Here is a 55,030-nt window from a genome sequence, read left to right on the forward strand (position 1 = left end):
GTCCGCGTCGAGGGGCTGGAGAAACACTTCCCCATCCACGAGGGGGTGCTCCAGCGACAGGTCGGTGCGGTCCGGGCGGTCGACGGGGTCAGCTTCTCCATCGAGGAGGGCGAGACGTTCGGGCTCGTCGGCGAGTCCGGGTCGGGGAAGACGACGACCGGCCGGTCGATGCTCAGGCTGACGGAGCCGACCGCCGGAACGGTCGAAATCGACGGCCAGAGCGTCACCGACCTCTCGGCGAGCGAACTGAAGCGTTTCCGTCGGCACATGCAGATCGTCCACCAGGACCCGACATCGAGTCTCAACCCGCGCCACCGGGTCAAGTCCATCGTCGAAGCGCCGCTGAAAATCCACGACTACGGCGACGCCACCGAGCGACTGGAGCGCATCGAGGAACTCCTGGAGATGGTCGACCTGCCCAAGGAGTTCATGTACCGCTACCCGGGGCAGCTCTCGGGCGGGCAGAAACAGCGGGTCGGCATCGCACGGGCCGTCGCGCTCAACCCGAAGTTCGTCGTCCTCGACGAACCGACGAGCGCGCTGGACGTGAGCGTGCAGGCCCGCATCATCGACATCCTGGAGGACATCCAGGAGGAGTTCGGCATCACCTACCTGTTCATCACGCACGATCTCTCGCTCCTGCGGAACGTCGCCGACCGTATCGGCGTGATGTACCTGGGGCGACTCGTCGAGGTGGGCGACGTCGACGCCGTCTTCGAGCGCCCGCAACACCCGTACAGTCGTGCGCTGCTCTCGGCCATCTCGACCATCAGCGAGGCCGACGAGCGCCTGAAGCCCGAGCGGATGACCATCGACGGCGAGGTGCCAGACCCGCGGGAGAAGCCGAGCGGGTGCGCGTTCCGGTCGCGCTGTCCGTACGAGTTCGACGCCTGTGGGGCCGAAGAGCCCCCGATGTACGAGACGGGCGAGGACCAGGTCGCGCGCTGTTTTCTCCACGACGAGGACGCCGAGGAGGACCCGGAGTGGTGACCGTGTCCGAGGACTCGACCACCAACAGCAGGGTCGACGCGCTCCGGGCGGCGCGCGAGCGCCGCCCCTGGACGGTCGACCTCGTCGCCGACTGTGCGAGCACACCGTCGGCGTTCAAGGCCGACCTCCCGGCCTGTGCCGTCTGTTCGGCCCCGTGCGAGACAGAGGAGGTCTGTGCGACGGCGATAGCGAAGTCCGTCGACCTGCTCGACGAGGTCGGTCGGGCGCAGGCGTACCACCTCGTCGAGAACGGGATGGGTCGCCTCCGCCTCGGCGGCGAGGCGACGGTCAGGACGGCCGACCGCGAGCGACCGAACACCTTCGTCGCCCTGCGCGACGTGACCGAGGCGACCCCGGAGTCGAGTGACGAATGACCACGACAGCGAACACGACCAGCATGAGCCAGTTACAGACGACGACGATTACGAGAGAGTGGGTAGAACACGTCGCGGTCGGGGGAGCGGTCCTCGGCGGCGGCGGTGGCGGGTCCCTCGAGGAGGGCATCGAGTTCGGAACGCTCGCCATCGAGTACGGGACGCCGACCATCGTCCCGCTGAGCGCGCTCGACGCGTCGGACACCGTCCTGACGGTGAGCGGCGTCGGCGCACCCGCGGCGACCGAGAGCGCGGTGAACCCGGTCGACTACGTCCGCGCCGTCGACCTGGTGGTCGAGCGACTCGCCGACCGGGGGACGGGCGTCGACGCCCTGATGACCAACGAGATGGGCGGCTTCGCGGCGGTGAACGGGCTCCTGCAGTCGGCGGTGACCGGCCTGCCCATCGTGGACGCCGCGTGCAACGGCCGTGCACACCCGACCGGCCCGATGGGGTCGATGGGCCTCTCGGCCGAGGAGACCGCCGTCCAGGCGGGAGTCGGCGGCGACCGCGGTGCGGGCCGTCACCACGAGGTGACCGTCGAGGCGTCGCTCCAGTCCGCCGCGTCGCTCGTCCGGCAGACGGCCGACGCCGCGGGCGGTCTCGTCGCCGTCGCCCGGAACCCCGTCACCGCGGAGTACGCCGGGACCCACGCCGCGGTCGAGGTGTACGACCAGGCCGAGGCCGTCGGCCGGGCGGTTCGCCAGTCCGAAGACGGCGTGGTCCTCGACCGGGTCGCCGAGGCACTCGACGGCGACGTCGTGGTCTCGGGGACCGTCGAGTCGTACGCGCTGGAGACGACCGGCGGGTTCGACGTGGGGACGGCCGTCGTCGACGGGCACGACCTGACGTTCTGGAACGAGTACATGACGCTCGACCGCGACGGCGAGCGGCTCGCGACGTTCCCTGACCTCATCACGACGCTCGACGCCGCGAACGGTGAGCCCATCTCGACGGCCGACCTCGACGAGGGGCGGTCGGTCGCGGTAGTCGTCGCTCCCGCCGCGTCGCTCTCGCTCGGCGCGGGCATGACCGACCCGGCGCTGTTCGAACCGATAGAAGACGCGGTCGGCGTACCGATTCTCGACTACGCGTTCCCGGAGGATTACTGACAATGTACGACACAGTTCAACAGGCGTACGACACGCTCGACCACCCCGAGGCGGACGGCGAAGCAGTTCGCGCCGCGCTCGACGACACCGACGTCGCCGTCGAGGTGACGACCATCACGTCCGACGAGGGCGCGACGGACTTCGTGAAGATAACCATCCCCGGACGGGACCCGACGGCCCCGACGCTCGGGGTCATCGGCCGCCTCGGTGGCATCGGGGCACGCCCCGAAGAGGTCGGGATGGTCTCCGACGGCGACGGGGCAATCGTCGCTCTGTCGAGCGCTCTGCAGCTCGCGAAGATGCACGACCGGGGTGACGTGCTGCCGGGCGACGTGCACATCGCGACGCACGTCTGTCCCGACGCCCCCACCTCGCCCCACGACCCGGTGCCGTTCATGGGCAGTCCGGTCGACATGGAGACGATGAACCGGCACGAGGTGGACGACCGGATGGACGCCGTGCTGTCGGTCGACGCGACGAAAGGGAACCGGGTCCACTGCGAACGCGGGTTCGCCATCACCCCGACGGTGAAGGAGGGCTGGGTGCTGAAACCCAGTTCGTCGCTCCTCGACGCCCAGGAGCGCGTGACCGGGCGCCCGCCGAGCACGCTCACCCTGACGACACAGGACATCACGCCCTACGGGAACGGCGTCCACCACATCAACAGCATCCTCCAGCCGTCGACGGCGACGGACGCGCCCGTCGTCGGCGTGGCGACGACGAGCGTCAACCCGGTGTCGGGGAGCGGGACGGGAGCGAACTACTACCCCGAACTCGCCGAGGCCACCGGGTTCGTCGTCGAGACGGCGAAGGACTTCACGCGCGGTCGCGCCTCGTTCTACGACGACGAGGAGTTCTCCCACCTCCAGTCGCTCTACGGGTCGATGACGCACCTGCAGGCGAAGGGGAACGGCCGATGACGACCATCGGTCTGCTCACCATCGGCCACGCCCCCCGGACCGACGTGACACCGGACATCCTCGCGCAGTTACCCGACGAGGTGGACGTCGTCGAGGCCGGTGCACTCGACCCGTTCGACTCCGCTGCGGAGGTTCGCGGCGCGCTCGGTCCCCACGAGGGCCAGCCCGTCTTCGTCACCCGACTGCGCGACGGGTCGTCCGTGACGGTCCCGCAGGAGCCGGTGTTCGACCTGCTCCAGGAACGAGTCTACGAACTCGCCGAGGACGCCACGATGATCGGGGTGCTGTGTACCGGCGACTTCCCGCCGTTCGACGCCGACGTTCCGGTGCTCGAACCGAGCGAACTCCTCCACGCGTGGGCGACGAGCATCGTAGACGGCGGGACGATCGGGGTGCTGACGCCGAAGCCCGAACAGATAACGCAGGCGACCGAGAAGTGGGCGGACTTCGAGGTGGTGACCGCCGCGGGGTCGCCGTACACGGGGGCCGACGAGGTCGCCGCTGCAGCCACCGAAATCGGTACCGGGACGGACCTTGTCGTGATGGACTGTATCGGGTACACGCCCGCGATGAAGGCGGCGGTCCGCGAGCGGACGGGGACCGGCGTCCTCCTGAGTCGGTCGGTGCTGGCGAAGACCACCGCGGAGGTGCTCTGAGATGGCCGACCTCCGCGAGGTAGCGCGGTCGGTGCTGGTCGAGAACCTGGCCGCCGAGGCCGACGAGACGCTGCTCGTCGTGACCGACACCGAACGGCGGGCCATCGGCAGGGCGCTGTTCGAGGCGGGCGACGACGTCGGGATGGAGACGGGCCTGCTGGAGACGCGACCACTCGCACGGAGCGGGATGGAGCCACCGGCGTTCGTCGCGGCCGCGATGCGGGAGGCGGACGTCGTCGTCTGCCCGACGACGGCCTCGCTCACCCATACCCGCGCCCGGGAGGCCGCCACCGAGGCGGGCGCGCGAGTCGCGACGATGCCGGGTATCACCGAGTCGATGTTCGGCGGCGGGGCGATGACGGCCGACTACGGCGAGGTCGAGCGCATCACGGCCGCCGTCACCGAGCGACTGAGTGCTGCGTCGAGCGCCCGTATCGAGTCGTCGGGAGAGACGCTCACGCTCTCGCTGGCGGGTCGGGACGGTATCGCGAGCGACGGCTTGCTCCGCTCTCCCGGTGAGTCGGGCAACCTCCCGTCCGGTGAGGGGTACCTCGCCCCCGTCGAAGACACCGCCGAGGGGACCATCGTGTTCGACGGCGGTCTCGTCGGTGTCGGCGCGCTCGACGACCCGCTGGTCGTCCACGTCGAGGCGGGGACCGTCTCATCAGTCGAGGGAGCGTACGCCGACAGCTTCCTGGAGACGACCGCTGGCGATGTCTGCGCACGCCGCGTCGCGGAACTCGGCCTCGGGACGAACCCGGCTGCCGAGATCATCGGGACCGTTCTCGAAGACGAGAAGGTGTACGGGTCGTGCCACGTCGCCTTCGGCGACAACCACGGGTTCGGCGGGACCATCGAGTGTGACTCCCACGTCGACGGAATCGTGCTCGAACCGGACGTCTACCTCGACGACGAACTGGTGCTCAGCGGGGGCGACGTGGTCGTATGACCGACCGGGTCCACGACCGGCCCGCCACCCGACGCGAGCGGCCACCGGTGTCGAACCTCTCTCCCTGGCTGGCGCGGCGCTGTACCGTCCGGGCGTTCGACCCCGACGCCGAGATACCCGACGACGACGTCCGCGAGATCGTCGACGCCGGTCGGAAGGCCCCGACGAGCGGGACAACGCAGATGTACAGCTTCCTCTGGATACGTGACCCGGCGGTCCGCGAGCGCGTCCACGAGCTCTGTAACCGAGGCACCGCACAGGTGGAGGAGGCGAGTCACTTCCTGCTGGTCTGCATCGACCTCCGTCGGATACGGCGGCTGCTCGACCACCGCGACCGCGAGTTCCGCCTCGCGCCCACGATGGGGTTGCTGGAGGGGGCGGTCGACGCGTCGCTGGCGGCGATGGGGGCCATCGTCGCGGCCGAGAGCATGGGCTACGGCACCTGTCCCGTCGGGAACGTGCTGAACGCACTGCCGGCGGTCGCGCGCGCTGTCGACCTCCCAGCGGGCGTTCTCCCCATCTACGGCCTCTGTATCGGTGTCCCGCGCCACGGGTCGGCCCGGGAGAACGCCCCGCGGCTCCCGCTCGGCGCGGTGCTCCACGAGGGCGAGTATCGCGACCCTTCCACGGAGCTACTCGACGCCTGCTACGAGTCGATGAACGAGATGTACGGTGACAGCGTCTACGGCGACGCGACCCGCGAGTGGCAGGAGACGCTCGAGCGCTACTGGGGGCCCGACGGGTTCATGAACCGCCGGGAGGAGACGCTGCTGACCGCGCTCCGCCAGCAGGGGTTCTTCGCCGACCGCGGCGTCGACGAGGCACTCGGGGGTGCGTCTCGGTGACCGACGATTCCTCCGGGGTCGCTACGAGCGACACGGCGGATGCGGGAATCGACCACGTCGAGATGGGAGTGCTCCGCGTTCTCACCCTCGCGGACCCCGACGCGGTGGCGCTCCACGGTCGTCTCGTCGAGCGACACTTCCCCGAGGTCACGACTCACTCGCGATGTATCCCGGACCACCCCGAGGGCATTCCGACGGTCGAGGCCGAGGCGGCGGCGCTGCCGCTCGTCGACTCGCTCGACCGGGAGATGGCTGCCGACGTGGACGTGCTGGCGGTGAGCTGTGCACTCGACCCGGGCGTCGCCGAACTCGACGACGCCCTCGACGTTCCCGTCGTCGGGGCGGGGGCGAGTGTGGCGGCGGCGGCGCTCGCCCGCGGCGAGCACGTCGGCACGCTCGGTCTGGAGGCCGGGACGCCACCGAACGTCGAACGCCTCCTCGGGGACCGTCTTCGGGCGAGCGAGGTGGTCGAGGGTGCCGAGACGACGACCGCCCTCACCACGGAGCAGGGGCGCGCCGCGATTCGCCGTGCGGTCGCTCGCCTCGCGGACGCGGGCTGTGATGTCGTCGCGCCGAGCTGCACGGGCATCACGACGGCGGACGTGCTCGGCGACCTGCGCGAGTCGCTGGCGATTCCGGTGCTCGACCCGGTGCTCGCCATGGCGGCGATGGGCCGACTGGCGCTCGTCCCGACGGCGTCGCCCGGAGGCGAGCAGCGGTGACGGCCACCGGGAGCGTCGTGGCGGCCTGGTCCCTGACGGTGTGCCGAGTGGCCCAGAACGGCGAACACCTATCACGGACGGACCGTCGGCGTCTACCACTGCTAACTTACACAACGGGAGACAGCAATCGATAACCATGGCTACGAACACACCCAGCGTCGAGGAGTGGATCGAGGACCCACGCGTCGTGGAGCTCCTCGAAGAGCGGATGGACCACAAGGACTACCTCATCTTCCGGGAACTGAACGAGGACGGCCGTCTCTCGGACACCGAACTGGCCGAACGGGTCGACCTCTCGCGGACCGCCGCTCGACGCCGCCGGAAGAACCTGCAGGAGGAGGGAATCATGGAGATATTCGCGCTGCTCGTCTTCCAGCAGGCCGACTACACGTACGCCGAGGTCCAGATATCGTACGCGGCGAGCGCGACGCGTGCGGACATCGACGCGTTCATCGAGGAACTCGTCGACGACGCGCTCATCTACGAGGTCGCCGAGTGCGTGGGCGAACACGACCTCATGATCCGCGTCTGGCAGTCCTCGCTCGACGACATCAACGTCCACGTCAGGGAGCACCTGCAGGGCAACGACGTCGTCGACGACTACACGCTCGTCCCCATCACCAAGTCCCACAAGATGTTTCACCGAGACTTCCGGACGGACGGGGACGCCGGGTAGCAGCCTCGCCTTACGGCGGTCAGCAGCATCTTCTTAGCCGGTTCGACGGGGGTCGTCGTCACGACGACCCCGCGATGCGTCGGAGCGGACATCCCGTGTATCAGACCAGCACCGGCGGCGCGGCGAACGGGTCGACCACGACGTCGAGCAGCGTCGGGTGGTCGCTCCCCACCGCCTCCGCCAGCGCGCCCGCCAGCCGCGAGGGGTCCTCGATGCGCTCGGCGTCGCAGCCGAACCCGCGGGCGACCTGCGCGAAGTCCACCTGCGCGAAGTCCGTCGACTGGTCGACGGCGTAGTTGCCGAGCTGGCTCGCCTTCGAGGAGCCGAGCATGGCGTTGTCCGCGACGACGACGGTGACCGGTAGCTCTTCGCGCACCGCCGTCTCCAGGTCCGCGATGTGGTAGCCGAGGCCGCCGTCGCCCGTGAGGACGACGACCGGGGCCTCGGGGCGAGCGACCTGGATACCCAGCGCCTGGGGCAGCGCGTAGTTGATGCCGTCGCTCCCGCGGGCCTGCACGTAGCCGAGGCCGGCCCGGGGCACCTCGTGGAACGCGCCCGAGAAGAACCCGGAGTAGCTCGTCGCGCTGACGAGGACGCCGTCGGTGGGGAGCGCGGTGCCGATGTCGGCGACGACGCGACTCGGTCGGATGGGGGTGGCGTCGCTCTCCAGTTCGTCGCGGTGGCTCTCGCGCCACTCGGCGCGGTCGGCGGCCAGCGACGAGATTCGTGACTCGCGGTCGCCGAAGGCCTCCGGGTCGCTCTGCTCGGTGAGTGCCTCGATAGCGGTACGGAGGTCGGCGGCCATCGCCACGTCGGCGTCGTAGTTCCGCCCGAGCCACGACGGGTCGCGGTCGACGTGGACCACGGCCGCGTCCTCGTCGAGGAGCGACCAGCCGACGGTGGTGAGTTCGCCGAGGCGACAGCCGAGTGCGAGGACGAGGTCGGCGTCCTCGACGGCGTCGTTCGCCACCTGGCAGAACCCCCAGCGCCCGACGACGCCGAGCGCGTACGGCTCCGTCTCGGCGACCGCCCCCTTCCCGTTCATCGAGGTGACGACGGGCGTGTGGGTGTTCTCGGCGAACGCGACCAGTGCGTCGTGGGCGTGTGCCCGATGGATGCCCTCGCCCGCGACGACGACCGGCCGCTCGGCCGCTTCGAGCAGGTCGACCGCCTGAGCGACGGACTCGGGGGTCGGGGGCGGCCGGTGGGCCGGGAACGACGCCGACACCGCGCGGTGACGGACCTCGTCGGACCCCTCGTTCCCATCTGCGTCGCCCAGTTCCTCCCGGAGGACGTCCTCCGGGACGTTGACGTGGACGGGACCAGGGACGCCACCGACTGCCTCGCGGAGGGCGGTGGCCGTGTCCGCGACTGCGCGTTCGGGCGTCACGGCGTCGTAGCCCGACTTCACGTACGGGTCGAGGATGGCGCGGTTGTCGGCGTCCTGGATGACGCCGTTCCCGCGCGTCGCGACCGGGTTGTCACCGGTGAGGGCGAACACGGGCGAGGACGCGCCCGCCGCCTCGACGAGGCCGACGCCGAGGTTCGCCGCGCCGGGGCCGCCGACGCCGTCGACGACGCCCACCCGCCCGCTGGCGCGGGCGTAGCCGTCGGCCATGATGGCGGCACTCGCCTCGCTGCGGCCGAGGACGTGGCGCAGGTCGGAGTTCGCGAGGCTGGCGTAGTACGGGTCCAGCTGCTCGCACGGGAAGCCGAACACCGTGTCGAGGCCCGCCCGCTCGAACAGGGTGACGAGGTCGTCGGTCACTGGCATGGCGGGGCCTCCACGGGAGGGGCGGTTCGTGGTCGCATACCACAACCGACACACGCACCGACAAATAGCTAGCCTCCGGGCGGTCCTGCGCTGACAGCGCTCTCCCGGCTGCTCGCAGCCCGGCGACTGCTACTCGACCAGCGCGACGTACTCGTCGAGTTTCTCGCTGGCGTCCTCCAGCACGGACGAGCCGTGGTAGACGAGCCCCACGTCGAACTCGTACTCCCGCAGCTTCGCGAGGCTCTCTTCGGCCAGCACGAGGTCCTCGGAGTAGACGCCCGGCGGGAGGTGGAAGTAGCCGCCCGGCAGGCCGCGCTGGTCGGCCCCGCTGGCTGCGTCGGCCATGATGGCGACCTCCCGGTCCTCGTTCACGAACAGGTGCTGGTGGGAGACGTGACCAGGCGCGTGGACCGCCTCGAACCCGGCGAACGTGTCGCCCTCGCCGTAGAACTCCCCCTCGGTCTCCACGTCGGGGTCGCTCCCCTCCGGGAGGTAGAGGTCGCAGTCGTACTCCTCGCAGACGGCGTCACAGCCGCCGACGTGGTCGCCGTGGCCGTGCGTGACGACGACCCGTTCCGGGGCCACGCCGGTCGCCTCGATGCCCGCGAGCAGTTCCTCGGTCGTGTCCGGGAGGCCCGCGTCGAACAGCGTCGGCGTGTCCGCGTCGACGAGGAACGCCCGGATTCGGCCCGTCTCGCGTTCGATACAGGTGATGTCGTGGATGCCGGTCACGCGTTCGACGACGTCAGTGTCGGTCGGTGACATGGTCCGAACTGCGGGTGCCGTGAGGATACGCCTTCTGGCGGCGGCAGACGGTGGCGGGTCCGGACCGCTACTGCCCGGCGGCGAGACGGAACGACACGCCTTTTCACGCCTCCACCGGACGGGAGGGTATGGAACGAAAGCGCGAGTTGACGAGCGTCGACTGCGCGGCCCTCGCGCGCGAACTCGGCAAGTACGAGGGCGCGAAGGTCGACAAGGCCTACCTCTACGGCGACGACCTCCTGCGGCTCAAGATGCGGGACTTCGACCGCGGGCGGCTCGAACTCCTCGTCGAGGTGGGCGACCCCAAACGCGCCCACCTCGCGGCGCAGGAGCACGTCCCCGACGCACCCGGTCGCCCGCCGAACTTCGCGATGATGCTCCGGAACCGCATCACGAGCGCCGACTTCGCCGGCGTCGAGCAGTTCGAGTTCGACCGCATCCTCACCTTCCACTTCGAGCGGGACGACGGCGACACGCACATCGTCGCGGAGCTGTTCGGCGACGGGAACATCGCCGTCTGCGACGACAACTACGAGGTCGTCGGGAGTCTGGAGACCGTTCGCCTGAAGTCGCGGACCGTCGCGCCGGGGTCCATCTACGACTACCCCTCCTCGCGGTTCAACCCGCTGGAGGTCGACCGCGAGGGGTTCGACGCCCGGATGGAGCAGTCCGACACCGACGTCGTCCGCACCATCGCCACGCAGCTGAACTTCGGCGGTCTCTGGGCCGAGGAGCTCTGCACCCGCGCGGGCGTCGAGAAGACGAAGGATATCACGGACGCGACCGAGGACGACTACGCGGCGCTGTTCGAGGAACTCGACCGCCTCCGGACCGTCCTCCGATCGGGCAAGTTCGACCCGCGCGTCTACTACGAGCCGGTCGAGGACGACGGTGGCAACAGTGGGGCCGACGCGGACTCCGACGACGACACTGAGACCGACGACGACGTCCGGACGGACGTGACGCCCGTTCCGATGGAGGAGTACGAGGGGAAGCGCGCGGAGGTGTTCTCGAACTTCGACGACGCGCTGGACGACTACTTCCACAACCTCGAACGCGAACCGGGCGACGAGGCGACCGGCGGGGAGGCGTCCTCTCGCCCCGACTTCGAGGAGGAGGTGGCGAAGTACGAGCGCATCATCGCCCAGCAGGAGGGCGCCATCGAGAGCTTCGAGGAGGACGCCCAGGAGGAACGCGAGCGCGCCGAACTGCTGTACGCCCGCTACGACCTCGTCGACGACGTCATCTCGGCGGTCCAGAACGCCCGCGCCGAGGACACGTCGTGGGACGACATCGCCGCCCGGTTCGAAGAGGGCGCGGAGCAGGGCATCGAGGCGGCCGAGGCCGTCGTGGACGTGAACGGCGCGCAGGGGACCGTGACGCTCCGCATCGACGACACGCGGGTCACCGTCGACCCGTCGATGGGCGTCGAGAAGAACGCCGACCAGCTCTACCAGGAGGCAAAGCGCATCCAGGAGAAGAAGGAGGGTGCGCTGGAGGCCATCGAGGACACCCGCGAGCAGCTGGAGGACGCGAAGGAACGCCGCGAGCAGTGGGAAGCGCCCGACGAGGACGAGAGCGACGACGAGTCCATGGAGGACGTCGACTGGCTCTCGCGGTCCTCGATTCCGCGGCGACGCGACGAGCAGTGGTACGAGCGGTTCCGCTGGTTCCGGACGAGCGACGGCTACCTCGTCCTCGGCGGGCGCAGCGCCGACCAGAACGAGGAGCTCGTCAAGAAGTACACCGAGAAGAACGACCGGTTCCTCCACACGCAGGCCCACGGCGCGCCCGTCACCATCCTGAAGGCGACCGAACCGAACGAGGCGTCGAAGGCCGTCGACTTCCCCGAGTCGTCGCTGGAACAGGCCGCGCAGTTCGCCATCACCTACTCGTCGGTGTGGAAGGAGGGGCAGTTCGCGGGCGACGTCTACATGGCCGAGCCGAGCCAGGTGTCGAAGACGCCCGAGAGCGGCGAGTACGTCGAGAAGGGGTCGTTCGTCGTCCGCGGCGAGCGAACGTACTTCGAGGACACGCCGGTCGGCTGCGCGGTCGGTATCGCCGTCGAACCCCAGACGCAGGTGCTCGGCGGGCCGCCGGAGGCTATCGAACCGCGCACCGAGACGTCGATTCGGCTCGAACCGGGCCGCTACGCCCAGAACGACATGGCGCAGATGCTCTACCGGGAGTTCAAGTCGCGGTTCACCGACCAGACGTTCGTCCGGAAGGTGGCGAGCGCGGACCGCATCCAGGAGTTCCTGCCGAACGGCGGGAGTCGGATGGTCGACGACTGAGGTCCCGACCGTCGCTTCTCGCGGGTGCTGCCGTCGAAAAATGGAGTGGGTTCGGTGCCGACTCAGGCGAACTGGTCGATGACGGGGATGCCGACCGTCTCGAAGTCGGTCATCGAGGCGAGTCGGTCCGAGACGTCGTCGAGTGCGACCGTCTCGCTGACGACGGCGCTGGGGTTGAGCTTGCCCGTCTGGACCATCCGGAATATCTCGTCGTACTGCGTCGGGGGCATCCCGAGCGACCCGATGAACTCTATCTCCTGCATCACCATCGCGTCGGTCGGCAGCTGAACCATCCCCTGTTCGTCGCTCGTCGTCAGGCCGATCTGGACGTGCTGGCCGCGCGTGCCGAGGCTGAGCACCGAGTTCTGGCACGTCGTGGCGATGCCGAGGGCGTCGACGCTGACGTCCGCGGAGCCGGCGCTGAGGTCCTTGACGGACTCGGGCACGTCGTCGACCTCGCCCGCGTTGACGACCTCGTCCGCGCCGAGGTCACGCGCCTTGTCGAGTTTGTCGTCCATGAGGTCGACGGCGACGACGTTCGCGCCGAGGGCGTCGGCGATGTGGACCGCCGAGAGGCCGACGCCGCCACAGCCGTGGACGGCGACCCAGTCGCCCGCGCCGACGTCGGCGCGGTGAGCGAGGCCGTGGAACGCGGTCATGAACCGGCAGCCGAGTCCGGCCATGTCCGTCGAGGAGACGCCGTCGGGGAGTTTCACGAGATTGTGGTTCGCGGCGGGCACGTGGACCTCCTCCGCGAACGCACCCTGGACCTGCTCGACGAAGCCGAGTGGCATCACGTTCTCGCAGGTGTTCCCGTGGCCTGTTCGACACTGGATACAGGTTCCGTCGCCGATGTTGAACGGGACGGCGACGTGGTCGCCCTCGCTCACCTCCGTCACGTTCTCGCCGGTGGCGATGACGTGACCCGCCGGTTCGTGGCCGAGGATCTGGCCCTCCTGTGGCTGGATGCCGAGCCAGTCCCAGTCGCCCTGCCAGCCGTGCCAGTCCGACCGGCAGATACCGCAGGCTTCGAGTTCGACGATCGCCCCGTCGGGTGTCACCTGTGGTTCGTCTACCTCCTCTATCTCGAGCGGTTCGCCGTACTCTTTGAGAACTGCTGCGCGCATTGCGTACGGTGGTCGGTAGCAAATCGCATAAGGTTAATTCCGACGACGGTGATTGTAACACGAATCGGTAAGTGAGTGGCGCGATATCAGTGCCGAACGATGCGAGAGTCGGGATGGTTCTGTACGAACGATTGTGGTTCGCGCCTTCTACCAGCGAGCGTTCGGTTCGTGCCGTCTGCGGGGGTCGCGTGGACGGTCGGGTAGGGGGACCCGCTGGCGAGATAGCAGGACACTTCCCCGCCGCCCGCGCAGGTGCGCCATGCGCATCGCGGACCGCTACCACGTCGAGGGAGGGATGGAGCGCATCACGCTCGTCCCCGAGACGCTCGACGACCTCTGGCATCTCAACTACATCCTCGAACCCGGCGACATGGTCGGCGGCGACACCCACCGCCGCGTCCGACGCGACGACGAGCAGTTGCGCGACTCTGGCGGCGAGCGCGAACACATGTACGTCACGCTGCAGGTCGACGAGACGGAGTTCGCGCGGTTCGCCAACCGACTCCGAGTGTCCGGCGTCATCGAGGACTGCTCGCGCGAGGACCAGCTCGGCTTCCACCACACGCTCAACGTCGAGGACAACGAGGAACTGGAGGTCACGAAACACTGGAAGCCCGACCAGCTGGAGCGCCTGGAGGAGGCCGTCGAGGCGACCGAGACGGCCGACGTCGCCGTCGCCACCGTCGAGGAGGGGGCGGCGCACGTCCACACCGTCGCGCAGTACGGCGCGGAGGAACGGGTCGCGCTCACCGGTCCGACCGGGAAGGGCGAGTTCGCCCGCGGCCGCGACGAACTGTTCGCGGAGTTGACGCAGGTGCTCCAGCGGATGGAGGTCGACGCCATCATCCTCGCCGGACCGGGGTTCACGAAGCAGGACGCGCTCGACTACGTCGAGGAGAACGCGCCCGACGTGGCCGCGAAGGTGACCGTCGTCGACACGAGCGCCGTCGGCGACCGGGGGGTCCACGAGGTGCTCAAACGGGGTGCGGTCGAGGACGTGCAGGCCGAGACCCGCATCGCCCGCGAGGCCGAACTCATCGACGAGCTGATGAACGAGATCGGTCAGGGTGCGAAGGCCGCCTACGGCGTCGAGGAGGTCCAGAAGGCCGTCGAGTACGGTGCCGTCGAGACGCTGCTCGTCGTCGACGAACGCCTCCGACTGGAGCGAGCGGGCGAGGGCGAGTGGGACGCCGACGCGAACGACCTGCTCGAATCGGTCGACCAGAAGGGCGGTGACGTCGTCGTCTTCTCCCACGAGTTCGACCCCGGCGAGCAGCTGGCGAACCTCGGGGGAATCGCGGCCATCCTCCGCTACCGGCTGGAGTGAGGGGTGCCTGCGGTCGTCGGTCGTCCCCGGCCGGGGACGTGGACCGTCTCGACCGGTCGGGGGTCGGCGTCGGCCGCCTCTCGGAGCACCGTCACCGTCCCGTCGAAGGACTCGACGACCGCTCTGACGACGTCCTCGGCCCCGACCGCCCCGAGCGACGAGCGCCGTCGAGCGACGACGAAGACGTGGCTACAGCCGCGCGCCCGCGCCTCGGCGAGGATGCACGCCGGTTCTCTGCCGACGACGCCGACACACTCGTACTCGACCGGGACGCCGGCGAGCGCCTCGCGGGCGACGTGTTCGGCCGTCCGACGACGTTCCTCCTCCGCCTGGGCGAGCGTGAACCGCGGCAGGTCCGGCACCCGCTCGCGGGCGAACTGGCGGTCGGCGAACGCGCCGCCGGGCATCACGTTGAGGACGGTCAGGTGCCCACCGGTCGCGGCGACGAACTCGCCGGCCGCCCGGACCGCCGCTCGGTCTTCGGTCGCTCCCTCCACGCTCACCAGCGCGTTCACCGCACCAGCCCCGGTCGTCGGCAGGTCGCCGCCGAACACTGCGTCTCTCGCCATACCACTGCTCGGTCGGCCACCGGTAAGAACCGGAGCCAGTACCGGAGTGAAAGTGTAGAGGGTCGCCTCGAAGGGTCGAAAATCGACCTCGCTGGGGGCGCTCAGCTCACTTTCACTCGGCGTCGTCGGAGCCGGTGACGGTCGTGTCCGGGTCCTCCGACTCGTCGGCGACCGGCACCTGGAGACCGTCGCGAGCGAACCGGACGTCGCCGTCGTACCGTGACTCGACCGAGTCGAGCATCGACTCGTGTTCGCCGTCGGTGTGGGGGTAGAGGTGCGTGAGGTAGGTCGTCCCGACGTCCCGTCCGGCGAGAACCTCGCCCAACTGCGACGGCGTCGGGTGGTTCGCCACGTCCACCTCGTCGGGGAACGAGCAGTCGTGGACGAGCACGGCCGACCCGTCGGCGAGGTCCGCGACGGCCTCGGTGGCCTCGCTGTCGCCCGAGAACGTCAGGTCGCCCTCCGCTCCCGCGAAGCGATAGGCGAGGCAGTACAACGAGTGGACCGTCTCGACGGCCTCGACGTCGTAGCCGCCGACCGAGAACGACCCCGGACCGACCTCCTCGACGGTGAGGTCCACGCGACCCTGCATGTAGTCGTGGACGTCGAGCAGTCCGTCGAGGAGGTCCCGCGTGCCCTCGGGGCCGACGACCGTGAGGTCCGTCGTCCCGGCGAGCCACTTCGCCTTCAGCAGGGGGAGCAGGTCGGCGACGTGGTCGAGGTGGTGGTGCGTCAGGAGCACCGTCGAGACGCCCTCGTAGCCGACGTCGGTCCGGGCGAGTGCGTGGAGCACGCCGCTCCCGCAGTCGACGAGGAGCGGGTCGCGGTCCTCGCTCTCGACGAGCAGTCCGGTCTGGAAGCGGTCGCCGGTCGGCATCGCGCTGCCGGTGCCCAGGAAGGTGAGTCGCATCGTCATGACTCGGTTCGCGTGGGCCAGCGGCTAAGTGGTTGTCGTCGCGCCGACCCAGGGGTATATGTCCCCGAGGTGGAACGTCACGGTATGGCCCCTCCAACTCGTCGCCGACTGCTGTTCATCGGTGGCGGCCTGCTGACCGGTGCTGGCTGTCTCTCGCGTGGTTCGTCTCCCAGACTGGCGGGCACCGACGGAATGGACGTCTCCTTCGAGGTCGTCCCCTCGAAGAGCGTCCCGCCGGCGGACGTCAGAGACGACGACGCTCCCAACGCTCCGGCCGTCTCGTTCGAGGCCGACCGAATCGTGGTCACCGGGGTGGTCGGCGTCGGGTCCTCGAAGTGCAGGGAGGCGGCGCTGGAGTCGGTCACCTACGACGAGGACGTCGGCGACCTCCGGGTCGTCGTGGTCGCCGGCAAGAGCGCCGAACACCCCGACCGGAAGCCGTTCGGAAGGGGTGGCTGCCCCGACGACTACAGTTACGACTGGTACCGGCTCGTCGTCTCGCCGACGGACGAGGCGGTTCGACGGGTGACGGCCGTCGAACGGAACCTCGAAGGGACCGAGTCGTCACTCGTCGCACCGAATCCAGAGAGCGAGTGAGTCGGTCCGCGCGACCGCGTCGGCTGGAGGGTTACTCGAGTCGGGAACCGCAGTCGAGGCACTGACACTCGCCGTCGCGGGCGAGTACGTGCATCGGCTGGGTACCGCAGTGCGGACAGCTCCGCATTCCGCTGTGTTCTCGTTGCGTCGTTGCCATACAACGTACGACAATGGCCTAACGTAAAAGTCTACACCCGGCAATCACAGCCAAGCATCTTCGATTGTTTAGTCTCCACAAGGGGGGTATTAGGAGAAATAGGGCAGTACAAATCGTGATGTTTTGGACGTTCATCTAAATAGCGCTCGGGAGTGGTGGGTTGGCTCGATTGCTCGCCAGAATCGTTAAGACCCGTGAATATTCTCCGAATCCGTCCCGTTCTGTGACGTTCGGGGTCGGTTCGTCCCGTCGCTCTGACGCCCTCGTATCTCCCGTGCCCGGCCCATCGTTCAGTTTCACTCCGGTAACCGAACCCACTTGACGTGCCCGCCCCAGAACCTGATAGATGGGACGGGGCACCTCGCCGGGGGGTCGCGAACTGCTCGACCGGTTGGACGTGGGCGTGTCGTCCGACGCGGCAATCGACGACGCCGACGTACTGGACCTGCTGGAACCGGCCACCAGAGAGTGGTGGGTCCGCGAGTTCGGCGAGTACGTGCCCGGCAACGACGGCTTCTTCACGCCACCGCAGAAGGAGGCGATTCCGCTCATCCACGAGCGGGAGAACGCCCTCATCTGCTCGCCGACCGGGTCTGGGAAGACGCTCGCCTCGTTCACAGCCATCATCGACGAACTGTACCGCCGGGACCGGGAGGGACGGGCGGCGGAGGAGGCGCCCGCCGAGGACGACTCGTCCACCGTAGACGGGTCTCCCGACGACGAGGAGCGGGAGTCCGCCAATGCCGACGACGAGAACGACGGCGGGCTGGAGAACTCGGTGTACTGCCTCTACGTCTCGCCGCTGAAGTCGCTGGCGAACGACATCCACCGCAATCTGGAGGTACCTCTCGACGGCATCACCGACCTCGCCGACGAGGACGTGGAGATACGCCACGCCATCCGCCACGGCGACACCTCCTCCGCGGACCGCCAGAAGATGCTGGAGGAGACGCCCCACATCCTCAACACGACGCCGGAGACGCTCGCCATCCTGCTGAACAGCCCGAAGTTCTCGGAGAAACTGCGGACCGTCGAGTACGTCGTCGTCGACGAGATACACAGCCTCGCGGAGAACAAGCGCGGCACCCACCTCTCGGTGTCGCTCGAACGCCTCGAAGAACTGTGCGAGACCTCGCCGACCAGAATCGGCTGTTCGGCGACGGTCGAACCGCTGTCGACGATGGCCGAGTTCCTCGTCGGTTGCGAGGAGCCGACAACCGAGGACGAGGACCCGCGGTTCCGCGACTACGAACTCGTCGACACGCGGTTCGTCCGGGAGTTCGACGTCGAACTCACCTGCCCGACGGACGACCTCATCAACACGCCCCGCGACGTGGTGACCGACCGGTTCTACCGTGACCTGCACGCGCACGTCCAGGACCACACGAACACGCTCGTGTTCACCAACACGCGGTCGGGGGCCGAACGCGTCCTCCACAACCTCCGGGAGCGCTACGACGACTACGACGAGGAGAACTCGGGCTGTCACCACGGGTCGCTGTCGAAGGAGCGCCGCCACCGCGTCGAGGAGCAGTTGAAGGCGGGCGAACTGGACGTGGTGACCACCTCGACCAGCCTGGAACTCGGCATCGACATGCCGTACATCGACCTCGTGGTGCAGGTCGGCTCCCCGAAGTCGGTGGCGTCCCTGCTCCAGCGCGTCGGTCGGGCGGGTCACCAGCTCGGTCAGACCGTGACGGGCCGGGTGGTCGCGCTGGACCGCGACGAACTCGTCGAGTGCGCGGTGATGCTGAAGAAGGCCGAGGAGGGGTTCGTCGACCGCGTGTTCGTCCCGGAGAACGCCCAGGACGTCGCCGTCCAGCAACTCTACGGGATGGCCATCAACGAGATTCGCCCCGAGGAGGACCTCAAGGGAATCCTGCGGCGAGCGTACCCGTATCGGAACTACTCCGAGGCCGACTGGGAGTCGCTGATGCGGTACATGACCGCCGACTACCCGGGGATGGAGGAGAAGAACGTCTACGCGAAGATATGGCGCGACGAGAACGACCCGCCCGACGGCGAGCACCACTACCCCGAGTACCCGGTCGGGGAGCGTCTCGTCGGCAAGCGCGGCCGCCTTGCGCGGGTCATCTACATGACGAACATCGGCACCATCCCCGACTCGTTCACCTGCGACGTGAAGACCCGTGGGTCGGGCGAGTGGGTCGGCCAGCTCGACGAGGAGTACCTCGACACCCTCGAATCGGGCGACGTATTCGTCCTCGGCGGGTCGAACTACGAGTACCGCTACCGCCGCGGGAGCAAGGTGTACGTCGACCCGACCGCCGCCCGGCCGACCGTCCCGTCGTGGTTCTCCGAGCGCCTCCCGCTGAGCTACGACCTCGGCCGCGAGATCCTCACCTTCCAGCGCGACCTGCTCGACAAACTGGACGAGGGCGGACCGGGGGCCGTGCGGAACTGGCTCCGGGAGTTCCCGCTCGACGAGAACAGCGTCCGGGCGACCGCCCGGATGTACGACCAGCAGGTGCGCTACGCCGGGCCCGAGAGCGTCTCGACCGACGAGCGCCTCGCCATCGAGGTGGAACTCGACAAGGCGGAGTACCGCCGCCACTACTACGTCCACTCGAACTACGGTCGGCGGTTCAACGACGGCTTCTCCCGCCTGCTCGCCTACCGCTGTGCGCAGGACGCCAACGCCAACGTGCAGGTCGCCGTCGCCGACCACGGGTTCACGCTGTCGATGCCCCTGAACCGGAAGGTCGACATCGCGGGCATCGTCCGCGACATCGACCCGGACGAGGCACGGGCGGACCTCCGGGCCAGTCTCTCGGGCTCGGACCTGCTCAAGCGCTACTTCCGCATCAACGCGACGCGGGCGCTGATGATACTCAAGCGCTACAAGGGCTACGAGAAGACCGCGGCCCAGCAGCAGGTCTCCAGCGAGATGCTCATCGGGTTCGCCGAGGACCGCGAGGGGTTCGCGGTGATGGAGGAGACCTACCGCGAGATACTCGAAGACCGGTTGAACGTTGCCGGCATCGAGTCGGCGCTACGTGCCGTCCAGCGCGGCGACCTGTCGGTCGAGCGCCAGCGCGTCTCCTCGCCGTCGCCGCGCGCGTTCGGGCTGGCGACGCTGATGGCTTCCGACGTGGTGCTGGCCGAAGACGAGGGCGAGGTGCTGCGCGAGTTCCACGAGCGCGTCCTCCGGGAGATCGGCGACGAGGAGTCGATTCCCGCCCGGAGCGACTGACACTCGCTCGTACAGTACGGTTGATGTTTTCGAGAGCCACAAGAGATAATCCAGGCCCGAGAGACGGTGGCAACCTATGGTTTCGTTCCGTGCGTCGAGTCCGCGGGGCCGTATCGTCGTCTTCGCGCTGACGGTACTGGGGACGGCGCTCATCGCCGCCGCGCCGACTCCCGAGGGGCTCTCGATTCGGGGACAGTACGCCATCGCGACCACCTTCTTCGCGGCGTCGCTCTGGGTGACCGGCGCGTTCCCGCTGGCGGTGACCGCGCTGTCGATACCGTTCGTGCTGACGACGTTCGGCGTCTACGCCGAACTGGACGCGGCGCTCGTCGGGTTCGCCGACCACCTCATCTTCCTGTTCGTCGCGGGGTTCATGCTGGCGAACGCGCTCCAGAAGTACGACATCGACCGCCGCATCGCGCTGTACCTGATGGCGCGGATGGGGAGTTCTCCGCGCCGACTCGTCCTCGCGGTGATGCTGGCGACGGCGTTCCTCTCCATGTGGGTGTCGAACACGGCGACGGCCGCGATGATGACGCCAATCGCGCTGGGTGTCCTCGCCCAGGTCGTCGGCGAGCAGGGGGTCGCCGCCGCGTCCGGCGGGGCGGCCGGGTCGGGCAGCCCCGACGCCGCTCCGGACGGCGGGGCTGGGTCGACGGGGGAGTCCACGACGACCGACGGAGCGCCGACAGGCGACGGAGCGACCGCCGGTATCGCCACGGACGACGGATTCACCAACATCCAGGTGTCGATGCTGCTCGGGACGGCCTACGCCGCCAGCGTCGGCGGCGTCGGCACGCTCATCGGGACGCCGCCGAACGCGGTGCTCGCCTCGCAGCTGAACGAGATACTCGGGTACGAGATCGGGTTCGCGCAGTGGCTCGCCATCGGCATCCCGGTCGTCGTCGTGACGCTCCCGCTGGTGTGGGCGCTGCTCGTCTACGTCCTCTACCCGCCGCGCGTCGAGAACGTGAGCGACGCCCGCCAGCAGGCAGCCCGATATCTGGAGGAGGAGGGAGCGCTCGACCCCCGCGGCCGACGGGTCGCCTACATCTTCGCCGCGACGGCGGGCCTGTGGGTGCTGGGGGGTCTCGACACGTTCCTCGGTGGGTACCTCCCAGACGCCGTCAGAGTCACCGTCTTCGGCGGTGAGGGGCTCTCGCTGTTCGGCGTCGAGGGGCACCAGGGCGTGCTCTACTACGTGATGGTCGGGCTGGCGGCGGTTCCGGCGCTCGTCCTCGCGGACACGATGGAGTGGGACGAACTGGTGGACATCGACTGGGGCGTCATCCTGCTGTTCGGTGGCGGTATCGCGCTCGCCGGCGGACTCGCCGACACGGGCGCGACCGAGTGGATCGCCGACAGCGTGTTCGGGTCGCTGACGGGCGCGCCCATCGTCCTCGTCGTCGGTGCGGTCGTGTTGCTGGTCATCTTCCTGACGGAGGTGACCTCGAACACCGCCACCTCGACGGTCATCGTCCCCATCCTCATCGGGCTGGGGAGCGCGTTCGCGGCGACGCTCGGTCTCGCGGAGGTGGAGGCGGCCATCTTCCTCGCGACGAGCGGTGCCATCGCCGCCTCGTTCGCGTTCGCGCTCCCGGTCGCGACGCCACCGAACGCCATCGTCTTCGGCAGCGGCTACCTCGAACAGCGACAGATGATGCGCGCCGGGGTCGTCCTCAACGTCCTGATGACGCTCGTGCTGACGGGGCTCATCTGGCTGCTCTACCAGTTCGTCTGGCCGAGCGTGCTGTTCTGAGGCGCGGTCGCACTGTCGAGCGGTTCACTCCTCCTTTTACTCCTCGGCGCTCCACTCCCCGCCGACCCGGTCGTACCCCATCATGTTCGAGCCGTCGTGCTCGGTGAACACGACCTTCAGGTTCTCCCGAGGCACGTCGAACCGTTCGCGGAGATCGTCCATCGTCGCCAGCGCGAACGCCCGCTTCCGGTCGAACGACCGCCCCGCCCGAACCTCGGCGTCGAGGAAGACCAGCGGCCCCTCGACGGCCCGACCGAGGTGGAGGTCCGCGGGGTCGCGGTCGCGCAGCGTCACCGCGACGTGGCCCGCAGTGGTCGCCATCTCGCGGGTGTAGTGGCCGGTGACGCTCGTGGCGAACGAGTCGCGTTCGTCGGAGGTGGGCGAGAGCGTCCAGTCGAACTGCAGTAGCGGCATGCGACCGAGTTCGGTGGCCGCGTGCGTCAGTGCACCGACGGCTGGCCGAATGACGACCCGCAGGGAGCCCCCGTCACCGGACGGTCACTCCCTCGACAGGCGCTCGACGGCCGGGTCCTCGTGTGACCGTCGGAACCGAACCAGTTCCCGTCGCTCGGCGTCCGCGCTGTCGGTCAGTTTGTCGACGGCGTAGGCGGTGTAGCTGCAGTCCTCGCGCGTGAACTCGACGACGGAGTAGCCCCAGTCGTGACTGTCGAAGAACGACATCTGCGGGTTCATCGCGGTGAACACCTGCCTGAACAGCGGCCGGGTGAGCCGAGTCGCGAGCCCCGACGCGAGGCCGGCACCCTCCGCGATGGTGACGCTCGTGATGGCGGGCGTCATGAACTCGGTGCCGACGGCCTCGCCCGAGGTACCGCCGAGTCGCTGCGTTCCGACGACGTAGCTGTGGAGGTCACCCGAGAACGTGACGACCGAGGGGTCGGCCGCGCCGAGTTCCTCGTAGATGCGCTTCCGCTCGACGGCGTAGCCGTCCCACGTCGCGCCGATCTTTGGGCGGACCGAGAGCGGCCCGAGACCGAAGCGAAACGGGATGGAGAGGACGGGACTCGCCCAGCAGAGCCAGCGCGACTCCGCCTGCCGGAGTTCCCGACCGAGCCACTCGAACTGCTCGCGCCCGAGCATCGAGCGGTCGGGGTCGTCGTCCACGCCGAGCCCGAACGTGGCTCCCGCGAGCGTCACGGTGTTCGTCGGCGCTCGGTCGCGGTAGAACCGCTGGTCGGTGACGACGAGGTCGAGGAGGTCGCCGAACTCGACGGTTCGGTAGAGCCGGAACTGGTCGTGCGGGTGGTCGGCGTCGGGGTCGTACTCGGCACGGACCGGGACGTAGTCGTACCACGCCGCGATGCCGGCGCTCGTCAACCGCGTCGTGAACTCGGGGTCGTCGCCCCGCGGGTGGTCGGGGAACGCTGGCGCGTCCGTCTCGTCGTCCCAGTAGCGGTCGTCGGCGATGGCGTGGTCGTCCCAGGTCACGATGACGGTGTGCGCCTCGTGCATCGCCTGGAGGTGCGGGTCGCTCCGGTAGGTCCGGTGGAGGTGACGGAGGTCCTCGCCGGTCCACGCGACGTCGTGCCCGCTCGGCAGCGAGAGGTCGCGGCCAGCGACCGGGTCCTCGCCGGCACCGTAGAGGTTCGCGGCCGACTCGTAGACGACGTCGCCCAGATGGACGACGAAGTCCACGTCCTCGTCGGCGACGTGCGAGAGCGCGCCGTAGTAGCCGTTCTCGTAGTCCTGACAGGTCAGCACCGCGAACCGGACGGACTCGGGGGAGGCGTCCGGGTCGGGGAGCGTGCGACACCGCCCGACGCGGGAGGCGACGCCGTCGTGGACGAACCGGTAGTAGAACGTCGCGTCGGGGTCGAGGTGGCCGTCCGTGTCGACGCGGACGGTGTGGTCGTGGACCGCCCAGTCGTGACCGTCGGGCACACAGCCGTCGAGGACCACCTCCTCGAACGCTCGGTCGCGGGCGACGACGAGGCGGACCTGCTCGTCGGGGTCGAAGCGCTCGGGGTCGAGTCGGGTCCAGAGGACGACCCCGCTCGGCGTCGGGCCGCCGCTGGCCACCGACTGCGGGAACACGGTCTCGCTCGCACGTTCGCTCCCCGCCTCTCCATCGTCCCCTACGTAGGCGCGGTCGGTCCCGTCGTCGGGCGTCGTCAGCGCGGCCGCCGGAACGTCCGGAGCCGTTGCGTCACCCATCGTCGCACTCCGTCTCGTCGGTCGTCGCCTCGCCGGTCGTCGTCGCGTCGGTCCGTCGCGTCACTGCTCGCCGGTTCTCGCGCGTTCGGGATGACCGTACCGGCCCCGGCAGTCCGGTCCAGTCTCGTTGCTCTCGGCGGGGTCGGCGTCGGGTACCGCCGTCACTCGTCGGCGTCGACGAACCGCGTCCGGTCGACGCGCACGTCGCCGTCCCCGAAGAACCGGCGGGCGGTCCGTCGAACCGGCGGGAGTCGTGGCCCGACCGAGACGGCGGACTGGAGCGCGACGCGAGCGAGCGGGTCGGGGACCCGCTCCCCGACTCCGACGAGGGCGGTGAGGACGCGTTCGCCGCGGCGCTGGGAGCGGACGGTCCGCTCGACGGTCGGACGGCGAACGCGCTCGTACCGCTGGAGTGACGCTTCGGGGAGCGAGACGCTATCCGGATGGTTGGCGAGCGCGTCCAGCACGACGCCGTGGGCGACCACGCTGTCGGCGATGGCGAGGCCGTTGCCCTGGCCCCCGATTGGCGAGGCGACGTGCGCGGCGTCGCCGACGAGCAGGAGGCCGTCGCGGACCCAGTCGTCGCTGATTCCCGGCGCGATGTGGAGCAGCGAGCAGTCCTCGAACGACGACAGTCCCGCCTCCAGATACGGACCGAGCGACGGGTCGACGCTGCGCAACTGCTCGCGGAACGCCTCGATGCCGCGGCGTCTGAGGTCCGGGTACGTGCCTGCGGGGACGAACCAGCCGAGTTGCGCCTCCTCGCTCCCCAGCCCGAAGTAGAGTATCAGGCCGTCCGACCCGACTCTGGCCTGGGCCGTCCCGTCGGCGGCCTCGCGCGGGAGTTTGAACCAGACGAGGTCGAGGTGGGAGTCGAACAGTCCGGCGTCGATGCCCGCCGCGGTCCTGACCGTCGAGAAGCGACCGTCCGCACCGACGACGAGACGCGCGCGGAACTCGACGTTCTCGCCCGTCTCCTGGTCGCGCGCCTGGACGCCGACGACGCTCCCGCCCTCGACGAGCAGGTCGGTGACCGGCGTGTGAGGTCGGTAGTCGAACCCCTCGTACTCGCTCGCCCGCTCGACGACGAGTCTCAGGAGCGGTTCCTGTTCGAGCAGCATCGCGTAGCCGTGCGTCGAGAACTCGTCGAGGTCGAACAGGCGGTACTCCTCGCCGTAGACGTGGACGCTCGGGCGTCGGAGTTCGTCGTGGTCGAGCGCCCGCACGTCGTCGAGCAGGTCCATCTCCTCGAAGTGGCGGACCACGGCCGGTTGCCAGCCGTAGCCCCGGAACTCGCGGTTGCGGAGGTCGGCACGTTCGAGCAGCGTCACCCGGACGCCGCTGCGCGCGAGGAGGTAAGCGAGGACGCTCCCGGCGGGACCGGCACCGACGACGAGGACGTCCGTCGCTCTCTCGGCGTCGAGCGCTCCACCGCCGCCGTCGGTTCCGTCGGCCTCGGTCATAGTCGACCGGAGGCGTCCCTGTCGCTTCAGCGCGTCGGCGGGGTCACCGAGGGGCGAGTCGCAGTGGCTCTGCGTTTCGTGTCGGTCACACCAGCAGCGTGTTCAGCCCGTCCGGGACGACGAGGACGCGACTGCCCGGTTCGACGGCGTCGGCGACGCCCGTCCGGGCCTCCATCAGACACTGCTCGACGACCTCGGGGTGCTCGCTGTCCGTGACGAAGACGGGGTGGTCCCGGAGCGCGCGGGCGACGACGAACGCCCGCTGTGCGCCGGGTTCGTACCCCTCGCGCATCTCCTCGTACAGCGAGTCGGCGTCCGGCGCGTTCGAGAGGCGGTCGAAGAACCGCTGCTCACCCCGGCCGTCGCCCGCGCCCTCGTGCAGTCGGGCGGGAAGGACGACGCGGCCGCCCGTTCTCAGTGGATTCCGCGCGCCGAGGACGACGTACGTCGCGGCTCGCGTCGTCTGGTAGAGGTTGGCGTCCTTCGGCGCTCCGACGCCCGCGACGACGGCGTCGTAGCCGTCCTCGACCTCGACCGCCAGCGCCTCGCGGGCCGTGTCGGCCAGCGACCGCACGACGGCGCGCGGGTCGCCCGCCGCGACGCCGAGGACGCCCTGCGGTCCCTTCGTCACGTTCAGGCAGAACCGGACGCCCGCGACGTCGCCTGCCCGGTCGAGGAACGCGCGGAACGGGTTGTCCGCGACGCGGCCGAGGCGGACGCCCTCGCGCGCGAGCATCTCGGGGCCGTGCGTGTGCCGGATGAGCGGTTCGCCGCCCGCGCCGACGACGGCGGTCTTCGCGCCACCCGAGAACCCCGCGTACTGGTGGGGCTCGACCATCCCGGTCGAGAGCACGTGGTCGACGGCCGCGACGGTCCGGTTCAGCTCTATCGGGGTTCCATCGACCTCCCCCGCGACGACCGTCTCGTCGGGGTCGTGGTTCTGGGCGAGGGGGGCGTACTCGCCGAGCATCGCGTCGAGTTCGTCGTCGGTCATCGGCCGGTGCAGACCGAGGCCGACGACGACGGTCACCTGCTCGCGGGCGACGCCGAGTCGTTCGAGTCGCGAGACGAGCGCGTCGAGCAGTGCCTCGTCGGGCGTCGCCCGCGTGCCGTCGGTGACGACGATGGCGACGGTGTCGTCCGGGTCGACGAGCGCCGACAGCGGCGGTCCGTGCGGGTCGTCGAGCGCCTCCTCGGCGGCGGTGGCGGGGTCGACGGGGTCGCCGCCCGGTGCCCGCGCCACGTCGACCGTGCAGTCCGGCAGGTCGACGGGAATCGACCCGTCGCCGAGTGGGACGCGGACGGGGTCGCCGTCTCCGTCCGTCTCGCTCCCGTCGGAGTCGCGTCCACCGGGGTCGGCCTCGTCGTCGCTCATACGATGTCTTCGCGCGTGGCGAAGTACTCGAACACGAGACCGAGACCGAAGCCGTAGACGACGTGTGCGAGCAGGGTGAGTATCGCGTAGACGTACAGCGTGTTCCCGCTCTGGCCGCCGTAGAACGCGAGGACGAACCCGGTCCAGGCGACGAACCCGAACGACACGCCGCGCCACGGCAGCGACGGTCCCGGCAGGTAGCGTTCGACCGACGCGAACAACAGCGGCCACGGCACCATGCCGCCCGCGAGGAAGATGAGGTAGCCGACGGCGACCGTCAGGTCCGGCCCGAAGACGGCGTCGAGGCCGACCAGCCCCGCGATGTCGGCGAACGCCTCGAAGTCGAACGCGCCCAGCGCCTGCGCGACGAGGAAGACGACGGTCATCATGGCGGTGCCGACGAACCCGCCCGCCGCGCCGATGATGCCGTCCCGGACGATGGCGGTGATGTCCTCCATCGCGGTCGGTGATATCTCCCCGCGGTTCTCGTCCGGATGGATCTCTCCGGGGTCGTCCGCGTCAGTCGACATACCGTCACCGACGGCCGGAGGCATCAAAAATCCGCGTCCGTTCCTCCGTGCTCCTCGGTTCCGGGGACGCTACCGCGAAGTGGGTGCTACCGCGCCCACTCCAGCAGTCGCCCGTAGAACGGCTCGCTCGACAGCGCCCGCTCGTCGCCGACGAGACAGAGGCCACGCTTCGCACGCGTCAGCGCGACGTTCATCCGGCGGTGGTCCTCGAAGATGGGGCCGTCCAGATCGCCCGTCGCCACCGTCGAGAGGACGATGACCTCCTTGTCCGACCCCTGGAACCGGTCGACCGTGTCGACGGCGACGCCCTCTGGCGCGCGACGCTGAATCTCCGACACCTGTGCGCGGAACGGCGCGATGACGCCCACGTCATCGGGTGCGAGGCCCGCATCGAGGTACGACTGGACCACCTCGCGGACGCGGTCGGCCTCGACCGGGTTGGTGTTGCCCTCGCGGTGCCCCGACGGGTCGACGAACGAGACGGGGTTCGCGAGTTCTGGGGGCAGCGCGTCCTCGGAGACGCCCGGCAGGTCGTCGAGTCGCCGTCCCGCGACGTCGGGACCGGCGGGACGCAACTGCCCGTCGTAGAACTCCTGCGAGGAGAACCACTGGATGCGCTGGCTCATACGGTACTGGCGGTCGAGCAGCACGGAGGCGTCCGGGTACTCCTCGATGAGGCGCTGGAACAGCGACTGCGATAGCTCGTTCTCCGACCGCACCACGGGCGGGAGTTGCTGGTGGTCGCCGACGAGGACGAACCGGTCGGCGAGGTTGACCGCCGCGAGCGTCCCCGGTTCGGTCAACTGGCCCGCCTCGTCGACGACGGCGGTGTCGAAGTCGAGCGACTGGACGATGCGAGAGCCACAGGAGGCGGTCGTCGCGGCGACGACCGACGCGCCGTTCAACTCGGCGACGCGTTCGTCGGGGTCGCCCCGTTTCGAGAGCCGGAACCGCAGCATGTCGTCGCGGACGCCCGACTCGGTACCGACGCGGACGATATCGTCGTGACCCTGGTCGACGAGGGCCTCCAGCGCGTTGTCGACCGCACGGTTCGTGAACGCCGACAGCAGGACGCGCTCGCCCCGGTCGACCAGTTCGCGGACCGTCCGGGCGAGCGTGTACGTCTTTCCGGTGCCGGGCGGCCCCTGGACGATGGTGCAGTCCTCGGCGGTGACGGCCAGCCTGACGGCCTCGTCCTGCGCCGCGTTGTTGTCGATGAACGTCTCACCGGCCGCCCGCGACTCGTCGAACGCCGGGTCACGACGGCCGAACAGCACGTCCTTGCGGTCCTGGCTCCCCTTCAGCACGGCGTCGTGGACCGTGGTGAGCATCCGGTCGACGGTGAACTCCGAGGGGTAGACGTCCAGTCGCCGGAGGTCGACCGGTTCGTCGGTGGTCACCACGATGTCTCCCGGGTCGCTCCGCTCCCCGGTCGACGTTTCCGCGGAGCGTTGCTCCGCGCTACTCCTCCCCAGTTCGACGACCCGCGCGAGTTCCGCCACGCCGCGGGTCGGGTGGCCGTCGCTGGCGAGGACGACGTCGCCCTCGCGTATCTTCGAGACGGCGTCGGTCCCCTTCGCGCGGAGTTCCCAGCGTCCGTCCTCGCGCTGGTGCTGGCCGAGCGGTTCGAGGTCTATCAGCGCCCGGTCGTCGTCCGCGCGCTCCTCCGCGGTCTGCTCCCAGAGCTTCGCGTACTCGCGGTGGACCGAGCGACGCTCCTCCTCGATGGCGGCGAACGTCTCGCGGAGGTACTCGCGTTCTTCCTCCGGGACGGGCGTCCCTATCTGCCCGGCCTTCGACTCCTCGTCGAGGCGGCCCGCGACGACCATGCAGGTGTCCTGCTCGAAGCAGTACTCGCACTTGGCGCCCGACTCGTAGCCCGTCGGGACGTCGCCGCGGACGGCGGTGGCCGCAATCTGGTTGCGCTGGCGGACGACGTACTGCAGGAAGCCGCGACCGATGGTGAAGTCCTTCGCGGGCGAGAGGTCGCCGGTCTCCTCGTGACGGTCGAGGACGCTGTTCTTCGTGTAGAGGAGCGTCCCGGTGTCGGGGTAGGTCGGGCCATCGTCGCTCTCGCTCTCGCTCGGTTCCGTGGCGGCCGTCGTCTCCCCGCCGTCCGCGGCGACACCGGTCGTCCGTCCCTCGTCGCCGTACTCGCCGAGCAGGAGGGCGTAGCACGCCGCCTGCACCTTGTCCTGGAAGCGCGGTTCCTTCTTGAGGTTCTTCCCGGTCTTCAGTTCCACCGGGACGCCCCGCCGGATGGCGTCGGCCCGGCCCTTGAGGCCGAACCGTTCGCCGATGAGCGTCCGTTCGGAGCGCCAGTCGTCTTCCTGCCCGAGTGCGCCCTGCGAGAGCCAGTTCTCGACGGCGCGGGCGTTCTCGCGGACGTCGCCGGCCACCTCGTCGGCGGTCCGCCCCAGAAGGCCGAGTTCGAGGCCCGCATCCGCGACGTGGTCCTCGATGGCCTCGTCCAGATCGCGTCCCCGGAGCAGGTCGCCGAACACCTCGTGGACGAGCGTCCCCTTCACGACGGGGTAGTTCAGCGGCGTCGCGGTGAGGTTGCCCAGGTAGTACATCCGGGGGCACTGGACCCAGGCGCGCACGTCGGTCACGTTCACGAGGTAGGAGGGTTCGACGACGACGAACGACTCCTTCGACGTACTGTAGCGCGTCTCGCCGTTCCACTCCTCCTCTTCGGGGTCGGTCACGAGCAGGTCCATGCCGGGGTCGATCCACTCGGCCAGTTCGGTCCACTTCGGCCAGAGCGTCACGGTCACGGGGTCGCCGCGGCCCCCGTCGGGCCGCAGCGACAGTTCGAGTAGTTCGCGGTCGCCGTAGCGCGTGCTGACGGTCTTGGGCTCTCCGACCTCGCTCACGACGCCGCGAACTGTCACACCGGAACGCGCATCCGGGAGAAAATGAGGGTGTCGGTCGCCGAGGTGGTCAGCGTCGCCGACCCGTTCCGACGGCCCGACCGTCCCAACAGCTACGGTTCCGGCCCGCGCGCTTCCACCATGGCAGACGTCTCGGCGGGCGATACGAGCAGCTACGAGCGGACGTTCACGCACGAGGACGTCGAGCAGTTCACCGAAGTCTCGAACGACGCGGGTGAACACCACGTCGAGACCGACGACGAGGGCCGCCTGCTCGTCCACGGGTTGCTGACCGCGACGATTCCGACCAAACTGGGGGGTGACCTGGACTTCGTGGCGCGGACGATGGACCTCACCTTCCACCGACCCGTCTACACCGGCGAGACGATTCGCTGTGAGATGACCATCACGGACGTGACGCCACAGGACGGCCGCACGCGCGTCCAGTCGCGCGCCGAATGTACGAACGAGGAGGGCGAGACGGTGCTCGTCGGCGATTACGACGGCGTCGTGTTCGACTGATGGCACTCGGTCGGCGGGCGCTCTACGCGATGCTCCTCGGTGCAGGCATCTTCGTGGCGCTCGGCGGGTACACCCTCGCCAGTGGCGGCGAGGAGTTGCTGGCTGGAGCGCTGTACATCGTCGCTGGCGGCACGATGGTCTACTCGGGCGTCGCGCTGTATCGAGCACGCGACGAGTGAGTGCGTGGCGATCCGGCACGTCGCCCGACTGGCTGCTCTACTACTCGAACTCCGGGTCGCGCTTCTCGACGAACGCCTCCATGCCCTCGCGCTGGTCGTGCGTGCCGAACATCCCCGACCAGAGGCGGCGCTCGAAGGCCAGCCCCGCGGACTGAGGCATCTCGTGGACCTGGTTGAGCGCCTCCTTCGCCGACCGGAGGGCGAACGCCGGTTTCTCGGCGAGTTCCTGTGACATCTCGGCGACGTAGTCGTCGAGTTCGCCCTGGGCGACCACCTCGCCGACGAGGCCGAGGCGCTGGGCGTCCTCGGCGTCGACGCGTTCGCCGAAGAACACCATCCGGCGGGCGACGGCGTCGCCGACGATACGCGAGAGGCGCTGCGTGCCGCCCCAGCCGGGGACGATACCGAGGTCGATCTCGGTCTGGCCGAGGACGGCGTTGTTCGACGCGACGCGGAGGTCGGCGGCGAGTGCGACCTCGCAACCACCGCCGAACGCGTAGCCGTTGACCGCCGCGACGACCGCGCCGGGGTACTCCTCGATGGCGTTGGTGACCCGGTGCCCGAGTTCGGCGTACGCCTGCGCCTCGGGCGTCGAGAGGTCCTGCATGTAGGCGATGTCCGCGCCCGCGATGAACGCGTCGTCGCCAGCGCCGGTGATGACGAGCACCCGAGCGTCGGCGGACTCGACGGCGTCCAGCAGTTCTTCGAGGACGTCCGTGTTGAGGGCGTTCAGCGCGTCGGGGCGGTCGACGGTGAGGGTCAGTACGTCGCCGTCACGGTCGCGTCGAATCGTGTCTCCGGCCATGGCGGGCCAACGGCGAGCGGCCCCGTAAGCGTTCGCGCCGACTGGTCCGTGGGCCGATACGTTGAAGCGGCCGTGCGCCGACGTCGAGGTATGCGCGTTCGTGACTGGCAGGACATCCTCTCCGACGTCGCCGAGTCGGGAGCCGACGCCGACGGCTGGCGCGCCGTCGCAGGTGACCGGCGCGACGGCATCGGCGAGGACCTCTACCTCGGCCACCCCGACGCCGGCGTCTACCAGCTGAAGACGTACGCGAAGAACCCGTTCGAGGTGCAGGGCGTCGGCACCGAACTCGCCCGCCGCATCGACGACGACCTCGACCCGCTGTTCCCCCAGCAGGCCGACGGCCGGTTCGGCTTCCAGCAGGGCATCGAGGACGAGGACGAGGCCGAAGCGGCCGCCAAGCGCCTCGGCTCCGTCGTCGAGACCCACGCCGACGCGCCGACCACGCCCGGCGACTTCTTCGAGGACGTGATGGGAGCGCTCGACAGTCCCGCGTACGGTCCGATGGAGTACGACGCCTACGACCGACTGGAGGGGCTGGACGACCTCGCCGACGAGTTCGAGGAGGCCGAGCGCATGCTGAACGCCGACCTCGACGACCTGGTCGACGAGAGCAGCGTCGACCGCGGGTTCCAGTAGCGGTAAGTCCCGGCCAGCCCTCTCGCCGGTATGACCGTCGCTGCCACCATCGAGGCGTACTACGACGCCCTCCGCGCTGGCGACCCGCTCGCGCCGTTCTTCCTCGACTCGCCCGACGCCGCGAAGTTCGGCCTCTCGGAGCGACTCGACGGCCACGACGCCATCGCCGACGGCCTCCGCGACCAGACCGAGACGACCCGCGAGTGGGTCGTCGAGAGTTCGGACCTCGTCACCGGCCAGCAGGACGACACCGCGTGGTTCGCCGACAGCGTGTTCATGGGCTGGACCGACGTCGAGCGGGGCATCCGCTTCGAGTTCGACACGCGCTGGAGCGGGACGCTCGTCCGGGTCGACGACGAGTCCAGTGAGCCCGACGAATCCGACGGGAGTGCCCCCCACGACTGGCGGTTCGCCGCCATGCACGTCTCGACGACAGAGGCGCTCTGATGGTCGGGCCGATATCCTCCGAGGAGCGCTCTCGGCTGATGCTCCAGCTGAAGGCCGTGTTCGTGGTGGTCATCGGGGCCTCTGCGGGCCTGATAACGCTGCTCGGGGAGACGACGCTGCTGGAGACGGCGCTGGTGACCGGCGTCGGCCTGGTGTTCGGCGTGCTGATCGTCTGGTTCGTCTTCCCCGGCACGGGGGAGGTGAAGCGGACTCGGCGCTGAGCGAGCGCGCTCGGTGCCGAAACACGTAGACCGCGGTCACCTGCTTGCGTGCGACGCTCGGTACCACTAATAGCGTGGCCACTCGACGCACTGTATGCCACGAGCGAGCGTCGTGGGGGCCGGAATGACGAAGTTCGGCGTCCACGAGTCGACACTCTCCGAACTGTTCGCCGAGGCCGCGCTGTCGGCCTTCGACGACGCCGGCGTCGGCCCCGACGACGTCGACGCACTGTACTTCGGGAACGCGATGGGCGGCCAGACCGAGAACGACACGCACCTCGCCCCGAAGGCCGCCTCCCGAATCGGCCTCGCTGGCGTCCCCTGCCAGCGGTTCGAGGACGCCTGTGCCACCTCCGCGAACGCCTTCAAGAACGCCGTCCACGCCGTCGAGGCTGGCGTCCACGACACCGTCCTCGTCGGCGGTGCCGAGCGCTGTACCCCCGAAACTGGCCTCGGGACGGCCGAGATGACGCGCATCTTCGCCAGCGCGTCGGACCGCCACTACGAGCAGCCGACCGGCCTCACCTTCCCCGGCGTGTTCGCGCTGATGACCAAGCGCCACATGCACGAGTACGGCACCACCGAGGAGCACCTCGCGCACGTCGCGGTCAAGAACCACGCAAACGGCCAGCACAACCCGGTCGCCCACTTCGGGAAGGAGGTCACCGTCGAGGAGGTGCTCGACACGCCCGTCGTCGCCGACCCGTTCCGACTGATGGACTGCTGTCCGTTCTCCGACGGGGCGAGCGCCGTCGTCGTCACCAGCACCGACCGCGCCGACTCGTTCGACGACCCCGTCGACGTAGGGGGCATCGGCCACGCTACCGACATCGTCCCGCTGGGAGCGAAGCCAGCACCCCATCACACGCAGGCCGCTCGCGACGCCGCCGCCCAGGCCTACGAGCAGGCCGACGCGAGCGCCGACGAGATGGACCTCGCGGAGGTCCACGACTGCTTCACCGGTGCCGAGGTCATGGCCAGCGAGGCCATCGGCTTCTTCGAGGACGGCGAGGGGGGCCCCGCCGCCGCCGACGGGCGCTCGGCGCTCGACGGCGACCGACCCATCAACCCCTCGGGCGGCCTGAAGGCGAAGGGCCACCCCATCGGCGCGACCGGAACCGGCCAGATAGTGGAACTCACCGAGCAGTTGCGCGGCGACGCGAAGGAACGCCAGATCGACGGCGCGGAGAAGGCGCTCGCACACAACCTCGGTGGCGACGCCGCCACCACCGTCGTCACGGTGATGGAGGTGCGCCGATGAGCGCGCTGACCCACGAGGAGTGGACCGACGCCCTCCGCGAGGGCGACCTGCTCGGGGTGACCTGCACCGACTGCGAGCGGGTCTACGCGACGCCGCTGTTCGTCTGCGACGACTGCGGGAGCCGCGACCTGGAGACGACGACGCTCCCCCGCGAGGGCGAGGTGTACTCCGAGACGACCATCCAGGTCTCGCCCATCGACTTCGACGCGCCGTACCAGGTCGGGATGGTCGAGGTGGACGGCGCGAAGGTGATGGCCCGACTGGAGGGCGACGCGGCCATCGGCGACCGCGTCGTGTTCGACGACGTGCAGGAAGTCGACGGCGACCTCGCACCCGTCTTCCGGGTCGACTGAGCGCCGCGTTTCTCGACGTTCTGTCTCCCTCTCGTTCGGACGCTACTCAGAGCGCCGCCAGCAGGTCACCGACGGTCCGCAGCGCCGGCCCCGTCGTCTTCCGGAGGATGTTGACCGCGATGACCGCCAGCAGTGCGGTCACGACGAGGTCGAAGCGGCGCTCGTCGACCCCGCGGCGACGCAGTGCGGTGCCGGCGAGCAGTCCGACGATGGTGACGACCGCGATGGCACAGCCGAGCCACAGTCGATACGGCGTGAGCAGGCCGACCCACGCCATCTGGACGATGCGGGCGCTGAAGACGAACGTGAACACCATCGAGAGACCGCCCACGTAGCGCTCCCGGTCGCGCTCGAACGTGTGGAGGTACGCCGGGAGCAGCGGCCCGAGGTTCGTCGCCGCGAGCAGGAACCCCTCCAGCGCACCGACCGTACCGAGGGCGACGGGGTTGTGCGCCTCGTCGACGGTCACGAACCGCGTGGCGACCTGGAAGAGAACGTACCCGAGCAACAGCAGGGCGATGAGGAAGGGAATCAGCGGGCCCTTCTGGAACTCCGCGAGGAAGAACACGCCGACGACCGCACCGACGACGGCGAGCGCGATGAGCGCCCACTCGCGGCGGACGTACTCCAGTCCGGTGTTCGTCTCGCCGATCTGGAAGACGTTGATCATCCACGGCGGGATGGCGAGCACCACGACGGCGGTCACGTCGTTGGTGATGAGCGAGGCGACGATGGGCGTCGCGATGAGCGCGTAGCCGAACCCGGCGACGCCCTTGACGAGACCCGCGCCGATGGCGACGGCGACGACCACGGCGACCGTCGTCGGACCGACCGACCCGCCGAGACCGCTGGCGACGTTCTCCGACCCGGGGTAGAGGACGACCGCCCCGACGAGGACGGCGAGCGTCGCGACGCTCATGGTCACCTCCCGATAGCGCAACGTCCGGAGGTTGTCGAGGAAGTCGACCACACCGGCGGACGGCTGTTCGGTCCCCATTGGGCCACCGTAGTCGACCGGGATGGAAGGTGCTCACTGGACCGGTGAAGCTCACCGTGACCGGTGAGTCACTGCGGCGGCGGTCGTCAGCCTCGGTGGTCGGGTGACGGTCTCAGGCGACCGGACGCGGGGCTTCCGAGCTCTGTCGAGCACTCACAGGTAGCGGCAAGGCGCGCTCAGACGTCCATCCGGCGGAGCCACCGCGTCGGGTTGTCGAGTTCCTCGTCGGTCGGGAGGTTGTCCGGGGACTCCCAGACGACGGCGGCGGTCTGGACGTCGCGGGCGGCCGCGACAGACTCGAAGAAGTCCTTGCCGCGTTCGTACTGGCGGCGCTTGCGCCCGAGACCGAGCAGGCGGCGGAACAGCGTCGAGATGGGGCCGCCCGCGTTGCGTCGGGCGTCGAGTTTCGCCCGGAGGTCGGCGTACTCCTCGTCGAACGTCTGGTCCATCAGGAGTTCGGCGTACCCCTCGACGGCGGTCATCGTGGTGTCGATCTCCTTCAGGTCCGAGCGGTCGAACTGGATGGCCGAGATGTCCTCCAGCGTGTCCTGGATGAGCGATTCGAGGTGGTCGTCGAGCCACGGGGCGGCCCCGAACTCGGCGGCGTGGCTCACCTCGTGGAAGGCGATCCAGCGCCGGAATCGCGGGAAGTCGGCGTCGAGCATGTCGGCGACCTTGACGATGTTCGGATGGACGAAGTAGAGGCGGTGCTCGTCGTGGTCCGAGAGGAGGAGCGGGTCGTACTGCCCGAGGACGTGGTTGGCGAGGAAGCCGACCGAGGCGGCGATGGAGCCGGTGTTGAGCGTCCGGGCGACGCCGGGGACGACGGCCGGGCCGACGTCCAGTTCGTCGAGGACGCGACGGAACGTCGGGACGTTCGCGTCGATCCAGTGGTGGCGGTGGTGGAGTTCGACGGTGTCTGGCAGGTCGAACTCGACACCAGCGACCTCCTCGATGCGGCGGTGGGCGGCCTTCACGTCGTCGGCGTACGCCTGCTGCTGGGCGGGCGAGAGGTCGAGGTCGCCGGGGTCCGTGGCGGCCTTCGCTGCCTCGCCGACGGCGTGCCAGTCGACCGGTCCGTCACCGGATGCCTCTGAGACGGCGCGCACCGCACGAAAGAGGTTCATGTCCGGTAGACGAGCACACGCTCCAAATGCCTTCCGGCTACCCCGTCTGACTACCGGGACGCGGCGACGCCGTCGGGCGACTCGGCGTACGCCTCGTACTCGTCGTCCGGTGCCGGGGTCGCACTGCGTCGACGGACGAGCGCCGTCACGAGCAACAGGAACAGGAGGCCGACGACGGCGGCGACCGCACCGCTCCGACTCGACGCCTCGTCGGCCTCGAACTCGTCGTCGGCCGCACTCCGGTCCGTCGCGCTCGTGTCGGTCGACTCGCTGGTACCGAGCGTGGTGGACCGGTCGTCGTCGAGCGACTCGCCGAACTCGACGCTGTCCTCGTCGTCCCAGTCGTCGTCGCCCCACTCGCTCTCCTCCGGTGGGTCGTCGCTCCCGCCGCGGAACCGTCGCGTCACGGCGAACGCGAGTCCACCGACGGCGGCGACGGTACCGAGTGCCGCGACGACGAGTAGTTTGCCGCGCCCGCCGCCCGATTCCTCTTCCTCGCCTTCCACGTCGACCCGGTCGGCCACGACGTGGCGACCGAACGGTGCCACGAACGTCGAGTCCGAGAGGTCGGCCTTGAACAGGGTGATGTCGGCCATGTGTCCCGAATCGTTCGCCGACGGCTTAGCGGTTGTCCCGATTCTCACCGTGTGGGATGGACACTCGGTGAGGGGTGCCTGCCACGAATCGCGGGCTACTTACTCCGAACCCGTGACTGGAACGTGTGGACGAGTCTCAACGCACCTTCCTCGACGACCTGTTGACGACCGCCTCGCCGTCGGGGTTCGAGACGCCCGCCACCCGCGTCTGGGTCGACTACGTCTCGACGTTCGCCGACGAGGTGACGGTCGACCCCTACGGCAACGCGGTGGCGACCGTCGAGGGGCCGGGTGACGCGAGCGTCGCCTTCGGCGGCCACGCCGACGAGATCGGGTTCATCGTGCGCGACGTCGACGACGACGGCTTCCTCTCGCTGTCGCGCATCGGCGGGTCCGACCGGACCGTCACCCGCGGGCAGCACGTCACCGTCCACGCGGACGACCCGGTCCACGGGGTCGTCGGCCAGACGGCCATCCACGTCCGCGAGGACGACGGTGACGGCCCTCCGGACGTCGAGAACCAGTACGTCGACATCGGGGCGACGAGTCGCGAGGAGGCCGTCGAACGGGTCGAGGTCGGTGACCCCGTCACGTTCTCCAGTGGCGTGCAGGACCTCCTCGGCACCCGACTGGCCGGTCGCGGCGTCGACAACCGCGTGGGGGTCTGGGCGGCCGCCGAGGGCCTCCGCCGGGCGAGCGAGCGTGGCACCGACGCGACGGTCCACGCCGTCGCCACCATCCAGGAGGAGGTCGGCTACGAGGGCGCGCGGATGGTCGGCGTCGACCTCGACGTCGACGCGTTCGTCGCCGTCGACGTGACCCACGCGACGGACGCCCCTGGCGCACCGACCGACCGGACCTCGCCCGTCTCCCTCGGCGACGGCCCCGTCGTCGCCCGTGGGTCGACGAACCACCCCGGCCTCGTCGACGGCGTCCGGGAGACGGCCGCGGGCGAGGGTATCGACGTGCAGTTGCAGGCGGCGGGGAGTTCGACGGGGACCGACGCCGACGCGATGTTCACGGTCGGCGGCCCGACGCCCTCGCTCAACCTGGGGGTTCCGAACCGCTACATGCACACGCCCGTCGAGGTGGTCGACACGAGGGACCTCGACGAACTGGCGGACCTGCTGGGAGCCGTGGGTACTCGGGTCGAGGGGTACGACCTCGGTCCCGGGTTCTAACGGCCCGTACGGGTCACCGGTACGACCGGCCCGCCGTCAGACCGTGGTCCGTCGGCAGACCGACCCCGGTCGTCGTCGACACCGTGCGAACCGGTCGCAATCGTCGTTTGCGGGGCGGTACCCGGTGGTATTAAGGTAATTCCCCGTCCGGTAGCGAACATGCCCGGTCGTCCGCTCGACGTACTCGAAGAATCGCTCGGTGAGGAAGTGACGGTGAATCTGAAAGGTGGGGAGGTGTACTCGGGGTCGTTGACCGGCTACGACCAGCACATGAACCTCGTCGTCGAGGACGAGGACAACGTAACGATTATCCGCGGCGATAACGTCGTCTCGATAACTCCATGACTGGCGCAGGAACACCTTCACAGGGGAAGAAGAACACGAAAACACACGTCAAATGCCGCCGGTGCGGCGAGAAGTCCTACCACAAGAAGAAGAAGGTCTGTGCGTCCTGTGGCTTCGGCAAGACCGCCAAGCGCCGGGGCTACGAGTGGCAGTCGAAGAAGAACGAGTAACGGCAGACCTCGATTTCTCTCTGCTCTCCACGCGCCGGGTAGCGACAGTGACGGCTCTGGTCGAGGCGGGCGGCAGCCCGCCGCCGATTCCGCTCGGAACCCACGTTCGTGCATACACTCGCCGAGCAGACTGTAGTGCTGGGCACAACCACGAGGTTTTTACTCGGCGGGCGGCCACTGTCGAACCGATGATGCACTCCGGGCCGCGCGAGAAGTGCGGCGTCGTCGGCATCGCTCTCGACGACCGGGCGGCGTCCAGACCGCTCTACTACGCCCTGTACGCTCTCCAGCACCGCGGGCAGGAGTCGGCTGGTATCGTCACCCACGACGGGTTCCAGCAGTACGACCACGTCGGGATGGGACTGGTCGGCGACGCGTTCGAGGAGGCCGACCTCGACGGCCTCCACGGCACCGTCGGCATCGGCCACGTCCGCTACCCGACGGCGGGGAGCGTCGACACCTCCTGCGCACAGCCGTTCTCCGTCTCGTTCAAGAGCGGGTCGCTCGGCCTCTCGCACAACGGCAACCTCGTCAACGCTACCGAGGTCCGCGAGGCCATCGCCGAACGCGGCCACGCGTTCACCAGCGACGGCGACACCGAGGTCATCGCCCACGACCTGGCCCGGAACCTGCTCGACGGTGACCTCGTCCGCGCGGTCCGGCGCACGATGGACCGCATCCACGGGTCGTACGCGCTCACCATCATGCACGACGACACCGTCGTCGGCGTGCGCGACCCGGAGGGCAACCGCCCGCTCTGCATCGGCGAACTCCCGGACGGCTACGTGCTCGCCTCCGAGTCGGCGGCCATCGACACGCTCGACGGGGAACTGATACGCGACGTGAAGCCCGGCGAACTCGTCGTCCTCGAACCGGACGGCTCGGGGTACGAGACCTACCAACTCGTCGACCGCGACCGAACCGCCCACTGCTTCTTCGAACACGTCTACTTCGCCCGGCCCGACTCCGTCATCGACGGGTCGCTCGTCTACGAGACGCGCCGGGACCTCGGCCGCGCGCTCTGGGAGGAGTCGGGCGTCGACACCGACGTCGTGATGCCCGTCCCCGACTCCGGGCGCGCGTTCGCCACGGGTTACGCCGAGGCATCGCAAGAGAACGGAGCCGACGTCGAGTTCGCGGAGGGGTTGATGAAGAACCGTTACGTCGGCCGGACGTTCATCATGCCGACGCAGGACGCCCGCGAGCGGGCGGTCCGCCTGAAGCTCAACCCCATCCGCTCGACCGTCGAGGGTCGGACCGTGACGCTCATCGACGACTCCATCGTCCGCGGCACCACCTCGAACCAGCTCGTCGACCTGCTGCGCGACGCGGGCGCGGAGGAGGTCCACATGCGTATCGGTGCGCCGCCCATCGCCGCACCCTGCTACATGGGCATCGACATGGCGACCCGCGAGGAACTCATCGCAGCGGGGCAGGACGTCGAGGACATCCAGGAGGACATCGGCGCGGACTCGCTGGCGTACCTCTCGGTCGACGCCATCGCCGAGGCGCTCACCGAGGGCCGCGACGACCTCTGTCTCGGCTGCATCACCGGCGAGTACCCCTACGACATCGACGGCGAGGCGACCGACCGTGACGTGACGCGGCCGTCCGTGACGCCGTCGGCCGCCGACGACTGAGCGACCGTCGACGTCGAACTGTCAATCCGGGCGTCGTTCGCCGACACGGTGAAGCCACCGACCGACGAGTGTTCTGGCAAAGTGAAAAACTGCCGTAAAGGGTGGTTAGAGCACCGATTACGGCCGTTCCGATTCGCTTAAACGGTCGGCGTCGGTACCCAGTGGTAATGAGTTCTCACGAGGTCTCGTACGGAGAGTCCACGCCCGTCTACGCCGTGGTCGTCGAGGCGGTCGCCGCGGAGAAGGGAGTCGACCCGCTCTCGCTCAAGCCACCGCTCTACGACGTGCTCGACCCCGAGGCGCTCGACGCGCTCTACGACGCCACCTCGGAGACGTCGTCCCACGTTCAGGTCGTCTTCTCCTACGCCGACTGCACGGTCACCGTGAACGCGAACGGGACTGTCGATGTCGGGAGCTAACACGACTCACACGCGCTCTCGCTGGCGAACTGGTACTCTGGGTTCGCAAGCCATCGTCGTGGCGAAACGCCCCGTCACCGAGCGATTCGGCCCGCAGGACGCCGGAGCGTCGGATGGGGGCCGGTCGACGGCACCCACATCGCAGGCTCAACTCACATCCGTCCACGGTGCCTCCTCTCGTCTATGTCCGAATGCGAAAACTGTGGGTCGTTCGTGACCGAAGCGTACGTCCGAGTGTTCGCGCCGCCGACGATGGAGACGGTTCGGGTCTGCCCGAACTGCGAGGACAAACTCCGTGACGGCGCGGACGTCCGGAAGGCGCGCTCCTCACGCGGCAACTGACGGCGTCGAAGACTGACACGGCAGCTACTTCTCCTCTCTGAACCATCCGACGGCGTGAAACACCGACTCACGTCGAGATTCGGGGGCCGAGAGGACCACACCGTCCTCGCACACGCGCTCGTCTGGGCAGCGGTACTCCTCGCCTCCGCGCTGGTACTCCAGGGAACCGACGACGCCAGGTACCTCGTTCCGCTCCTGGCCGGGGCCGCCGGGAGTAGTATCGTACTCAATTCGAGGAAGTCCCGACGGTCGTGTGAGGACACCGATACCGAGTCTCGACTGTAACAGCCCGTCCCACGCTGTCCGGAGCAGAACGCGGTGCGGCTGGGATTCGAACCACGGTCGCTCCACTCGCTGACGCTCCCTCCGCTCCCTGATTCAAATCCCACCTGTTCAGCATTCGCTGCTCACTGTCGTTCACGGTTCGCTCCGCTCTCCGTTCAGTGCGTGGGACTCGCTTCGCTCGTCCCACGCTGTTCGCAGCAGAATGCGGTGAGGCTGGGATTTGAACCCAGGAGGCAAATGCCACCGGTTTTCAAGACCGGCGCGATGGGCCAGGCTCCGCCACCTCACCTCGTACCGCCGTACCCGACCCGCCCTCTTTGGCCTGTCGGTCAGCGAGCGACCGAGAGGTCGCTCCCGTCGGCTAGGACCGTCAGGCCCAGGTCGTCCAGCACGTCGGTCGTCCGTTCGGGGACGATACGCCCGGCACGCTGGCGTGCCCGGATGAGCGAGAGCGCCTCCGCGAGGTCACGGCCCTCCTCGACGACGGGCAGGACGGGCAGGAAGTCCACGTCGTGGTCCGCGTCCAGCCCCCGGTCGGTCACCGTCTCGACGGCGGGCGGCGTGTAGGCCCCGTCGAAGTCGATGGGGTCGGTGAAGCCCGCGTAGTACACCCGACCGCGGGTCGCCGGGCCGACGACGACCTCGCTGGAGCGGAGCTTCATCGCCGCGTTGTCGATGTGCGAGCGTCCGAGGAAGGCGGCGGTCGGTTCCACGACGGCGGCGGAGATGACCTCCTCGCCGTCGAGGAGGTGCGTCGCGGTGTTGCCCGCCCGGCCCGCGAACGTCTCGCCGACCTGCACCTCGAACCGCGCCTCGTCGGGGTCCGAGAGCGCGTCGCGGACGACGCCGCGGAGTTCGGCCTGCGCCTCGTCGTCGCCGCGATAGTTGACGAGCAGTTCGCCGCCGCTGGTCTCGACCGAGCGACAGACGTCGCCCAGCATCGCGGTGTAGAGGTCCGTACACTCGGCCGGAGTGAGCGGCGAGGTGTCGGCCAGCGTCGAGAGGACGCCTTCGCGCGGCGGGTCACAGAGGACAGCGACCGTGGTCATACAGCGACGTGCGGCCCCCGCGGGCTTTATGCCCTCGGTGTGGAAGGAGAGGGTATGGCCCGGTTCAGACTCCTCGGTCCGCTCGCCGTCCTCTGCATCGTCGCGCTCGTGGTGGGTGCGCTCTGGTCGCTCTCGGTGCTGTTCACGGGTGACTACGTCTCCTCCGCCGGGGTCGTCCTCGGCGTCGTCATCGTCGTCGTCGGTAGCGGGGTCGTCGTCGGCAGACGGACCGACCGCTGGACAGACAACCCGTACTGGTGAGCCGGGGTCGGGGACGCAGACCCCTCCAGAACTGTACTCTCGAATCGCCTTCTCACTCCTCCTCGTCGTCGTCTCGGAGCTTCCGCCGCTGTATCTTCCCGGTCGTCGTCTGCGGGAGTTCGTCGACGAACTCGACCTCGCGGGGGTACTCGTACTTCGCCAGGCCGTCGCGCACGCGGTCCTGAATCGCCTCGCGGAGGTGGTCGTCGCCCGTGACGTCCTCGACCGGCTGGACGAACGCCTTGATGCGCTCGCCGCGAGTCTCGTCGGGGACGCCGACGACGCCCACCTGGGCCACGTCGGAGTGGTCGAGGATGGCGTTCTCCACCTCGCCGGGGCCGACGCGGTAGCCGCTGGTGATGATGACGTCGTCGTCGCGGGACTTGAACCAGCAGTAGCCGTCCTCGTCGCGCCGTCCGAGGTCGCCGGTGCGGTGCCACTCCTCGCCGTCGGGGTCGGTCACGGTCGCCGCGGCGGTCTTCTCGGGCGCGTTCCAGTACTCCTGGAACACGACCGGGTCGCCCGCACGGCGGACGGCGAACTCGCCGACCTCGCCGCGAGCCTGCTCCTCACCCGTCTCGGGGTCGAGGACCGCCACGTCGTGGCCGGGGACGGGCTTCCCCATGCTCCCGGCCTCGGCGGGGAACCACTCCCGGCAGTTGGTCACCAGCAGGTTCGCCTCGGTCTGGCCGTACAGTTCGTTGACGACCGTTCCCGACAGTTCCTCGTCGGCCCACGCCAGAATCTCGGCGGTGAGCGGCTCACCGCCCGAACAGATGGCGCGCAGCGAGAGGTCGTAGCGGTCGGCGGGCGCGTCGACGCGCATCATCATCCGGATGGCGGTCGGGGGGAGGAACGACCCCGTCACGTCGAACTCCGCCAGCACCTCGAACGCCGTCTCCGGGTCGAACGTCCCCATCGGATAGCCGACGACCGGTTGGCCGTAGTGCAGCGCCGGGAAGAGAAGGTCCCCCAGCGCCCCGATCCACGCCCAGTCGGCGGGCGTCCAGTAGACCCCGTCCAGGTCGCGCTCGAAGTACATCGTGAACGCCGGGCAGTGGCCCGCCCAGAGACCGTGGCCGTGGAGGACCCCCTTCGGCGGTCCGGTCGAGCCGCTGGTGTAGAGGACGACGGCGGGCGTCTCGTGGTCCGTCTCGGCGATGGCGAACGCGTCGTCCGCGGCGAGGAGGTCCGCGAACGCGGTGGTCCCGTCGGTCGGTGTTCCAGCGTCCTCGAGGTCGCCGTCGGTCGCCTCGACGACGTGCGTCAGGTCGTCGAGGTCGTCGGCGACCGTCGCGACGGCGTCGCTCACCTGCGGGTCGGCCACCACCGCGGACGCGCCGCTGTCTCCCAGTCGGTAGCGCAGCGAATCGGGGCCGAACAGGACGGACAGCGGAATCGAGACGGCTCCGAGTTTCCAGCACGCGAGGTGGGTCAGGAGGTTCTCGGGGCGCTGTGGACAGACGACGGCGACGCGGTCCCCCCGGCCGATGCCTCGCTCGCGCAGTCCGTTCGCGAGGCGGTTCGACAGGCGGTCGAGGTCGTCGAACGTGTACGTCTCGCGGCGGCCGTCCGGGTACGCCTGGAACAGCGCCGGGCGGTCGGTGTCCTCGTGCTTCCGGACCAGGTCGTGTGCGAGGTTGTAGCCGTCGGGGAACGACCACTCGAAGGAGTCGCGACACTCCTCGTAGCTCCCGTCGAGGGTGACGTGCCAGGCCATACCGTACGGCCACTCCCTGCGGGCAAGAATAGGTTCCGCCCCCGACGGACCGCCCCCCGCTCAGAGGAACGCGAACCGCGGGACGGCGGTCGAGACGTCGACGGACGCGAACGCCTCCTCGTCGGCGAGCGAGGCGACGAACGCGCGTTGCTGGTCTCCGTTCGCCGTGTTCGACAGCGTCCACTCGTGGTGCTCGTCGTCGTCGGTCCACGCGAGGGTGAGGCGCGCGCGACGAGTGCGGGTGCCCTCCGTGAGCGCGATTCGCTCGACCGAACCGAGCGGGACCGCGTAGTTGCGCTCTTCGGCCGCCAGCGCCTCGTCGGGTGACCAGTCGTCGAGTTGCCCCCGGGTACGTTCGCCCATGTCGGCGCGCAGGAGCATCGAACTGAACGACTCGCCCGCGAAGCACCACACGAGTCGCTCGTCGGTCACCACCACCTCCCAGAACTCCAGCGAGGTGGGGCGCTTGCGGAACCACTCGGTGAATCGACCGAGGACGCGTTCGTCGTCTACCGTCGACGGACGGTCGCGGTCGCTCGATTCCCCGACGGTCGGCGTCGCTGTCTCGCTGTCGGCCGTCATCGTTCGATGAGCGCGGCGATGTCCGCCGGGACGCGGCTGTTCGACTGGGTGGCCAGCGAGACGAACACGAACAGCGCGATGGCCAGCAGGAGCGCCGTCGCGCCGACCGGGACGCCGTTCATCGTACTGCTGTAGAACCCGCTGATGTCGCTCCCCGTCGCCTCGTACCCGGCCTGCGTGAGGATGCGCGGAATCGCGCTGAACACGAGGTTGAACCCCATCCCGCCCAGCGCGGCGGCGATAGCGCCGGCCGCCGTGGCTCCCTTCCAGTTCATCCCGAGCGCCGCGACGGGGAAGATGGCCGCGGCGAAGAACCCCCAGCCGATGGTGCCGAGGATGCCGACGAGTTCGCTGGAGAAGAACACGACGAACGTCGACATGACGGTGAGGAAGGCGAGCGCGACCTGCGTGAGTCGGAGTTCTTGGCGGTCGCTCTCGACGTCGTAGAGGGGAAGACGGAGCCCTCGTCGTTTCAGCATCGACTCCAGCGCCTTCGGGATGTCCCGCGAGATGGCGGCCGCGCCGATGTTGAGGAACGAGTCACTGGTCGACATGATGGCCGCCAGCAGCGCCGCGAGGATGAGGCCCGCGACGACACCGGGCGTGTGTTCGAGGACGAACACCGGCCCGACGACCGAGGGGTCGACCTCGGCGACTTCGCCCGCGGCGACCATCGACCGCATCGACAGCCCCGTCGAGAGTGCGAGGAGACTGGAGACGGCGTACGAGAGCGCCGCGATGGGCGCGCCCCATCGCAGGATGCGCAGATTCCGGCTCATGTAGAACTTCGTGATGAGGTGTGGCTGCCCCGCCGCGCCGAGCGAGAACATGATCCACCAGCCCAGCCCCGTGAAGATGGGGACGGCGACGGCCGTCTCGGCACCGAGCGCCCCGAACGGCGTGACGAACGCCGGGTCCGCGGATTCGAGGTTCCGGAAGATGCTCTCGACGCCACCGCCGAACGAGACCGCGAAGAAGAACACTATGACCGCACCCGTGATCATCGTGATGGCCTGGACGAAGTCGGTCCAGACGCCCGCTATCATCCCGCCGAGCATGCTGTACAGCAGGAGGATGAGCGCGCCGCCGAACAGCCCCCAGATGACCGGGATGCCGAAGATGGCGCGCATCACGTACTGGAGCGCCGCGAGGTTCGTCGCGAGGTACGCGATGACGCCGATGACGACGGCGATGCCCGTCAGCAGGCGCACCAGGTCGCTCTCGAAGCGCACGTACATCCCGTCGGCGAGCGTCAGCACGTCGCGGATGTCAGCGAGCAGGCGCATCCGCTTGGCCAGCAGGACCCACGTGACGAGGAAGCCCAGCGGCGCGGTGAGGAATATCCAGAACGACGTCGTCCCGTACGCGTAGATGAGTTCGGGACCGCCGACGAAGCCGAACCCGGACTGGATGACCGAGAACGCCGTCAGCGCCAGCACCCACGTCCCGATGGACTTGCCCGTGATGAGGAAGTCCTTCGTCGACGAGGTCTGCATGTACCCCCAGACGCCGATACCGAGCACCAGCAGGAGGTAGATGGACCCGAACAGCAACACGAACGGGTCGTCGGCGATGGGTATCTCCTGCAGCGGGAGGAGGTGTGCCGGTCCTGCCGTCATCAGTCGTCACCCCGCGTCGGGTCCTCGCTCGGCGTCAGCGGGTAGCGCCCGTCGGCCTGCGCGGCGCGTGCTTCGGCCATGATGTCGTCGACCACGTCGTCGCCGCCGATGGCGGGGAACAGCAGCGCGTAGTACACCGCGCCGAGCAGGGGGAGTATCCAGATGAAGACGAGGTACGACAGGGTCGCCTGTGGCATCCCGAGCGTGTAGGTGAACTCGCCGCTCCCGGGCGTCCACAGCAGCCAGATGGCGGACAGTCCGGCGACGAACGTCACGAGCAACCCCGCCCCCAGTCCGGCGTAGGGCGAGACGTCGAGTTCGCGGACCCCCCGTTCGGCCGACGACGCGACGACGGTCGTGACGATGAGCAGCGCGGCGACGTACGAGAACACGCGATAGGTCCCCAGGACCGCGGTCACCAGCGCCGCGACCGACAACACCCCGACCGTTGCCATCAGTGTATTCCGTGGCATGGGAGGTGGTCAGCCGCGTCGATTGTAAGATGGCGGGTTAACGTGTGAACCCACGCGGTAGCTATCAGGCGACTAACCGCTTCCAGATGACGAATCAGGGGTGGCGAGTGCTACCGCCGACCCGTCACTCGTCGGTCGGCTGTGCGTGGGTCTCCGCGTCGTCGGGGTCGGTCTGCGGGCTGCTCGGGTGGTAGTCGGTGTCGTACTCGCCGGGTCGGTCGTCGAGGCGGTCGGGGTTGACGCGCCCGCCGAGGAGCATGAAGTCGAGGATGGTCAGGTGGAGCATCGCCTCGACGACGGGCACCGCACGTGGTGGGAGAACGGGGTCGTGACGGCCGACGACCTGGATGCGCTTCTCCTCGCCGCTCTCCCAGTCCACGGTGGTCTGCTCCTTCGGGATGGAGGTCGGGGCGTGCCACGTCACCTCGCCGTAGATGGGTTCGCCGGTGGTGATGCCGCCCTGGATGCCGCCGTGGTCGTTGCCGACGGGGGTCGGGTCGCCTCGCGCTCGCGGGTCGGTATCCTCCCCGCTCGCGTCGTCCGAGGCGCTTCGCGCCTCGCTAAACTCCCAGTCCTCGTTCCGGTCGATACCGGCCACCTCGCGGGCCTCGCGGCCGAGGCCGAACTCGAACGCCGTCGTCGCCGGAACCGACATCATCGCCTGCCCGAGACGGGCGGGGAACGAGTCGAACCGCGGCGCGCCCAGCCCTCGGGGGACGCCCCGCGTCTCGAAGTAGATGGACCCGCCGATGGAGTCGCCCGCCTGCTGGTACTCGTCGATGCGTTCGCGCATCGCCTCGGCCGTCTCGGGGTGAGCACAGCGGACCGGGTTCTCCTCGGTGTGTTCGACCATCTCCTCGAACGTCACGTCGGGCGCGACGATGTCGTCTATCTGGTTGACGTGGGCCTTCACCTCGACGCCGAACCGCTCGTTCACCTTCTTCGCGATGGCCCCCGCCGCGACCCAGTTGACCGTCTCGCGGGCGCTGGAGCGACCGCCACCGCCCCAGTTGCGCGTCCCGAACTTCGCGGAGTAGGTGAAGTCGCCGTGGGACGGTCGGGGCGCGGTGACGAACGGTTCGTACTTGCCCGACCGAGCGTCCTTGTTCTGGACGACCATCCCGACGGGCGTCCCCGTCGTGTAGCCGTCCTGAATCCCCGACTGAATCTCGACGGCGTCGGGTTCGCCGCGGCTCGTGGTGATCATCGACTGGCCGGGTTTCCGTCGGTCGAGTTCCCGCTGCACGTCCTCCTCGGAGAGTTCGAGGCCCGCCGGGACGCCCGAGACGGTGACCCCCATCGCCTCCCCGTGACTCTCGCCGTAGGTAGTGACCCGGAACAACCGCCCGAACTCGTTGCCGTTCATGTCCGTCGTGGGGTGCGGACCCATTTCAAGCGTGCGGATGGCACAGTGCGGTCGACCCCGCAGTCGCGCCGACCGGCTGTCCCGATTCTCCCGGCGTCTCGGTCCGGGACCGCTGCCCACGCATAAGTGGCCGGAGGCACACGACTCCGGTATGGACGAGGTACTCGAAGCCGTCGACGTGGTGGCCGACTCGGGGTTCGAGGGCGTCGTGACGTGGCTGCTCCGTCTCGTCGGTCTGCTAGCCGTCCTCGCCGGACTCGGCCTGTGGCTGTTCACGGACATGGGGCTGCTGGTCGTCCCCGCGGTAGTACTGCTCGGTGGACTCGTCCTGCTGGTCGCACCGACCGTCCTGCTCGCACTCGCGGAACTGGCCTGAAGCGAGTCGGGGAGGACGCCACCGAACGCGGAACGACCGCCCCGTCACACGCCCGGTCGTCGAACCGGTTGGGGAGTGGGGTCGCCTGCCGACGGCCGCTCACTCGCCGCGGGACTCTCGCTCGAACAGTTCGACCGTCCCCGCGCTGACGAGCACCGAGTATCCGCAGAAGGAGAACGAGAGCTGGACCGTCCCGACGGTCGCGGGTCGCCGGTCGGAGAACATCGACTCCATCGCGTCGACGGCGACGGCGTCACAGAGCAGTTCCGGCAACTCCAGTGGGTCCACCCCGGCCGCGTCCGCGACGGCAGAGACGACCGCGACGCTGTACGGTTCGTCGGGGCCGACCTCGTAGGTCCACCCCTCCGTCTGTGTTCCGTCGTTTCGACACGAGTTCATCTCGACCATACGTTCCGTGTGATGAATCGGAGTTCGGTCGTGGCAAATTAAATTCTTCTATCGAACAAACACTGTCGGGCAGTGCGTCGGACCCGTCGCGGTGTTGTCACTGCTCTCCTCCCGATTCGACGCGTCGCTCCGTCGCCCATCTCACCCGAACCTCTTTCGGGAGTGGCGCGATGGAGACGGATATGGACGACGCCTCCGGTATCACCGTCGAACACCGACCGCCCGACGAGGTGTTCGCCGTCCTCGGCAACGAGACGCGCATCGACATCCTCCGCGCGTTCGCCGACGCGGACGGCCCGCTGACGTTCTCGGAACTCCGCGAAGCCGTCGGGATGCGCGACTCGGGACAGTTCAACTACCACCTCGGGAAACTCGTCGGGCCGTTCGTCCGGGAGAGCGAGGAGGGGGAGGGGTACGAACCGACGCTCGCGGCGCTCCAGGTCGTCGGCGCGCTCGTCGCAGGGACGTACACCGCCGACGCGACCATCGACCCCATCGAGGTGGACGACCCCTGTCCGACCTGCGAGGAGCGACCACTCCTCGTCACCTTCGAGGACGACCAGGCGCACGTCACGTGCGAGCACTGCGACGAGTTCCAGAACTTCTACTCGTTCCCGCCGGGCACCATCGACCAGTACACCCGCGCGGAACTCCCGGAGGTGTTCGACCGCTGGCTCTGGACGCTGTTCCAGCGCATCACGGCGGGGTTCTGTGCGAACTGCGCCGGGCGGCTCTCCGGGCAGCTCCGCTCCGACGAGGAGCCACCGCGCGTCGAGTGGCGCTGTGACCGCTGTGGCGACCGAGCCATCGCCTCGCCGTCGATGCCCGTCCTCTACCACGCCGCGACGCAGGGCTTTCTCTACGACCACGGCATCGACCCGACGACGACGCCGTCGTGGCGCATCGCCTCGAAACGCGACGTCGAGGTGGAGGCTACGGAGGAACAGGCGACGGTTCGTCTCGCCTTCGGGGGCGACACCCTGACCGGCTACGTCGACGCCGAGGGACGGGTCACGAGCGTCGAGCGCTCCGACCGGTAGCCGGACACTCCACTCGACCCTACCACGCCCGTTCGAGCGTCTCGAGGATGGTCTCCTCGTCCGGGTCGAACCCGGACGGGGCGTTCGCCATGAAGTCGTCCTCGGCGGTCCGAGCGGCCACCCGCGGGAGCGCGTCCCGTTCGACCGCGTCCAGTTCGCGCAGTCGGTCTGGCAGTCCGAGTCCGTCGCGAACCTCGGCGACGGCGTCGACGACGGCACTGGCCGGGTCCCCCGCGTCGTCGACGCCGAGTGCCTCCGCCAGGAGGTCCCGTCGGCCGTCGACCGCGTCGAACAGGAGTTCGAGCGCGGGCGGTGCCATCACGGCGTGCGCGAGGCCCTGCTGGACGCCCTCGTCACGGAGCCCGTGCCCGAACGCGTGGACGACCGAGAGCAGTCGGGGGTTCGTCGTCGCACGCGGGTACTGGACGAGGAGGATGCCCGCGACGACCTGTTCCATCACTGCGTCGTCCGCGGGGTCACCGATGGCGGGGAGCGCGTCGACGAGCAGTCGCAGTCCGCGCACCGCCGGCGCGTCGGTCAGGGGCGACGCCTGGCGCGCGTACAGCGCTTCGAGTCCCTTGTCGAACCCGTTCATCGCGGAGCCGACGAGCGCACCCGTCGGCGTCGTCTCGAAGACGTCCGGGTCGTACGCCAGCGCGTCCGGCATCAGGTCGGGGTCGGCGTACCCCGCTCCCAGCGCCTCGTCGCCGTCGTAGAAGGAGATCGAGCCCACCGTCGAGAGGTCCGCCCCGGCGAGCGTCGTCGGCACGGCGAGCAGCGGCGGGAGGTCGGCGTCCGGGCTCGGTATCGTCCCGTGCTCGACGACGTACTCCCGGAGGCCGTCGTAGTCGTGCCCCGACACCGAGACGGCCCGCAAGGCGCGGGCGACGTCGATGGTGGAGCCGCCGCCCACCGCGACCAGCGAGTCGGCGTCGTGTTCGGCCATCGCCGCGACGCCCTCCGTGACCGCCCGCGCGTCCTTGTCGGGGGTCGTGCCGTCGAACACGCCCGCCAGTCGGTCGCCGAGGCCCGCCCCGACCGGGTCCATCGTGTCGCGGTTCGCGCCGACGTTCGACCCGCAGACGACGAGCGCACGCTCTCCGCCCGCCTCCTCGAGCAGGTCGCCGAGGTCGGCGACGCTGCCGCGTCCGAAGGTGATACGACCAGCCACGTTCTCGTAGCTGAACGGTTCGACGTTGTCCATGGTGGACGAACGGAATCGTCCGTGGTAAGCGTTGACCACTGGGCAGTCGTCGCCTTCTCGTGGAGTCTCAGTCGAGTCGCGTCAGGTCCGCACCCAGTTCGTCGAGGACGTCGAAGAACGCGGGGAACGAGACGTCGACGTGTTCGGCTTCCTGCACGGTGGTCTCTCCCTCGGCGACGAGTCCGGCGACGGCCAGCGACATGACGATGCGGTGGTCGTGGTAGCCGTCGACCGTCGCGCCGGCGAGCGCCGAGTCGCCGCCGTGGACGGTCAGCGCGTCGCGCTCCTCGGTGACCTCGACGCCCATCTTCTCCAGCTCCGTCGCCATCGCGCTCACGCGGTCGGTCTCCTTGAACCGGACGTGCTCGGCGTCCGTGATGCGGGTGTCGCCGTCGGCGACGGCCCCGAGCGTGGCGATAGTTGGGAGGAGGTCGGGGGTGTCAGCGACGCTCACCTCGACGCCGGTGAGCGCCGAGCGCCAGACGGTGAGGACGCCCGCGTCGCGGTCCCACTCCACGTCCGCGCCCATCCGGTCGAGCACGTCGACGATGGCGGTGTCGCCCTGTGCGCTCGGCACCGCGCCCTCGATGCGGAGACCGTCCGGTGCTGCGAGCGCCCCCATCGCGAGCAGGTACGAGATGGAGGAGAAGTCGCCGGGAACGGTGTACGGGTCGTCGCGAGCGTACGACTGCCCGCCGGGGACCGCGAACCCGGCGTCGGTCCGCTCCGTCTCGACGCCGAAGTCGGCGAGCAGTTCCCGCGTGATGTCGACGTACGGCGCGCTCTTCAGCTCCGTCTCCAGGTCGATGCGGAGCCCCTCGTCGGTCACCGCGCCCGCCATCAGCAGCGCGGTGATGTACTGCGAGGAGACGTCGCCGGGAATCGACACCTCGCCGCCGTCGATGGCCCCGCCGACGACGAGCGGTGCCTGCCCGTTCGCGCGGGTCGACTCCGCGCGTCCGCCGAGGTCGGCGATGGCGTCGAGGAGCGGTCCCTGCGGGCGCGAGCGCAGCGAGTCGTCGCCCGTGAGCACGGTGAGGCCGTCGCCGAGGGCGGCGGTCCCGGTGGTCAGGCGCATCGTCGTCCCGCTGTTCGCGCAGTCGACCACGTCGTCCGGAACCTCGGGACGGCCGTCGAACCCCGTCACGGCGCGGTCGTCGCCCTCCTCCTCGACGGTGCCGCCGTACGCCTCGACGGCCCGCATCGTCGCTCGCGTGTCGGCGCTCACGAGCGGTCGGCGGACCGTCGCCTCGTCGGCGTAGCCGGCGGCCAGAATCGCCCGGTGCGTGTAGCTCTTCGAGGGCGGTGCCCGCGCGGTCCCGGAGAGCAGCGACGGCGAGAGTCGAACGTCCATGCGACGGCGTGGCGCGGGCCTCGCTTGAGGGTTCCGGAGCGCGCAGGGCTTGCAGGGCGGTGGGCCTCACCACCGAACCTCGGTCCCACCACCTCGCCGCGGGGAAACGCTATTGTGACGTGCTCACGCACCACGGGCCACCGTGGACACCGACGCACTCTCGACCGACGACCTCCGTATCGAGACGGGCGACGACGCACTCGTCGTCCGGGCGACCATCGACCGTCCCGACCAGCGGAACGCGCTGAACGAGTCGGTCGTCGCTGGCCTGCTGGACGCCCTCGACGCGGCGGACGACGCCGACGCTCGCGTGTTCGTGATTCGCGGTGCGGGCGGGACGTTCTGCTCGGGCGGCGACCTCTCGTCGATGCCCATCGGGGGGGACGCACAGGAGTACCGCGAGAACTTCTCCGGTCTCGCACGGGTGCTGAAGCGGATGAAGACGGCCTCGGTCGTCACCGTCGCCGCCGTCGAGGGCTACTGCCTCGCCGGCGGCTGTGGTCTCGCGGCGGCCTGCGAGTTCGTCGTCGCCGACGCGGACGCCGAGTTCGGGACGCCGGAGGTGAGCGTCGGCCTCTTCCCCGCGCAGGCGATGGCCCCCATCACCCGCGCCGTCGGCGAGAAGCAGGCCCTCCGGCTCATGTTCACCGGTGAGCGCATCGACGCCGAGGAGGCGAAGGACGTCGGCCTCGTGACCACCGTCGCCGACGAGGGGGCGTTCGACGAGACGCTCGACGACACCGTCGCGTCGGTCGCCCAGAACAGCCCCGTCATGCTCTCGATGGGCAAGGAGGCGTACTACGCCCAGCGAGACATGGGCTACGGCGAGGCGCTCGACTACCTGAAGGAGGTCATCGCGCTGCTGGCGATGTCCGAGGACACCGAGGAGGGCATCGACGCGTTCCTGACCGACCGCGAACCGGAGTGGCGGGGGCGATAGCGATGACCGACATGGACGACCAGGAGTCGGTGAAGGGCAACGACCCCGAGAAGGTGGTGATTTCGGCGGCGCTGACGGGGGCGCTCACGACCCGCGACCAGTGCGAGCACATCCCGTACACGCCCGAGGAGATAGCCGAGGACGCCGCCGCCGCCCGCGAGGCGGGCGCGAGCGTCGCGCACATCCACGCACGGACGCCCGACGGGAGTCCGACGTTCGAGACGGAGACCTACGAGGAGATACGGGAGGCGGTCCGCGAGCGAACCGACATCGTCGTCAACTTCTCGACCGGTGCGGTGGGCGTCCCCGTGGAGAAACGGGTCGCGTACGTCGAGGAGACGGCTCCCGAGATGGCCGCGCTCAACATGGGGTCGATGAACTACGCGAAGTACTCCGAGTCCCGCGAGGAGTTCGTCTTCGACATGGTGTTCGAGAACTCGTTCTCCGAGATACGCGAGTTCGTCACGGCGATGAACGGCGCGGGCGTCAAACCAGAACTGGAGTGCTTCGACACGGGGCACATCGGGAACGCCCGCCCGCTGGTCGAGCACGGTGACCTCGAACCACCGCTCCAGTTCAGTCTCGTCATGGGCGTACTCGGGGGCATCCCGGCCACCGTCGAGAACCTCGCCCACCAGGTCCGCCAGTTGCCCGACGACGCGACGTGGCAGGTCATCGGCATCTCCCGCGACCAGTGGCCGCTCTGCGCGGCGGCGCTGTCGATGGGCGGCAACATCCGGGTCGGTCTGGAGGACAACTTCTACCTCCCGGACGGCGAGATGGCGACGAACGCCGAACTCGTCGAACAGGCCGCGGACCTCGTGCGGACGGTCGGCCGGACCCCCGCGACGCCCGACGAGGCGCGCGAGATCCTCTCCATCGACTGAGTCGGTACCAGACCCGTCTCGCTCTTTACCGCTGGTGTGGTACGAGTGCCCATGCGCGTCCACTTC

General features: G+C 69.3%; 57 protein-coding genes and 1 tRNA gene (2 of these 58 running past the window's edge). 33 read left to right on the top strand and 25 right to left on the bottom strand.

What is annotated here, in order from left to right; all coding sequences use genetic code 11:
• From MX571_RS11975 to MX571_RS12015, 9 genes are all read left to right on the top strand, one after another.
• On the top strand, window positions 1-990 hold the 3' portion of the coding sequence (locus MX571_RS11975) for an ABC transporter ATP-binding protein (RefSeq protein WP_247416966.1). 66 nt of this gene lie to the left of the window's left edge; 990 of the gene's 1,056 nt are visible here — the last part of the coding sequence; its start codon lies off the left edge, out of view; the stop codon is at window positions 988-990.
• Between the two features lie 2 nt (window positions 991-992).
• Window positions 993-1,364 carry a hypothetical protein gene (locus MX571_RS11980; RefSeq protein WP_247416967.1) on the top strand — a complete coding sequence of 124 codons (372 nt, stop codon included), beginning with the start codon at window positions 993-995 and terminating at the stop codon, window positions 1,362-1,364.
• Window positions 1,361-2,476, top strand: coding sequence for an S-methyl thiohydantoin desulfurase domain-containing protein (locus tag MX571_RS11985; protein ID WP_247416970.1), 1,116 nt, complete (start codon window positions 1,361-1,363; stop codon window positions 2,474-2,476). The genes MX571_RS11980 and MX571_RS11985 overlap by 4 nt, the downstream gene beginning before the upstream one ends.
• Window positions 2,477-2,478: 2 nt before the next feature.
• Window positions 2,479-3,396, top strand: coding sequence for a DUF1177 domain-containing protein (locus MX571_RS11990; RefSeq protein WP_247416972.1), 918 nt, complete (start codon window positions 2,479-2,481; stop codon window positions 3,394-3,396).
• Window positions 3,393-4,052, top strand: coding sequence for an AroM family protein (locus tag MX571_RS11995; RefSeq protein WP_247416975.1), 660 nt, complete (start codon window positions 3,393-3,395; stop codon window positions 4,050-4,052). Before MX571_RS11990 ends, MX571_RS11995 begins: the two co-directional genes overlap by 4 nt.
• Before the next feature lies 1 nt (window position 4,053).
• Window positions 4,054-5,001, top strand: a complete 948-nt coding sequence (locus tag MX571_RS12000) for an aminopeptidase (protein WP_247416977.1) — start codon at window positions 4,054-4,056, stop codon at window positions 4,999-5,001.
• Window positions 4,998-5,846, top strand: coding sequence for a nitroreductase family protein (locus tag MX571_RS12005; protein WP_247416979.1), 849 nt, complete (start codon window positions 4,998-5,000; stop codon window positions 5,844-5,846). The genes MX571_RS12000 and MX571_RS12005 overlap by 4 nt, the downstream gene beginning before the upstream one ends.
• On the top strand, window positions 5,843-6,568 hold the full coding sequence (locus MX571_RS12010; RefSeq protein WP_247416982.1) for an aspartate/glutamate racemase family protein: 726 nt from the start codon (window positions 5,843-5,845) through the stop codon (window positions 6,566-6,568). The genes MX571_RS12005 and MX571_RS12010 overlap by 4 nt, the downstream gene beginning before the upstream one ends.
• Before the next feature lie 136 nt (window positions 6,569-6,704).
• Complete coding sequence (locus MX571_RS12015) at window positions 6,705-7,244, top strand: Lrp/AsnC family transcriptional regulator (RefSeq protein WP_247416985.1); 540 nt, start codon at window positions 6,705-6,707, stop codon at window positions 7,242-7,244.
• A 100-nt stretch (window positions 7,245-7,344) separates the two neighbouring features.
• On the opposite strand, the gene MX571_RS12020 is transcribed toward MX571_RS12015, so the two are convergent.
• Complete coding sequence (locus tag MX571_RS12020; RefSeq protein WP_247416986.1) at window positions 7,345-9,018, bottom strand: thiamine pyrophosphate-binding protein; 1,674 nt, start codon at window positions 9,016-9,018, stop codon at window positions 7,345-7,347.
• Window positions 9,019-9,147: 129 nt separating this feature from the next.
• Window positions 9,148-9,783 carry an MBL fold metallo-hydrolase gene (locus MX571_RS12025; RefSeq protein WP_247416989.1) on the bottom strand — a complete coding sequence of 212 codons (636 nt, stop codon included), beginning with the start codon at window positions 9,781-9,783 and terminating at the stop codon, window positions 9,148-9,150.
• Window positions 9,784-9,911: 128 nt separating this feature from the next.
• Between MX571_RS12025 and rqcH the strand changes: the two genes are divergently transcribed.
• Entirely contained in the window at window positions 9,912-12,077 is a 2,166-nt protein-coding gene (gene rqcH, locus MX571_RS12030; RefSeq protein ID WP_247416991.1) for a ribosome rescue protein RqcH, read from the top strand.
• Window positions 12,078-12,139: 62 nt separating this feature from the next.
• On the opposite strand, the gene MX571_RS12035 is transcribed toward rqcH, so the two are convergent.
• The gene (locus MX571_RS12035) at window positions 12,140-13,204 is read right to left on the bottom strand and encodes a zinc-dependent alcohol dehydrogenase family protein (protein WP_247416993.1); all 1,065 of its coding nucleotides are present in this window, start codon (window positions 13,202-13,204) and stop codon (window positions 12,140-12,142) included.
• Between the two features lie 259 nt (window positions 13,205-13,463).
• Between MX571_RS12035 and MX571_RS12040 the strand changes: the two genes are divergently transcribed.
• The gene (locus MX571_RS12040; RefSeq protein ID WP_247416994.1) at window positions 13,464-14,531 is read left to right on the top strand and encodes an mRNA surveillance protein pelota; all 1,068 of its coding nucleotides are present in this window, start codon (window positions 13,464-13,466) and stop codon (window positions 14,529-14,531) included.
• Here the strand turns inward: MX571_RS12040 and MX571_RS12045 are convergent.
• A complete protein-coding gene (locus tag MX571_RS12045; RefSeq protein WP_247416995.1) occupies window positions 14,516-15,100 on the bottom strand; it encodes a universal stress protein in 585 nt (194 codons plus the stop codon). The genes MX571_RS12040 and MX571_RS12045 overlap by 16 nt on opposite strands.
• A gap of 112 nt (window positions 15,101-15,212) precedes the next feature.
• A complete protein-coding gene (locus MX571_RS12050; RefSeq protein WP_247418478.1) occupies window positions 15,213-16,010 on the bottom strand; it encodes an MBL fold metallo-hydrolase in 798 nt (265 codons plus the stop codon).
• Window positions 16,011-16,100: 90 nt separating this feature from the next.
• Here MX571_RS12050 and MX571_RS12055 point away from each other — a divergent pair, with 90 nt between their 5' ends.
• From MX571_RS12055 to MX571_RS12065, 3 genes are all read left to right on the top strand, one after another.
• The gene (locus tag MX571_RS12055) at window positions 16,101-16,613 is read left to right on the top strand and encodes a hypothetical protein (RefSeq protein WP_247416997.1); all 513 of its coding nucleotides are present in this window, start codon (window positions 16,101-16,103) and stop codon (window positions 16,611-16,613) included.
• Window positions 16,614-17,116: 503 nt separating this feature from the next.
• Complete coding sequence (locus MX571_RS12060; protein ID WP_247416998.1) at window positions 17,117-19,984, top strand: ATP-dependent helicase; 2,868 nt, start codon at window positions 17,117-17,119, stop codon at window positions 19,982-19,984.
• Between the two features lie 76 nt (window positions 19,985-20,060).
• Window positions 20,061-21,743: an SLC13 family permease gene (locus tag MX571_RS12065; RefSeq protein WP_247417000.1), complete on the top strand. Its 1,683-nt coding sequence runs from the start codon at window positions 20,061-20,063 to the stop codon at window positions 21,741-21,743.
• A gap of 36 nt (window positions 21,744-21,779) precedes the next feature.
• On the opposite strand, the gene MX571_RS12070 is transcribed toward MX571_RS12065, so the two are convergent.
• The 6 genes from MX571_RS12070 to MX571_RS12095 form a co-directional block, all read right to left on the bottom strand.
• The gene (locus tag MX571_RS12070) at window positions 21,780-22,157 is read right to left on the bottom strand and encodes a tautomerase family protein (RefSeq protein ID WP_247417001.1); all 378 of its coding nucleotides are present in this window, start codon (window positions 22,155-22,157) and stop codon (window positions 21,780-21,782) included.
• A gap of 84 nt (window positions 22,158-22,241) precedes the next feature.
• Complete coding sequence (locus MX571_RS12075) at window positions 22,242-23,915, bottom strand: alkaline phosphatase D family protein (RefSeq protein ID WP_247417002.1); 1,674 nt, start codon at window positions 23,913-23,915, stop codon at window positions 22,242-22,244.
• A 161-nt stretch (window positions 23,916-24,076) separates the two neighbouring features.
• The gene (locus tag MX571_RS12080) at window positions 24,077-25,378 is read right to left on the bottom strand and encodes an FAD-dependent monooxygenase (RefSeq protein WP_247417005.1); all 1,302 of its coding nucleotides are present in this window, start codon (window positions 25,376-25,378) and stop codon (window positions 24,077-24,079) included.
• Between the two features lie 85 nt (window positions 25,379-25,463).
• Window positions 25,464-26,753, bottom strand: coding sequence for a lactate racemase domain-containing protein (locus tag MX571_RS12085; protein ID WP_247417009.1), 1,290 nt, complete (start codon window positions 26,751-26,753; stop codon window positions 25,464-25,466).
• Window positions 26,750-27,283: a DUF6789 family protein gene (locus tag MX571_RS12090; protein ID WP_247417012.1), complete on the bottom strand. Its 534-nt coding sequence runs from the start codon at window positions 27,281-27,283 to the stop codon at window positions 26,750-26,752. The genes MX571_RS12085 and MX571_RS12090 overlap by 4 nt, the downstream gene beginning before the upstream one ends.
• Before the next feature lie 86 nt (window positions 27,284-27,369).
• Window positions 27,370-30,177 (bottom strand): AAA domain-containing protein, encoded by a 2,808-nt coding sequence (locus MX571_RS12095; RefSeq protein ID WP_247417014.1) that lies wholly within the window; start codon window positions 30,175-30,177, stop codon window positions 27,370-27,372.
• 120 nt (window positions 30,178-30,297) lie between these two features.
• Here MX571_RS12095 and MX571_RS12100 point away from each other — a divergent pair, with 120 nt between their 5' ends.
• Both MX571_RS12100 and MX571_RS12105 read left to right on the top strand, forming a co-directional pair.
• Window positions 30,298-30,678: an FAS1-like dehydratase domain-containing protein gene (locus MX571_RS12100; protein WP_247417017.1), complete on the top strand. Its 381-nt coding sequence runs from the start codon at window positions 30,298-30,300 to the stop codon at window positions 30,676-30,678.
• Window positions 30,678-30,857, top strand: coding sequence for a hypothetical protein (locus MX571_RS12105; protein WP_247417018.1), 180 nt, complete (start codon window positions 30,678-30,680; stop codon window positions 30,855-30,857). Before MX571_RS12100 ends, MX571_RS12105 begins: the two co-directional genes overlap by 1 nt.
• A 40-nt stretch (window positions 30,858-30,897) precedes the next feature.
• Here MX571_RS12105 and MX571_RS12110 read toward each other — a convergent pair whose 3' ends face one another.
• The gene (locus tag MX571_RS12110; RefSeq protein ID WP_247417020.1) at window positions 30,898-31,662 is read right to left on the bottom strand and encodes an enoyl-CoA hydratase/isomerase family protein; all 765 of its coding nucleotides are present in this window, start codon (window positions 31,660-31,662) and stop codon (window positions 30,898-30,900) included.
• A 90-nt stretch (window positions 31,663-31,752) separates the two neighbouring features.
• Here MX571_RS12110 and MX571_RS12115 point away from each other — a divergent pair, with 90 nt between their 5' ends.
• The 5 genes from MX571_RS12115 to MX571_RS12135 all read left to right on the top strand — a co-directional run bounded on the left by MX571_RS12115 (window position 31,753) and on the right by MX571_RS12135 (window position 34,583).
• Window positions 31,753-32,301, top strand: coding sequence for a hypothetical protein (locus MX571_RS12115; protein ID WP_247417022.1), 549 nt, complete (start codon window positions 31,753-31,755; stop codon window positions 32,299-32,301).
• A gap of 30 nt (window positions 32,302-32,331) precedes the next feature.
• Window positions 32,332-32,748, top strand: coding sequence for a nuclear transport factor 2 family protein (locus MX571_RS12120; protein WP_247417024.1), 417 nt, complete (start codon window positions 32,332-32,334; stop codon window positions 32,746-32,748).
• Window positions 32,748-32,969, top strand: coding sequence for a DUF8527 family protein (locus MX571_RS12125; protein WP_247417026.1), 222 nt, complete (start codon window positions 32,748-32,750; stop codon window positions 32,967-32,969). The genes MX571_RS12120 and MX571_RS12125 overlap by 1 nt, the downstream gene beginning before the upstream one ends.
• A gap of 94 nt (window positions 32,970-33,063) precedes the next feature.
• Window positions 33,064-34,230, top strand: a complete 1,167-nt coding sequence (locus tag MX571_RS12130; protein WP_247417029.1) for a thiolase C-terminal domain-containing protein — start codon at window positions 33,064-33,066, stop codon at window positions 34,228-34,230.
• Entirely contained in the window at window positions 34,227-34,583 is a 357-nt protein-coding gene (locus MX571_RS12135; protein ID WP_247417032.1) for a Zn-ribbon domain-containing OB-fold protein, read from the top strand. The genes MX571_RS12130 and MX571_RS12135 overlap by 4 nt, the downstream gene beginning before the upstream one ends.
• A 46-nt stretch (window positions 34,584-34,629) precedes the next feature.
• On the opposite strand, the gene MX571_RS12140 is transcribed toward MX571_RS12135, so the two are convergent.
• The 3 genes from MX571_RS12140 to MX571_RS12150 all read right to left on the bottom strand — a co-directional run bounded on the left by MX571_RS12140 (window position 34,630) and on the right by MX571_RS12150 (window position 37,303).
• Window positions 34,630-35,580, bottom strand: a complete 951-nt coding sequence (locus MX571_RS12140) for a TSUP family transporter (RefSeq protein WP_247417035.1) — start codon at window positions 35,578-35,580, stop codon at window positions 34,630-34,632.
• A gap of 176 nt (window positions 35,581-35,756) precedes the next feature.
• Entirely contained in the window at window positions 35,757-36,707 is a 951-nt protein-coding gene (locus MX571_RS12145; protein ID WP_247417038.1) for a zinc-dependent metalloprotease, read from the bottom strand.
• A 50-nt stretch (window positions 36,708-36,757) separates the two neighbouring features.
• Window positions 36,758-37,303: a hypothetical protein gene (locus MX571_RS12150; protein ID WP_247417039.1), complete on the bottom strand. Its 546-nt coding sequence runs from the start codon at window positions 37,301-37,303 to the stop codon at window positions 36,758-36,760.
• A gap of 125 nt (window positions 37,304-37,428) precedes the next feature.
• On the opposite strand from MX571_RS12150, the gene MX571_RS12155 reads away from it, so the two are divergent.
• The 6 genes from MX571_RS12155 to MX571_RS12180 all read left to right on the top strand — a co-directional run bounded on the left by MX571_RS12155 (window position 37,429) and on the right by MX571_RS12180 (window position 41,400).
• The gene (locus MX571_RS12155) at window positions 37,429-38,484 is read left to right on the top strand and encodes a M20/M25/M40 family metallo-hydrolase (protein WP_247417041.1); all 1,056 of its coding nucleotides are present in this window, start codon (window positions 37,429-37,431) and stop codon (window positions 38,482-38,484) included.
• Between the two features lie 159 nt (window positions 38,485-38,643).
• Window positions 38,644-38,829 (top strand): LSM domain-containing protein, encoded by a 186-nt coding sequence (locus MX571_RS12160; RefSeq protein WP_247417044.1) that lies wholly within the window; start codon window positions 38,644-38,646, stop codon window positions 38,827-38,829.
• Window positions 38,826-38,999, top strand: coding sequence for a 50S ribosomal protein L37e (locus MX571_RS12165; RefSeq protein WP_247417047.1), 174 nt, complete (start codon window positions 38,826-38,828; stop codon window positions 38,997-38,999). The genes MX571_RS12160 and MX571_RS12165 overlap by 4 nt, the downstream gene beginning before the upstream one ends.
• Window positions 39,000-39,187: 188 nt before the next feature.
• On the top strand, window positions 39,188-40,639 hold the full coding sequence (gene purF, locus MX571_RS12170; RefSeq protein ID WP_379751794.1) for an amidophosphoribosyltransferase: 1,452 nt from the start codon (window positions 39,188-39,190) through the stop codon (window positions 40,637-40,639).
• A gap of 167 nt (window positions 40,640-40,806) precedes the next feature.
• Window positions 40,807-41,058 (top strand): DdfA family disk-determining factor, encoded by a 252-nt coding sequence (ddfA, locus tag MX571_RS12175; protein WP_247417050.1) that lies wholly within the window; start codon window positions 40,807-40,809, stop codon window positions 41,056-41,058.
• Between the two features lie 183 nt (window positions 41,059-41,241).
• Entirely contained in the window at window positions 41,242-41,400 is a 159-nt protein-coding gene (locus tag MX571_RS12180; protein WP_247417053.1) for a DUF7563 family protein, read from the top strand.
• Between the two features lie 490 nt (window positions 41,401-41,890).
• Here MX571_RS12180 and MX571_RS12185 read toward each other — a convergent pair.
• Both MX571_RS12185 and MX571_RS12190 read right to left on the bottom strand, forming a co-directional pair.
• Window positions 41,891-41,974: transfer RNA gene (locus tag MX571_RS12185), tRNA-Ser, on the bottom strand.
• Window positions 41,975-42,014: 40 nt separating this feature from the next.
• Complete coding sequence (locus MX571_RS12190; RefSeq protein WP_247417055.1) at window positions 42,015-42,734, bottom strand: beta-ketoacyl-[acyl-carrier-protein] synthase family protein; 720 nt, start codon at window positions 42,732-42,734, stop codon at window positions 42,015-42,017.
• A 54-nt stretch (window positions 42,735-42,788) separates the two neighbouring features.
• Here MX571_RS12190 and MX571_RS12195 point away from each other — a divergent pair, with 54 nt between their 5' ends.
• The gene (locus tag MX571_RS12195) at window positions 42,789-42,995 is read left to right on the top strand and encodes a hypothetical protein (RefSeq protein ID WP_247417057.1); all 207 of its coding nucleotides are present in this window, start codon (window positions 42,789-42,791) and stop codon (window positions 42,993-42,995) included.
• Window positions 42,996-43,047: 52 nt separating this feature from the next.
• On the opposite strand, the gene MX571_RS12200 is transcribed toward MX571_RS12195, so the two are convergent.
• The 5 genes from MX571_RS12200 to aroC form a co-directional block, all read right to left on the bottom strand.
• The gene (locus MX571_RS12200; protein WP_247417058.1) at window positions 43,048-44,715 is read right to left on the bottom strand and encodes an acetate--CoA ligase; all 1,668 of its coding nucleotides are present in this window, start codon (window positions 44,713-44,715) and stop codon (window positions 43,048-43,050) included.
• 60 nt (window positions 44,716-44,775) lie between these two features.
• Window positions 44,776-45,297: a hypothetical protein gene (locus tag MX571_RS12205; RefSeq protein ID WP_247417060.1), complete on the bottom strand. Its 522-nt coding sequence runs from the start codon at window positions 45,295-45,297 to the stop codon at window positions 44,776-44,778.
• Complete coding sequence (locus MX571_RS12210; RefSeq protein ID WP_247417062.1) at window positions 45,294-46,916, bottom strand: sodium:solute symporter family transporter; 1,623 nt, start codon at window positions 46,914-46,916, stop codon at window positions 45,294-45,296. The genes MX571_RS12205 and MX571_RS12210 overlap by 4 nt, the downstream gene beginning before the upstream one ends.
• Window positions 46,916-47,389, bottom strand: coding sequence for a hypothetical protein (locus tag MX571_RS12215; RefSeq protein WP_247417064.1), 474 nt, complete (start codon window positions 47,387-47,389; stop codon window positions 46,916-46,918). Before MX571_RS12215 ends, MX571_RS12210 begins: the two co-directional genes overlap by 1 nt.
• Before the next feature lie 124 nt (window positions 47,390-47,513).
• Complete coding sequence (aroC, locus tag MX571_RS12220) at window positions 47,514-48,755, bottom strand: chorismate synthase (RefSeq protein WP_247417065.1); 1,242 nt, start codon at window positions 48,753-48,755, stop codon at window positions 47,514-47,516.
• Between the two features lie 151 nt (window positions 48,756-48,906).
• On the opposite strand from aroC, the gene MX571_RS12225 reads away from it, so the two are divergent.
• The gene (locus tag MX571_RS12225; RefSeq protein WP_247417066.1) at window positions 48,907-49,131 is read left to right on the top strand and encodes a hypothetical protein; all 225 of its coding nucleotides are present in this window, start codon (window positions 48,907-48,909) and stop codon (window positions 49,129-49,131) included.
• A gap of 99 nt (window positions 49,132-49,230) precedes the next feature.
• Here the strand turns inward: MX571_RS12225 and MX571_RS12230 are convergent, their stop codons facing one another.
• On the bottom strand, window positions 49,231-49,530 hold the full coding sequence (locus tag MX571_RS12230; protein WP_247417068.1) for a HalOD1 output domain-containing protein: 300 nt from the start codon (window positions 49,528-49,530) through the stop codon (window positions 49,231-49,233).
• A gap of 191 nt (window positions 49,531-49,721) precedes the next feature.
• Between MX571_RS12230 and MX571_RS12235 the strand changes: the two genes are divergently transcribed.
• On the top strand, window positions 49,722-50,579 hold the full coding sequence (locus MX571_RS12235; protein WP_247417069.1) for a DUF7351 domain-containing protein: 858 nt from the start codon (window positions 49,722-49,724) through the stop codon (window positions 50,577-50,579).
• A 19-nt stretch (window positions 50,580-50,598) separates the two neighbouring features.
• Here the strand turns inward: MX571_RS12235 and MX571_RS12240 are convergent, their stop codons facing one another.
• Window positions 50,599-51,783 (bottom strand): iron-containing alcohol dehydrogenase family protein, encoded by a 1,185-nt coding sequence (locus MX571_RS12240; protein WP_247417070.1) that lies wholly within the window; start codon window positions 51,781-51,783, stop codon window positions 50,599-50,601.
• A 67-nt stretch (window positions 51,784-51,850) separates the two neighbouring features.
• Complete coding sequence (gene aroA / locus MX571_RS12245; protein WP_247417071.1) at window positions 51,851-53,137, bottom strand: 3-phosphoshikimate 1-carboxyvinyltransferase; 1,287 nt, start codon at window positions 53,135-53,137, stop codon at window positions 51,851-51,853.
• 142 nt (window positions 53,138-53,279) lie between these two features.
• Between aroA and MX571_RS12250 the strand changes: the two genes are divergently transcribed.
• The 3 genes in view from MX571_RS12250 to MX571_RS12260 are tightly spaced (at most 51 nt apart) and all read left to right on the top strand, a layout consistent with a single transcriptional unit that may run on beyond the window.
• Complete coding sequence (locus MX571_RS12250) at window positions 53,280-54,077, top strand: enoyl-CoA hydratase/isomerase family protein (protein ID WP_247417073.1); 798 nt, start codon at window positions 53,280-53,282, stop codon at window positions 54,075-54,077.
• Window positions 54,078-54,079: 2 nt separating this feature from the next.
• On the top strand, window positions 54,080-54,964 hold the full coding sequence (locus MX571_RS12255; protein WP_247417074.1) for a beta-keto acid cleavage family enzyme: 885 nt from the start codon (window positions 54,080-54,082) through the stop codon (window positions 54,962-54,964).
• A 51-nt stretch (window positions 54,965-55,015) separates the two neighbouring features.
• Window positions 55,016-55,030, top strand: partial view of an alpha/beta hydrolase family protein gene (locus MX571_RS12260; protein WP_247417076.1) — the 5' end (the start) only. 1,236 nt of this gene lie beyond the right edge of the window; 15 of the gene's 1,251 nt are visible here — the first part of the coding sequence; the start codon lies at window positions 55,016-55,018; its stop codon lies beyond the right edge, outside the window.

The sequence above is a fragment of the Halomarina salina genome, from assembly GCF_023074835.1.
GTDB classification, from domain to species: Archaea; Halobacteriota; Halobacteria; order Halobacteriales; family Haloarculaceae; genus Halomarina; species Halomarina salina.

Excerpts from the sequence above, each read along its gene's own strand:
- MX571_RS11985 (WP_247416970.1), top strand. The coding sequence starts at position 1,361 with ATGACCACGACAGCGAACACGACCAGCATGAGCCAGTTACAGACGACG.
- MX571_RS11990 (WP_247416972.1), top strand. The coding sequence starts at position 2,479 with ATGTACGACACAGTTCAACAGGCGTACGACACGCTCGACCACCCCGAG.
- MX571_RS11995 (WP_247416975.1), top strand. The coding sequence starts at position 3,393 with ATGACGACCATCGGTCTGCTCACCATCGGCCACGCCCCCCGGACCGAC.
- MX571_RS12000 (WP_247416977.1), top strand. The coding sequence starts at position 4,054 with ATGGCCGACCTCCGCGAGGTAGCGCGGTCGGTGCTGGTCGAGAACCTG.
- MX571_RS12005 (WP_247416979.1), top strand. The coding sequence starts at position 4,998 with ATGACCGACCGGGTCCACGACCGGCCCGCCACCCGACGCGAGCGGCCA.
- MX571_RS12015 (WP_247416985.1), top strand. The coding sequence starts at position 6,705 with ATGGCTACGAACACACCCAGCGTCGAGGAGTGGATCGAGGACCCACGC.
- MX571_RS12020 (WP_247416986.1), bottom strand. The coding sequence starts at position 9,018 with ATGCCAGTGACCGACGACCTCGTCACCCTGTTCGAGCGGGCGGGCCTC.
- MX571_RS12025 (WP_247416989.1), bottom strand. The coding sequence starts at position 9,783 with ATGTCACCGACCGACACTGACGTCGTCGAACGCGTGACCGGCATCCAC.
- rqcH (WP_247416991.1), top strand. The coding sequence starts at position 9,912 with ATGGAACGAAAGCGCGAGTTGACGAGCGTCGACTGCGCGGCCCTCGCG.
- MX571_RS12035 (WP_247416993.1), bottom strand. The coding sequence starts at position 13,204 with ATGCGCGCAGCAGTTCTCAAAGAGTACGGCGAACCGCTCGAGATAGAG.
- MX571_RS12040 (WP_247416994.1), top strand. The coding sequence starts at position 13,464 with ATGCGCATCGCGGACCGCTACCACGTCGAGGGAGGGATGGAGCGCATC.
- MX571_RS12045 (WP_247416995.1), bottom strand. The coding sequence starts at position 15,100 with ATGGCGAGAGACGCAGTGTTCGGCGGCGACCTGCCGACGACCGGGGCT.
- MX571_RS12050 (WP_247418478.1), bottom strand. The coding sequence starts at position 16,010 with ATGCGACTCACCTTCCTGGGCACCGGCAGCGCGATGCCGACCGGCGAC.
- MX571_RS12055 (WP_247416997.1), top strand. The coding sequence starts at position 16,101 with ATGGCCCCTCCAACTCGTCGCCGACTGCTGTTCATCGGTGGCGGCCTG.
- MX571_RS12060 (WP_247416998.1), top strand. The coding sequence starts at position 17,117 with ATGGGACGGGGCACCTCGCCGGGGGGTCGCGAACTGCTCGACCGGTTG.
- MX571_RS12065 (WP_247417000.1), top strand. The coding sequence starts at position 20,061 with ATGGTTTCGTTCCGTGCGTCGAGTCCGCGGGGCCGTATCGTCGTCTTC.
- MX571_RS12070 (WP_247417001.1), bottom strand. The coding sequence starts at position 22,157 with ATGCCGCTACTGCAGTTCGACTGGACGCTCTCGCCCACCTCCGACGAA.
- MX571_RS12075 (WP_247417002.1), bottom strand. The coding sequence starts at position 23,915 with ATGGGTGACGCAACGGCTCCGGACGTTCCGGCGGCCGCGCTGACGACG.
- MX571_RS12080 (WP_247417005.1), bottom strand. The coding sequence starts at position 25,378 with ATGACCGAGGCCGACGGAACCGACGGCGGCGGTGGAGCGCTCGACGCC.
- MX571_RS12085 (WP_247417009.1), bottom strand. The coding sequence starts at position 26,753 with ATGAGCGACGACGAGGCCGACCCCGGTGGACGCGACTCCGACGGGAGC.
- MX571_RS12090 (WP_247417012.1), bottom strand. The coding sequence starts at position 27,283 with ATGTCGACTGACGCGGACGACCCCGGAGAGATCCATCCGGACGAGAAC.
- MX571_RS12100 (WP_247417017.1), top strand. The coding sequence starts at position 30,298 with ATGGCAGACGTCTCGGCGGGCGATACGAGCAGCTACGAGCGGACGTTC.
- MX571_RS12105 (WP_247417018.1), top strand. The coding sequence starts at position 30,678 with ATGGCACTCGGTCGGCGGGCGCTCTACGCGATGCTCCTCGGTGCAGGC.
- MX571_RS12110 (WP_247417020.1), bottom strand. The coding sequence starts at position 31,662 with ATGGCCGGAGACACGATTCGACGCGACCGTGACGGCGACGTACTGACC.
- MX571_RS12115 (WP_247417022.1), top strand. The coding sequence starts at position 31,753 with ATGCGCGTTCGTGACTGGCAGGACATCCTCTCCGACGTCGCCGAGTCG.
- MX571_RS12120 (WP_247417024.1), top strand. The coding sequence starts at position 32,332 with ATGACCGTCGCTGCCACCATCGAGGCGTACTACGACGCCCTCCGCGCT.
- MX571_RS12125 (WP_247417026.1), top strand. The coding sequence starts at position 32,748 with ATGGTCGGGCCGATATCCTCCGAGGAGCGCTCTCGGCTGATGCTCCAG.
- MX571_RS12130 (WP_247417029.1), top strand. The coding sequence starts at position 33,064 with ATGCCACGAGCGAGCGTCGTGGGGGCCGGAATGACGAAGTTCGGCGTC.
- MX571_RS12135 (WP_247417032.1), top strand. The coding sequence starts at position 34,227 with ATGAGCGCGCTGACCCACGAGGAGTGGACCGACGCCCTCCGCGAGGGC.
- MX571_RS12140 (WP_247417035.1), bottom strand. The coding sequence starts at position 35,580 with ATGGGGACCGAACAGCCGTCCGCCGGTGTGGTCGACTTCCTCGACAAC.
- MX571_RS12145 (WP_247417038.1), bottom strand. The coding sequence starts at position 36,707 with ATGAACCTCTTTCGTGCGGTGCGCGCCGTCTCAGAGGCATCCGGTGAC.
- MX571_RS12150 (WP_247417039.1), bottom strand. The coding sequence starts at position 37,303 with ATGGCCGACATCACCCTGTTCAAGGCCGACCTCTCGGACTCGACGTTC.
- MX571_RS12160 (WP_247417044.1), top strand. The coding sequence starts at position 38,644 with ATGCCCGGTCGTCCGCTCGACGTACTCGAAGAATCGCTCGGTGAGGAA.
- MX571_RS12165 (WP_247417047.1), top strand. The coding sequence starts at position 38,826 with ATGACTGGCGCAGGAACACCTTCACAGGGGAAGAAGAACACGAAAACA.
- purF (WP_379751794.1), top strand. The coding sequence starts at position 39,188 with ATGATGCACTCCGGGCCGCGCGAGAAGTGCGGCGTCGTCGGCATCGCT.
- ddfA (WP_247417050.1), top strand. The coding sequence starts at position 40,807 with ATGAGTTCTCACGAGGTCTCGTACGGAGAGTCCACGCCCGTCTACGCC.
- MX571_RS12180 (WP_247417053.1), top strand. The coding sequence starts at position 41,242 with ATGTCCGAATGCGAAAACTGTGGGTCGTTCGTGACCGAAGCGTACGTC.
- MX571_RS12190 (WP_247417055.1), bottom strand. The coding sequence starts at position 42,734 with ATGACCACGGTCGCTGTCCTCTGTGACCCGCCGCGCGAAGGCGTCCTC.
- MX571_RS12195 (WP_247417057.1), top strand. The coding sequence starts at position 42,789 with ATGGCCCGGTTCAGACTCCTCGGTCCGCTCGCCGTCCTCTGCATCGTC.
- MX571_RS12200 (WP_247417058.1), bottom strand. The coding sequence starts at position 44,715 with ATGGCCTGGCACGTCACCCTCGACGGGAGCTACGAGGAGTGTCGCGAC.
- MX571_RS12205 (WP_247417060.1), bottom strand. The coding sequence starts at position 45,297 with ATGACGGCCGACAGCGAGACAGCGACGCCGACCGTCGGGGAATCGAGC.
- MX571_RS12210 (WP_247417062.1), bottom strand. The coding sequence starts at position 46,916 with ATGACGGCAGGACCGGCACACCTCCTCCCGCTGCAGGAGATACCCATC.
- MX571_RS12215 (WP_247417064.1), bottom strand. The coding sequence starts at position 47,389 with ATGCCACGGAATACACTGATGGCAACGGTCGGGGTGTTGTCGGTCGCG.
- aroC (WP_247417065.1), bottom strand. The coding sequence starts at position 48,755 with ATGAACGGCAACGAGTTCGGGCGGTTGTTCCGGGTCACTACCTACGGC.
- MX571_RS12225 (WP_247417066.1), top strand. The coding sequence starts at position 48,907 with ATGGACGAGGTACTCGAAGCCGTCGACGTGGTGGCCGACTCGGGGTTC.
- MX571_RS12230 (WP_247417068.1), bottom strand. The coding sequence starts at position 49,530 with ATGAACTCGTGTCGAAACGACGGAACACAGACGGAGGGGTGGACCTAC.
- MX571_RS12235 (WP_247417069.1), top strand. The coding sequence starts at position 49,722 with ATGGACGACGCCTCCGGTATCACCGTCGAACACCGACCGCCCGACGAG.
- MX571_RS12240 (WP_247417070.1), bottom strand. The coding sequence starts at position 51,783 with ATGGACAACGTCGAACCGTTCAGCTACGAGAACGTGGCTGGTCGTATC.
- aroA (WP_247417071.1), bottom strand. The coding sequence starts at position 53,137 with ATGGACGTTCGACTCTCGCCGTCGCTGCTCTCCGGGACCGCGCGGGCA.
- MX571_RS12255 (WP_247417074.1), top strand. The coding sequence starts at position 54,080 with ATGACCGACATGGACGACCAGGAGTCGGTGAAGGGCAACGACCCCGAG.